The 57,671-nt window shown below is 61.2% G+C and carries 47 protein-coding genes (1 of these 47 running past the window's edge); 27 read left to right on the plus strand and 20 right to left on the minus strand.

What is annotated here, in order from left to right; genetic code table 11:
- The 3 genes from PLU72_13605 to ord form a co-directional block, all read right to left on the minus strand.
- On the minus strand, positions 1 to 638 hold a 638-nt coding region (locus PLU72_13605; GenBank protein HOT29216.1), incomplete at its 3' end, for a PLP-dependent lyase/thiolase.
- On the minus strand, positions 635 to 919 hold the full coding sequence (gene ortA, locus PLU72_13610; protein ID HOT29217.1) for a 2-amino-4-oxopentanoate thiolase subunit OrtA: 285 nt from the start codon (positions 917 to 919) through the stop codon (positions 635 to 637). The genes PLU72_13605 and ortA, both read right to left, overlap by 4 nt.
- A 36-nt stretch (positions 920 to 955) precedes the next feature.
- The gene (gene ord, locus PLU72_13615; protein ID HOT29218.1) at positions 956 to 1,996 is read right to left on the minus strand and encodes a 2,4-diaminopentanoate dehydrogenase; all 1,041 of its coding nucleotides are present in this window, start codon (positions 1,994 to 1,996) and stop codon (positions 956 to 958) included.
- A 503-nt stretch (positions 1,997 to 2,499) separates the two neighbouring features.
- Here ord and PLU72_13620 point away from each other — a divergent pair.
- A complete protein-coding gene (locus tag PLU72_13620; protein ID HOT29219.1) occupies positions 2,500 to 6,390 on the plus strand; it encodes a PD-(D/E)XK nuclease family protein in 3,891 nt (1,296 codons plus the stop codon).
- 55 nt (positions 6,391 to 6,445) lie between these two features.
- Here PLU72_13620 and PLU72_13625 read toward each other — a convergent pair whose 3' ends face one another.
- The 6 genes from PLU72_13625 to PLU72_13650 form a co-directional block, all read right to left on the minus strand.
- On the minus strand, positions 6,446 to 6,736 hold the full coding sequence (locus tag PLU72_13625; GenBank protein HOT29220.1) for a hypothetical protein: 291 nt from the start codon (positions 6,734 to 6,736) through the stop codon (positions 6,446 to 6,448).
- A 124-nt stretch (positions 6,737 to 6,860) separates the two neighbouring features.
- Positions 6,861 to 8,918 carry an alpha-amylase gene (locus PLU72_13630; protein ID HOT29221.1) on the minus strand — a complete coding sequence of 686 codons (2,058 nt, stop codon included), beginning with the start codon at positions 8,916 to 8,918 and terminating at the stop codon, positions 6,861 to 6,863.
- A gap of 157 nt (positions 8,919 to 9,075) precedes the next feature.
- The gene (locus PLU72_13635; GenBank protein HOT29222.1) at positions 9,076 to 9,825 is read right to left on the minus strand and encodes an alpha/beta hydrolase-fold protein; all 750 of its coding nucleotides are present in this window, start codon (positions 9,823 to 9,825) and stop codon (positions 9,076 to 9,078) included.
- Between the two features lie 252 nt (positions 9,826 to 10,077).
- Positions 10,078 to 11,814: an NADH-dependent [FeFe] hydrogenase, group A6 gene (locus PLU72_13640; GenBank protein ID HOT29223.1), complete on the minus strand. Its 1,737-nt coding sequence runs from the start codon at positions 11,812 to 11,814 to the stop codon at positions 10,078 to 10,080.
- Positions 11,815 to 11,838: 24 nt separating this feature from the next.
- Positions 11,839 to 13,683 carry an NADH-quinone oxidoreductase subunit NuoF gene (locus PLU72_13645; GenBank protein ID HOT29224.1) on the minus strand — a complete coding sequence of 615 codons (1,845 nt, stop codon included), beginning with the start codon at positions 13,681 to 13,683 and terminating at the stop codon, positions 11,839 to 11,841.
- 12 nt (positions 13,684 to 13,695) lie between these two features.
- Positions 13,696 to 14,214, minus strand: a complete 519-nt coding sequence (locus tag PLU72_13650) for an NAD(P)H-dependent oxidoreductase subunit E (protein HOT29225.1) — start codon at positions 14,212 to 14,214, stop codon at positions 13,696 to 13,698.
- A gap of 501 nt (positions 14,215 to 14,715) precedes the next feature.
- On the opposite strand from PLU72_13650, the gene PLU72_13655 reads away from it, so the two are divergent.
- Entirely contained in the window at positions 14,716 to 16,557 is a 1,842-nt protein-coding gene (locus tag PLU72_13655; protein HOT29226.1) for a hypothetical protein, read from the plus strand.
- Between the two features lie 48 nt (positions 16,558 to 16,605).
- Positions 16,606 to 17,562 carry an alcohol dehydrogenase catalytic domain-containing protein gene (locus PLU72_13660; protein ID HOT29227.1) on the plus strand — a complete coding sequence of 319 codons (957 nt, stop codon included), beginning with the start codon at positions 16,606 to 16,608 and terminating at the stop codon, positions 17,560 to 17,562.
- A 148-nt stretch (positions 17,563 to 17,710) separates the two neighbouring features.
- On the opposite strand, the gene PLU72_13665 is transcribed toward PLU72_13660, so the two are convergent.
- A complete protein-coding gene (locus PLU72_13665) occupies positions 17,711 to 18,154 on the minus strand; it encodes a GNAT family N-acetyltransferase (protein ID HOT29228.1) in 444 nt (147 codons plus the stop codon).
- A 405-nt stretch (positions 18,155 to 18,559) separates the two neighbouring features.
- On the opposite strand from PLU72_13665, the gene PLU72_13670 reads away from it, so the two are divergent.
- Positions 18,560 to 19,387, plus strand: coding sequence for a BtpA/SgcQ family protein (locus tag PLU72_13670; GenBank protein ID HOT29229.1), 828 nt, complete (start codon positions 18,560 to 18,562; stop codon positions 19,385 to 19,387).
- A 260-nt stretch (positions 19,388 to 19,647) separates the two neighbouring features.
- Complete coding sequence (locus PLU72_13675; protein ID HOT29230.1) at positions 19,648 to 20,415, plus strand: peroxiredoxin; 768 nt, start codon at positions 19,648 to 19,650, stop codon at positions 20,413 to 20,415.
- Between the two features lie 213 nt (positions 20,416 to 20,628).
- On the opposite strand, the gene PLU72_13680 is transcribed toward PLU72_13675, so the two are convergent.
- A complete protein-coding gene (locus tag PLU72_13680; GenBank protein HOT29231.1) occupies positions 20,629 to 21,126 on the minus strand; it encodes a hypothetical protein in 498 nt (165 codons plus the stop codon).
- Between PLU72_13680 and PLU72_13685 the strand changes: the two genes are divergently transcribed.
- The 6 genes from PLU72_13685 (at position 21,113) to PLU72_13710 (ending at position 25,086) form a co-directional block, all read left to right on the plus strand.
- The gene (locus tag PLU72_13685; protein ID HOT29232.1) at positions 21,113 to 22,129 is read left to right on the plus strand and encodes a rhodanese-like domain-containing protein; all 1,017 of its coding nucleotides are present in this window, start codon (positions 21,113 to 21,115) and stop codon (positions 22,127 to 22,129) included. The two genes, PLU72_13680 and PLU72_13685, sit on opposite strands and share 14 nt — an antisense overlap.
- A gap of 119 nt (positions 22,130 to 22,248) precedes the next feature.
- Entirely contained in the window at positions 22,249 to 23,703 is a 1,455-nt protein-coding gene (locus PLU72_13690; protein ID HOT29233.1) for a bifunctional UDP-sugar hydrolase/5'-nucleotidase, read from the plus strand.
- 158 nt (positions 23,704 to 23,861) lie between these two features.
- Positions 23,862 to 24,173: a 50S ribosomal protein L21 gene (rplU, locus tag PLU72_13695; protein HOT29234.1), complete on the plus strand. Its 312-nt coding sequence runs from the start codon at positions 23,862 to 23,864 to the stop codon at positions 24,171 to 24,173.
- Positions 24,173 to 24,484, plus strand: a complete 312-nt coding sequence (locus PLU72_13700) for a ribosomal-processing cysteine protease Prp (protein HOT29235.1) — start codon at positions 24,173 to 24,175, stop codon at positions 24,482 to 24,484. Before rplU ends, PLU72_13700 begins: the two co-directional genes overlap by 1 nt.
- A gap of 26 nt (positions 24,485 to 24,510) precedes the next feature.
- A complete protein-coding gene (rpmA, locus tag PLU72_13705; protein HOT29236.1) occupies positions 24,511 to 24,777 on the plus strand; it encodes a 50S ribosomal protein L27 in 267 nt (88 codons plus the stop codon).
- 156 nt (positions 24,778 to 24,933) lie between these two features.
- Complete coding sequence (locus tag PLU72_13710; protein HOT29237.1) at positions 24,934 to 25,086, plus strand: hypothetical protein; 153 nt, start codon at positions 24,934 to 24,936, stop codon at positions 25,084 to 25,086.
- Between the two features lie 117 nt (positions 25,087 to 25,203).
- On the opposite strand, the gene PLU72_13715 is transcribed toward PLU72_13710, so the two are convergent.
- The 4 genes from PLU72_13715 to PLU72_13730 all read right to left on the minus strand — a co-directional run bounded on the left by PLU72_13715 (position 25,204) and on the right by PLU72_13730 (position 30,923).
- Positions 25,204 to 26,394, minus strand: coding sequence for a M48 family metallopeptidase (locus tag PLU72_13715; GenBank protein HOT29238.1), 1,191 nt, complete (start codon positions 26,392 to 26,394; stop codon positions 25,204 to 25,206).
- Positions 26,395 to 26,644: 250 nt separating this feature from the next.
- Complete coding sequence (locus PLU72_13720; protein HOT29239.1) at positions 26,645 to 27,106, minus strand: GNAT family N-acetyltransferase; 462 nt, start codon at positions 27,104 to 27,106, stop codon at positions 26,645 to 26,647.
- The gene (locus PLU72_13725) at positions 27,093 to 28,583 is read right to left on the minus strand and encodes an adenylate/guanylate cyclase domain-containing protein (GenBank protein ID HOT29240.1); all 1,491 of its coding nucleotides are present in this window, start codon (positions 28,581 to 28,583) and stop codon (positions 27,093 to 27,095) included. Before PLU72_13725 ends, PLU72_13720 begins: the two co-directional genes overlap by 14 nt.
- Positions 28,584 to 28,883: 300 nt before the next feature.
- Positions 28,884 to 30,923 (minus strand): hypothetical protein, encoded by a 2,040-nt coding sequence (locus PLU72_13730; protein ID HOT29241.1) that lies wholly within the window; start codon positions 30,921 to 30,923, stop codon positions 28,884 to 28,886.
- 81 nt (positions 30,924 to 31,004) lie between these two features.
- Here PLU72_13730 and PLU72_13735 point away from each other — a divergent pair, with 81 nt between their 5' ends.
- Together PLU72_13735 and PLU72_13740 are read left to right on the plus strand one after the other, a co-directional pair.
- Complete coding sequence (locus PLU72_13735; protein ID HOT29242.1) at positions 31,005 to 33,833, plus strand: SpoIIE family protein phosphatase; 2,829 nt, start codon at positions 31,005 to 31,007, stop codon at positions 33,831 to 33,833.
- Complete coding sequence (locus PLU72_13740) at positions 33,820 to 36,681, plus strand: SpoIIE family protein phosphatase (protein ID HOT29243.1); 2,862 nt, start codon at positions 33,820 to 33,822, stop codon at positions 36,679 to 36,681. Before PLU72_13735 ends, PLU72_13740 begins: the two co-directional genes overlap by 14 nt.
- 79 nt (positions 36,682 to 36,760) lie before the next feature.
- Here PLU72_13740 and PLU72_13745 read toward each other — a convergent pair whose 3' ends face one another.
- Together PLU72_13745 and hydA are read right to left on the minus strand one after the other, a co-directional pair.
- Positions 36,761 to 37,195: a hypothetical protein gene (locus tag PLU72_13745; protein HOT29244.1), complete on the minus strand. Its 435-nt coding sequence runs from the start codon at positions 37,193 to 37,195 to the stop codon at positions 36,761 to 36,763.
- Positions 37,196 to 37,285: 90 nt separating this feature from the next.
- Positions 37,286 to 38,674: a dihydropyrimidinase gene (gene hydA / locus PLU72_13750; GenBank protein HOT29245.1), complete on the minus strand. Its 1,389-nt coding sequence runs from the start codon at positions 38,672 to 38,674 to the stop codon at positions 37,286 to 37,288.
- A 154-nt stretch (positions 38,675 to 38,828) separates the two neighbouring features.
- Between hydA and PLU72_13755 the strand changes: the two genes are divergently transcribed.
- The 11 genes from PLU72_13755 (at position 38,829) to PLU72_13805 (ending at position 51,549) form a co-directional block, all read left to right on the plus strand.
- Positions 38,829 to 39,530, plus strand: coding sequence for a Bax inhibitor-1 family protein (locus PLU72_13755; GenBank protein ID HOT29246.1), 702 nt, complete (start codon positions 38,829 to 38,831; stop codon positions 39,528 to 39,530).
- 165 nt (positions 39,531 to 39,695) lie between these two features.
- Positions 39,696 to 39,899: a hypothetical protein gene (locus PLU72_13760; protein ID HOT29247.1), complete on the plus strand. Its 204-nt coding sequence runs from the start codon at positions 39,696 to 39,698 to the stop codon at positions 39,897 to 39,899.
- A gap of 84 nt (positions 39,900 to 39,983) precedes the next feature.
- On the plus strand, positions 39,984 to 40,355 hold the full coding sequence (locus PLU72_13765; protein HOT29248.1) for a hypothetical protein: 372 nt from the start codon (positions 39,984 to 39,986) through the stop codon (positions 40,353 to 40,355).
- A 5-nt stretch (positions 40,356 to 40,360) separates the two neighbouring features.
- A complete protein-coding gene (locus tag PLU72_13770) occupies positions 40,361 to 41,758 on the plus strand; it encodes a hypothetical protein (GenBank protein ID HOT29249.1) in 1,398 nt (465 codons plus the stop codon).
- The gene (locus PLU72_13775; GenBank protein ID HOT29250.1) at positions 41,755 to 42,765 is read left to right on the plus strand and encodes a 2-hydroxyacyl-CoA dehydratase; all 1,011 of its coding nucleotides are present in this window, start codon (positions 41,755 to 41,757) and stop codon (positions 42,763 to 42,765) included. The genes PLU72_13770 and PLU72_13775 overlap by 4 nt, the downstream gene beginning before the upstream one ends.
- Complete coding sequence (locus PLU72_13780; GenBank protein HOT29251.1) at positions 42,762 to 44,141, plus strand: SpoIID/LytB domain-containing protein; 1,380 nt, start codon at positions 42,762 to 42,764, stop codon at positions 44,139 to 44,141. The genes PLU72_13775 and PLU72_13780 overlap by 4 nt, the downstream gene beginning before the upstream one ends.
- A gap of 346 nt (positions 44,142 to 44,487) precedes the next feature.
- Positions 44,488 to 44,820 carry a divalent-cation tolerance protein CutA gene (cutA, locus tag PLU72_13785; GenBank protein HOT29252.1) on the plus strand — a complete coding sequence of 111 codons (333 nt, stop codon included), beginning with the start codon at positions 44,488 to 44,490 and terminating at the stop codon, positions 44,818 to 44,820.
- A 24-nt stretch (positions 44,821 to 44,844) separates the two neighbouring features.
- The gene (locus PLU72_13790; protein HOT29253.1) at positions 44,845 to 46,839 is read left to right on the plus strand and encodes an ATP-dependent helicase; all 1,995 of its coding nucleotides are present in this window, start codon (positions 44,845 to 44,847) and stop codon (positions 46,837 to 46,839) included.
- 111 nt (positions 46,840 to 46,950) lie between these two features.
- Entirely contained in the window at positions 46,951 to 49,038 is a 2,088-nt protein-coding gene (locus tag PLU72_13795; GenBank protein HOT29254.1) for a 5'-nucleotidase C-terminal domain-containing protein, read from the plus strand.
- Entirely contained in the window at positions 49,004 to 51,094 is a 2,091-nt protein-coding gene (locus PLU72_13800) for a diguanylate cyclase (GenBank protein ID HOT29255.1), read from the plus strand. The genes PLU72_13795 and PLU72_13800 overlap by 35 nt, the downstream gene beginning before the upstream one ends.
- A 41-nt stretch (positions 51,095 to 51,135) precedes the next feature.
- Entirely contained in the window at positions 51,136 to 51,549 is a 414-nt protein-coding gene (locus PLU72_13805) for an EamA family transporter (GenBank protein ID HOT29256.1), read from the plus strand.
- 39 nt (positions 51,550 to 51,588) lie between these two features.
- Here PLU72_13805 and PLU72_13810 read toward each other — a convergent pair whose 3' ends face one another.
- Positions 51,589 to 51,942: a hypothetical protein gene (locus PLU72_13810; protein HOT29257.1), complete on the minus strand. Its 354-nt coding sequence runs from the start codon at positions 51,940 to 51,942 to the stop codon at positions 51,589 to 51,591.
- Positions 51,943 to 52,258: 316 nt separating this feature from the next.
- On the opposite strand from PLU72_13810, the gene PLU72_13815 reads away from it, so the two are divergent.
- Positions 52,259 to 53,425 (plus strand): amidohydrolase, encoded by a 1,167-nt coding sequence (locus PLU72_13815; GenBank protein ID HOT29258.1) that lies wholly within the window; start codon positions 52,259 to 52,261, stop codon positions 53,423 to 53,425.
- A 36-nt stretch (positions 53,426 to 53,461) separates the two neighbouring features.
- Entirely contained in the window at positions 53,462 to 54,607 is a 1,146-nt protein-coding gene (locus tag PLU72_13820) for an amidohydrolase family protein (GenBank protein ID HOT29259.1), read from the plus strand.
- 391 nt (positions 54,608 to 54,998) lie between these two features.
- On the opposite strand, the gene queC is transcribed toward PLU72_13820, so the two are convergent.
- Entirely contained in the window at positions 54,999 to 55,682 is a 684-nt protein-coding gene (gene queC / locus PLU72_13825; GenBank protein HOT29260.1) for a 7-cyano-7-deazaguanine synthase QueC, read from the minus strand.
- Positions 55,679 to 56,047, minus strand: a complete 369-nt coding sequence (gene queD / locus PLU72_13830) for a 6-carboxytetrahydropterin synthase QueD (GenBank protein ID HOT29261.1) — start codon at positions 56,045 to 56,047, stop codon at positions 55,679 to 55,681. The genes queC and queD overlap by 4 nt, the downstream gene beginning before the upstream one ends.
- A gap of 176 nt (positions 56,048 to 56,223) precedes the next feature.
- Here queD and PLU72_13835 point away from each other — a divergent pair, with 176 nt between their 5' ends.
- Positions 56,224 to 57,671, plus strand: partial view of a carboxypeptidase-like regulatory domain-containing protein gene (locus tag PLU72_13835; GenBank protein HOT29262.1) — the 5' portion only. Its footprint extends 1,372 nt past the window's final position; 1,448 of the gene's 2,820 nt are visible here — the first part of the coding sequence; it begins with the start codon at positions 56,224 to 56,226; its stop codon lies off the right edge, out of view.

Below are 57,671 nucleotides of genomic sequence, written 5' to 3' on the forward strand. Positions count from 1 at the left end.
GTTTCGATGCCGCGAATGGCGAACGGCGTGTACAGCGAGGCATTGAAGAAGCCAGTCTCCTCGAGCGTCGTCAGCATGACGTAGAACAGCTCGGGACCGACCGTCAGTTTGTGCACCTCGGCGCCGAACGCCTCGCATTTGCGGCCCTTCTCGACGATCTCGGGCTGGCCGACGCCACGCGAGTCGTATACTTCCTGCAATACGATGCACTTGAGCCCGCGCTGGGCCGCCTGGGAAGCGACCGCGGCGCCATAGTTGCCCGACGTGGCCGTCGCGACCCCCGCGAAGCCGCGGCGCTTCGCCTCGTAGCAGGAGATCGCGGCGCGACGTGCCTTGAAGCTGCCCGACGCGTTCGCCGCCTCGTCTTTCAGGAGGATCGTCGCGCCCTTTCCGGGAGCGCTGATCTTCCTGACCGCCTCGGTCAGGTTTCTCAGCTCGAACAACGGCGTATCGCCGACCTTCGTTTCGCGCTGGATGCGAACGAGCTCTTCCAGCGTGAAGCCGGTGTCGCGCATCATCTTCTCGTAGTCGAAGCGGACGGGCGACTGTTCGTAGGCCGAAAAATCGATGCCGAGCGAAGCCTTCATGATCTCGTTCTTGCGCGCCATCACGGCGGCGTAACTCATATCACGACTCATGCCTGGCCTCCCAGTCCGATTCTGAGAAGTTCCGGCACGGTCTCGCCGAAACTGTGGCTGTAACTCGGGTTCACGGTGCGAAGGGTTCCCGTCAGGGTGCGACCGATCAACGTCCGGATCGTAGCTTCCGCGCCGACCTCGGCCGGCGCCGCCAGGAAGCCGGAAATCCGACGCACATAGGGCGTCGCCCGCGTGTCGTCGGGAACGCTCGGCGCCCGCTGTGCAGGCGTCAGAATGACCTGTTCGATCTCGACCCAGGTCTCAGCTGGAATCTTGTTCATGGTATCGTCAGCAGGCGGCCGTGGCCACCCGTTGCCTCACAGATGACGTTCGAAAGCGCTCGGTCCCATAAGGGCCGACGGTGCGGGGAGGTCGATCATACGCTTGAGACCTGGGGAGGCGCGTTTCACGATCGGGATCATGTTGACGGCGATGCCGATCGTGCCGATGCCGCCGGGGATCTCGGGCTTGATCGCGAGATTGATGCCGGGCGTTCCGACGATCGTGATATAGTCGCCGGTATCCACATTTTCGGCCTCGGGTCGAACCTGCTGCGGGTGGATGAGCCTGACGACTTCGGTCTTGCCGCGGTAGCCGATGCCGATGTGGCGACAGCCGGCGACCATGCCGGCCTTGACCTTCACATACGGGGTTTCCCGGTCGGTTTTCGAGATGATCGGCTCGCGAATTTCCTCGAACCGGTCCACGCCGAGACCGAGCGCGTGCGAAATCAGGGAAATGCTTTCGCGGAAGCCGATGTGGCCGACGATGGTGCCCATGGCGAGCCCCTGGGCAAACTCCTCGGGCGTGGTGCCGACGCCCTGGGTCTTCATGACGGTCGGGCCGAAGCACGACAGATCGTTGATGCGACTGGCCTCGATCCGCTCGACGTTGTGGCAGACGCCGCTGAGGCTGATGACGAGGCTGTCGAGCACATAGCCGGGGTTGATGCCGGTTCCGATGACGACGACGCCGAAGCGCTTCGCGAGCATGTCGAGTTCCTTGGCGAGCTCGGGCTCCTGCGCGTATGGTTCGGCCATCTCCTCGGCGATGGTGATGCAGTGAATGCCGGCTTCGATGATCGCTTTCATCGCGTCGAAACATTTCCGTGTGAAGGAGTCGATGGCTAGCAGAACGACATCGACGCTCGCCTTTTTGAGAATGCCCTTCTCGGTCGGCGACACCTTGACTCCAAGCTGTTTTCCAAGACCGAGCACATCTCCGAGGTCCTTGCCAGCGGCACCGGGGCGTTTTTCGATCGCTCCGACCACCTGCAGGCCATCCTTCTCGAGCATCAGCTTCACCATGCCGCTGCCCATGGCCCCCAGGCCCCACTGCACCACACGAATCGGCTTCATTGCTGCTGTATATCCTTTCCGGTTTGTGTTGTTCTCCGGATGAAACACCCGGATGTCCCGTGCATTATACCACGCCCGCCCTTCTCGGCAAGAACGGGCGTTTCGTTCATATCAAGACGAGCGCACCTGTTTCACAACCGCTGAATCGCAGAGGGCACAAAGCTCACAGAGTTCCCACAGATACAAAGACCGTTTTACCGCCGAGATCCTCCGTTGAAAAAAAGAAGGATCATACGACAACATACCAGACGAAGAGGCGCTGAGGAAGAAGCGAGATGAAAAAGAAAGGCGGTGAATCCTTCGAATTTCAACATCCCAGAGAATTGAAAGAATCTCTGGGAATCCTCCGTGTTCATCGTATCCTCCGTGCTTCGCGTCTGGTCGTCCGTGGTTCGGGCAGAAACCCATCGCGAGGCTCCGTCCGAACCTCCTGCTGCTTTCGGCAAGTGAACTGGTTTATAATACGAAGGCCTAGTCACTCAAATCTCCTGGAGGGCAGCGACGTGCCAGACGACAAGAACAAGCCGAATCTCTTCGAGCGCCTCTTCCGCAAAACGAAGGAAAACCTCGAAAAGCCGAAGACGCCCGCCCGCCCCCCAGCATCTCCCGCCGCGCCGCGCCCCACCACCCCGGCGGTTGCCCGTCCCCCCGCTCCGCCGCAGGCACAGCCAGGCCAGGACAAGAAGATCAAGATTCCCCTGACGGGCGGCAAAGTGGATACCTACCGCCAGTGTCCGAAGAAATTCCAGCTCTCCTACCTGGAAAAGCGTTCCTCGGGAAAGGCGGTTTCGCCGCATCTTTCTTTCGACACCTCGCTTCACACCGCGCTGAAGGTGTTCTTCAAGAACCGCAGGAAGGGTGAGCTGCCCCGACTCGACGCTCTCATGGCGGCCCTCGACGGCTCCTGGGACAACCGCGGTTACGTCACTTCCGATGAAGAGCTGGAATGGCGCCGCAATGCGGAAGCGGCCCTGCGGCTGTTTTTTTCGAAGATCGAAGTCGCGTTTCCGAACACTCATGAGGTCGACATGTTTTTCAAGGTCGATCTGTTCGGTTCGGAATACTCGGGAAAATTCGACCGTGTCGACATTCTGCCCGACGGCACCTACGGCATCGTCGATTACAAGACCGGCAAACCACCGCTGGGCGGCCAGGCCGAGCTGGAAGCGAACGTCACCCTGAACCTGCTGTTCCACGTCGCCGACATCATCTGGCCCGGCAAGGTCCAGACCATCACCCACCATTTCCTGCGCGACGGGTCGTCCCTGACCGTCCGGCGCAGCGACGACCGCATGGCGCTCGCGAAGAAAGCCTATCTCGATGTCGGGGAAGGGATCTACCAGAGCCGCTTCGAGCCCGTCAGATCATCGGCCTGCCCGTGGTGCGAGCATCAGGAGATATGCCCCGTCGGAAGGATTCCGGCGCTGACGGCATCCAAGGTCCGCGCTTTCCTCGATTGCCCGCATAAATATGCTTCGATATATGTTACGCGCACCGCCGCGAAGGCGGACGAGGCTCCGTCAGTCGATCTCGCGTTCGATCGTTCTCTGCACGATGCGCTGACGGCGCTGCACCGCGACTATCGGCCCGGACACGAGACAGAGCCGGCCGCCTTCGCCCTGAACGCCTTCTACAAGGCGATCCCCTCCGTTTTCGCGGAAGACTCCGTGCTGTCGATGAAAGAAGCCGGCCGTGAGATGCTGATCCGCTACTGCGCCCAGGACTACGTTGCGAGCCATACCCGCATGATCAACGAGTTCCTCAGCGTCCTGACCGACCGGTACGAGTATCAGGCAACGATCGACCGTATCGACGGCGACGCGGCAGGCAACCTCGAATTGATCGATTACAAGACGGGAAAGCGCGTGCTCGACGAGTCGGACATGCGCCAGGACCCGATCATTGCCATCACCTGCGCGGCCGCCGCACGGCGATGGCCCGGCAAGGCGAAAAAATTCTCTCTGCTTTATTTAAGAACCGGCAGACGCGTCACGATCGACATCGATGAAGCAGTCGTCGCGCGGGGCAACTCCCTCATCGACGAGATCGCCGACCGCATCAGAAACCGCCAGTTCGAGGCCCTCGGCGGCCCATCCTGCGCCTCCTGCCGGGCCAGCGGAACATGCCATGGCGAGCGCATCTCCATCTCGATGGCGAAGCTCCAGACGATGCGCGAGTGCCCGAAGCGATTCAAGTTCAGATACATCGACAAAGCACCGGTTCCCGAGCGGGAGCGCCCCGCACTCACCTTCAGCCAGCTGCTGCGCGAGACTCTCCGCGAATTCTGCCTTTCCGGAAAACCCGCCGCCCTTGCCGACCTCGAGGCGATGTTCGACACCAGGCTCGCCTCGTCAGAGAACCTTTCGGCAGCGGCCCGGATCCAGCTCCGCGATCAGAGTCGAAAAGCCCTCGCCGCCTTCCATGCCTCATGCGGGGGGACGCCTCCCCGTTCCAAGCACATCGGTTTTCAGGCCCGTGCGAACATCGACGGGTTCCTTCTCACGGCCAACTTCGACCGCGTCGACGTCTTGCCGAACGGCACGTATAATATCATTATCTATAAGACCGGAAAACGCGCCCCGACCGCGCACGAGACCGCGACCGACATTTCCGGCATTCTCGCCTGGGCCGTCGCGGACGGGAACTGGCCGGGCAAGATCGCCCAGGTCACGCACCAGTATCTGATGACCGGAGACACCGTCGCGTTCACCGCTTCCGACCGGGACCTCGAGAAACTCAAGCTCGCGATCGGTGAGTTCCATGAGGCGGCTTCGTCGGAAAGCTTCGAGGGCAACCGCAATCCGCTCTGTCCCTCGTGCGACTACGTCGAGAGCTGCGAGGACGCCAAACGTCTGCTGCTGTCGCCGAGCAAGATCAACAGTTTCACCTCCTGCGGGCTGAAATATCGCATGAACTATATCGACCGCGTCCCGCGCGAGCCCCGGCCCACCCCGCACTTGTCATTCGATCGCACGGTACATTACGCGCTCCGCGAGTACCACGAGACGAGCCTCGGCGCCAAGCCATCCACCAGCCCGTTCCGCGGCCTGATCGCGAAATACTGGACCGGCGAGGGCTTCACGGACTGGGACGAGGAGCAGATGTTCCGGGCCCGGGCCGTGCTGATGCTCGACGCGTATTTCGAGGCGCTGACGGGAGCCGAGAACCCGGTGATGTTCGAGACCTCCGCCCGATGGACGCTCGACGGCATGGACCTCGTCGTCCAGATCGACCGCATCGACGAACTTCCCGACGGAAAATTCGAGATCATCGACTACAAGACCGGCAAGAAGATGCTCGACGAGCGCGTGCTGGCCGACGACATGGGGGTCATGAACCTGTTCATGGCCGCGAACCAGCGATGGCCCGGCCGCGTCGCGAAGGCCTCCTATCACTACATGGCGGTGAACAAGCGCGTCAGCATCTCGCCGACCGAAGCCGAGATCGCCGCCCACACTGCCCGCGTGCGCGCCCTAGCAGACGAGATCGGAAAGGGCGTCTTCGAGCCCAAGAAAGGCGCGCTGTGCAACTACTGCGAGTTCTACGGGCCCTGCCCCGAGTGGAAGGTGAAGCCCTACGTCGTCGCCGGCGAGACGCCGGAGGTGTTCCGCAAGCGCATCAGGCTCAGCTACTCGAAGATGGGCCTCTACGAGAACTGCCCGCGCGCCTACGGCAGGCTCTACATCCAGCGCATCCCGCCGAAGCCGCAGCCGTTCTTCAGCTTCGGCACGACGATCCACGAGACGTTCGAGAACATCTATGATCCCGCCCACCCCATCGAGAAGCCGAGCCTGGAAGAGGTTCTGCGCATTTTCGAGGAGGTGCGCATGACGCATCGCGAGGGCTATGGAACCGCCGAGGCCGAAGAGAAATACCGTCAGGACGGCATCCGTCAGCTGAAGATGTATTACGAGCGCTTTATCCGGAACTGCGAGTTCCGGCCGGCCCACTCGATCGAGGATTATTTCGAGATTCCATGCGGTAAATACGCCGTCATGACCGGCTTCATCGACCGCATCGACCGCCTGCCCGATGGCACCTACGAGATCCTCGACTACAAGACCGAGCCGACGATGCGCTCACAGGAAGAGGTCGACAAGGACAAGCAGCTCAGCATCTACTACTGGGCCTGCGAGGACACGATGAATCTCCGCATCAGCAAGCTGTCGCTGTTCATGCTCGACCACGACGCGAAAATCGAGACGACCCGCACCCGTGACAGCATCAAGAAAGTCGTCGAGCACGTCGACGAGATCGCGTGGCGCATGATCAACGAAAAAGAGTTCAAGCCGAAGAAGAACAAATACTGCAAGAGCTGCGACCACCTGCACGACTGCCCGCTCAAGGACGAGATCATGGCCGACCAGAACCTGATCTCGATGAAGAAATTCTGAGTCAGCCGACCCGCACAAGGCGGGAAGCAGGCCGTCGGCCACCGGTTGGCGCAGTTCAGACGGCCCCGTCGCGTTCCACCCAGTCGCGCCGGCGGCGTTTTCCGTAACGCCATAGGCCGACAAGGGCGACGAAGATCAGGTAGGCGGAGAGCAGGTAGATGCCGGTGAAATCCTGGTGCCGCATCAGCTCGGGAACGCTTACGTCGAGCGTGAGTATGTAGAGCGGAGCCAGCGCGAGGCAGACGCCGCCGCCGAGAATCAGGAGGCTGATCTTCAGCATGCGCGAGGGATGGCGCTCGGTGTGCATTTTCCGCGAGAGAATCGGGAAATTATCGCGGGACATCATCGATTCGACATCGCCCGGATGTATCTTCTGATGGACATTGTGCGCGGTATGCGCGCGTGATCTCGGATTTCTCATCCGCTCGGCACCTCTCTCGTAAAACATTTTTCCATATTACATGCAATATTCACCAGGCGAACAGATACGAACTGCCCGCCGGAAGTTCGCTTATTAGAACCCGCTCACGCAAGGGCAGGAAGGTCTCTGCCGCGCCGGACGGCACCAGGTTCTCGAGCCGCGGAAGATCCACCGGCAGCCATTCGGAAAGGTCAATGTTCGTCTCATGGGCCTTCTCGAGATCGCGGTTGAGGACGAACAGGACGTGCTGGCCGCCGCCGCGCCGGATGAACGCGATGATATCCTCGTGGCCAGTCCGGAGAGGGACGAATGAATTCGAGTCTGTCGAGCCGATCGCATCGTCCCATTTCGCCCGGATATCCAGGACGGTCCGGGTGAAGTCGAGCATCGCGGTCGCGCCGTCCCAGTTGAGGGCCGCCATGTCGAACAGCGGAAGCGGTTTGCCCCTGTAGAACGCGAGATCCTTGTCGGTGAAATCGAGGCCGGTGTTGACCGGCCACGTTTCACCCAGTTCGAATCCGGCATGGACGAACGGGATCGAGCGGGGCAACAGAACGTTGAGCAGGAACGCATACCGCGCATAGGCCTCCCCGCCGGGGCGGGCCGCAGCTCGCGGCGTGTTGTGGTTTTCGACGGCGGCAAACCAGGAGAGCGGCACCCCGCGCCTGCCGACGTGATCGAGCAGGCCGTAGAGCCCATCTCGTTTGTATTCCACCCACCAGGCGTATCCGACGACAGCGTTGTAGCCCGCCTTCACGCTGCTCTCCTCGATCGAGAAGTTCTCGGAAAGGAAGGCGAAATTCGGATCGATCTTCCGCGCCGTGTCGACGATTTCGCGCATGAGGCTGACTGGGACGGCATGTCCCATGTCCACCATGACGCCGTCGATGCCGAATTCTCTCTGATAATGCGGAACGAGGTCGCGGATCTTGTCCCACAGCGCCCGGTTCGCCATCTCGTCGCGAGCCAACGCCTTGTCATACATGCGAATTGTATTATATGCAATATAATTGAACCGCGGATGATGCTGATCCTCGTCGCGATACATCTTCAGGTAGGTGACGTCGCCCCACGGCGGCTGGTTGTCGTCCGGCGGCCAGTCCGCAAACGCGCCCGGGATGCGCACTTCGACGTCCTGCCCGGTCGCGGGGTCGAGACCGACGGCGCGGAACTGGCCGTGGTCGTTCAGATGCACAGTTCCCGGCTCCGGCGCGAGCTTAAAAAAGCCCCGATACGATGAGGGCGGCGGGGGAAGCTCGTGGAAGTCGTTCCGGTCGACTTTGTCCTTGATGACCGCCAGTTCCTCGGCCGAAAAGACCGGGTTGCCGTAGGTCGCCTTCGCTTTCTCGATGTCCGTCTCGCCCGGCATGCGGTCCTGCACGGTGGCGTCGATCCAGTAGAACCAGTCGGGGTGTTCGGCGATCCAGTCGCCGTCCTTGCTGGCCGTCCGAAAGACGAACTCGAAGATGACCCGCATGCCGAGCATGTGGCAGGCCTCGACGAACGCCCGGCACTGGTCGTCGACCGACATAGGGACGAGCGGGTCGGCCTGCCGCTCCTCGAGCCGGTAGGCATTCTTGATCGCGTAGGGAGAGCCGAGAACGCCCTTGTTGCCGTCATGTCCGATCGAAGTGACCGGCAGCAGATGAATGGTCGTACAGCCGAGCCTGCGGATGTGGCCCAGAAGCGCGATCGATTTCAGGAATGTTCCGGATTCGCGTATTCCGGCTGCGTTCAAGGTCGGGTCTTTCCCGTCACCGCCGAGCTTTCCATCGCGATCATGATCATACGCGGTCGCGAGCCGCACCATGAGATTGTAGATTTTCTCGCCGCAGATCCAGTTTCCACCGTCGCCGCCGGGAACTTGGCCATTGAGGGAGCGCGTCGGATCGAGACGAGCGTCCTTCGCATATTCGATCGCCCGCAGATGCTCCAGGAACCATCGGGCCTGGTTGACGCCCTTCGGCTTCGCAATCTCGGAAGCCGCGGAACCGACCGGTGTCCAGAGAGAAGGCACAAAATACGCCTCGTTTCCAGATGTCGTTGCGATGCGCTCGAGCTGGGACTTGAGTTCCGCGAAGGCCGATGGGCGTGATGACGACGTCATGTTGTGATCTCCGGCGTGGGCATGGAATGGATTTACACGAAGGCGTCATGACGGATGTCCGTCATACGCGGTGCATGGTAACACAAGGCCGGGCAAATGTACAGCGGCCGCCCGGCAAACAGGATTCTGACGCAAGTCCAGGCATGATCCGTCTGCGTCAGCCGTTCAGCAGATGCTCGAGGAAATAGGGAAGCTGCTTTTTCCACCAGGGCCAGTCGTGGTGCACGTCATGGCCCCAGAAATCGACCCAGGCCGGAATACCCTTGGCGTCGAGAGCGGCCTTCAATTCGCGGGTATCAGGCAACGCCTCGTTTTCCCAGGCACCCTGGCCGACGCAGACCATGATGCGGGTCTTCTTCAACCGTTCGAGGTGACCGTATTCATTCAGGTTCGGCAAGTAGTCGAGCGGCGAGTTGCGGTACACGACGTCGTCCATGTAGTCCCCGATCAGGTGCCGCAGGCGGTAGATGCCGCTCAACGCGATGGTGCCGCAAAAAACGTCTGGATGCCGTAGCAGAAAGTTGACCGAATGATATGCGCCCATACTGCAGCCGATGGTCGTGATGCCCGTCTTGCCGTGCATGTGGTCGTTAATGAACGGCACGATCTCTTCGACGATGTAGGCATCGTAATCTTCGTGGCGCCGGGCCCGCTTCGCGATGTCCCAGTCCTGGCTGAGCCAGGTCTGGTTGTCGAGACTGCCGACCGTGAACAGCTTGATCGCGCCGCCATCGATGTATGGCCTGAGCAGCTCCGTCATACCGAAGTCTTCGAATTCGTAAAATGTGCCCCCAGCACAAGGGAAAACCAGGATCGGCCGGCCCCAATGTCCGTAGACTTTCAGTTCCATCTCGTGGCCGATGCGGTTGCTGTACCACTTTCGATACTCGATATGCACGCGTTCCATCCTCCGCAGATTCAGTCTCGATCACTTGTATCACATCCGGGAAGGATCCCTTCCCATCTTTTTCACCCGCACGTCCCCCTTATCGGCTGCCGAACTGACTTCGCTTACGTCATCTCACGAATGCCGTGACTCTTCATCATCCCCCAGTCCAGTCCGGTACCCGAACACAGCTTGGTTCGCAATCCGTGGCAAAAAAAAATCCCGGGGAACGTCGGTCGGTTCCCCGGGATGCTCATCACATCAGATACCCGCTCATTCGCACTCGCGAGCCTGGTAGTGGGTATGCAGCAGCTTGTGGGACATTTCGCCGCAGGGCTTGCCCAGGAACTCCGCATACAGCTTCTTGATCGAGGGGTTGTCGTGCGACTTGCGGATCTTGCTGTTCTTGTCGTCGCGGTAGATGGCTTCCATGCGCTTGTCCAGGATGGAGGAGTCACCCTTGGTGAAGGGCTGGCCGCCGCCGTTCAAGCAACCGCCGGGACAGGCCATGATCTCGATGATGTGGTAGTTGGCCTGGCCTTTCCGGATCTTCTCGAGCAGTTTGCGGGCATTTCCGAGCCCCGAGGCGATGGCGGCGCGGATTTCGAGATCGCCGATCTTCACCGTGGCCTCCTTGATGCCTTCGAGGCCGCGAACGGCGGAGAAGTCGATCTGCTGCAGGTCCTGACCGGTCACCCAGTCGGCCGCCGTGCGCAGGGCCGCTTCGAGAACGCCGCCCGAAGAACCGAAGATGACGGCGGCGCCGGTCGATTCGCCCAGGGGATCGTCATACGGAGAATCTTCGAGGTGATCGAAGGCAATGCCGGCTTCCTTGATCATCGAGGCGAGTTCCCGGGTCGAGATGACGATATCGACGTCGCGAACGCCGCTTGCATGGAACTCTTCGCGCGAGGCTTCGTATTTCTTCGCCAAGCAGGGCATGACCGAGACGACGATCATGTCTTCGGGCTTCACGCCGATTTTCTTCGCGTAGTAGGTCTTCGCGATGGCGCCGAACATCTGCTGCGGAGACTTACAGGTGGACGGGATGTGCATCAGGTCCTTGAACTGGTGCTCGAAGAACTTGACCCAACCGGGGCAGCAGGAGGTGAGAATCGGGAGATTCTTGTTTTCCTTCAGGCGGGCGATGAACTCGGTGGTTTCCTCCATGATCGTGAGGTCGGCCGAGAAATCGGTGTCGAAGACCTTATGGAAGCCCATCATGCGAAGAGCGGTCACCATCTTGCCCGTGGAGATCGAGCCCGGAGGCAGTCCAAACTCCTCGCCGAGAGCGACGCGCACGGCCGGAGCGGTCTGGACGACGACGGTCTTTCCGCTGTTGATCGCATTCCAGGCCTTGTAGGTGTGATCGACTTCGGTGAGGGCGCCGGTCGGGCAGGAGGCGACGCAGCGACCGCAGTTGGTGCATTTGGTCTCTGCGAGCGGCCGCAGATCGGCCGGGCCGACGACGGCGGTGAAGCCGCGCCCGATGCCGGAGAGGATGCCGACGGTCTCGACTTCGTTACAGGCGACTTCGCAGCGACGGCACATGATGCACTTGTTCGGATCGCGAACGATCGCCTCGCTGGAGATGTCGATATCGTGCTTGGCCATCTCGCCTTCGTATTTGATGCGGTGCAGGCCCATCTGGGCGGCGAGATCCTGGAGCTGGCAGTCGCCGCTCTTCTCGCAGGTCAGACAATCCTTGGGGTGGTTCGAAAGCAGCAGATCGAGCATCGTGCGGCGGGCGTTGATGACGCGCATGCTCGAGGTGACGACCTTCATGCCTTCGGTGGCGGGGGTGCAGCAGGAGGGGGCGAGGTTCGGCCGACCGTCGATCTCGACGACGCAGACGCGGCACGAGCCGGTTTTCGACTCGACCGAGCAGGGGCCGTAGCTCTTGAAGTGACACAGCGTCGGGATGTCGATGCCAATTTTGTGAGCCGCGTCCAGAACGGTCTCGCCTTCATTCACCTGGACGGGAATTCCATTGATAGTCAGATTGATCATGATGTTCGATTCTCCTGAGTCAGCTCATTTGCGGTCAACGGCGTGGAATTTGCAGACAGAGTGGCAGACGCCGCACTTGATGCACACGTTCTGATCGATCACATGCTTCTTCTTCGGCTGGCCCGTGATGCAGCCCGCCGGGCAGTTGCGCGCGCACATGGTGCAACCGACGCAGCTGTCGTTGATTTCGTATTTCAGAAGCTTCGTGCAGACACCGGCTTCACAGCGTTTTTCGTTGATATGAGCCAGATACTCGTGCTCGAACTGGGCAATGGTCGAGAGAACGGGATTCGGCGAGGTCTGACCGAGTCCGCACAGCGCCGTATCCTTGATCGTGACGCTGAGATCCTTGAGGTCTTTCAGGGTCTGCATTGTTCCGCGGCCTTCGCAGATCTTGGTGAGCATCTCGAACAGGCGCTTGTTGCCAATGCGACAGGGCGTGCATTTTCCGCAGGATTCATCGAGGGTGAACTCGAGGAAGAACTTCGCAACGTTGACCATGCAGTCGTCTTCGTCCATGACGATCATGCCGCCGGAACCCATCATCGATCCGAGCCGCTTGAGCGACTCGTAGTCGATCTCGGTGTCGAGCTGGTCGGCTTTGATGCAGCCGCCCGACGGACCGCCGGTCTGGACCGCCTTGAACTTGCGATCGTTCATGATGCCGCCGCCGACGCCGAAGATGATGTCGCGAAGGGGGGTGCCCATCGGAACCTCGACCAGGCCGACCTTCTTGATCTTGCCGGCCAGGGCGAACACCTTGGTGCCCGGGGAACCGGCGGTGCCGATCTTCCGGAACCAGGCGGCGCCGTTTCTGATGATGGCGCAAACGTTGGCGTAGGTTTCGACGTTGTTCACGATGGTCGGCTTCTTCCAGAGGCCTTCCACGGCCGGGAACGGCGGTTTGAAGGTCGGCTCGCCGCGCTTGCCTTCGATCGAGTGGATGAGGGCCGTCTCTTCGCCGCAGACGAACGCGCCAGCGCCGTATTTGATCATGATGTCGAAGTTGAACGAGCTGCCCAGGATCTTCTTGCCGAGCAGACCGAGCTTCTTCGCCTGCTCGATCGCGATCTCGAGGCGCTTCACCGCGAGAGGATACTCGGCCCGGATGTAGATGATGCCGGTCTCAGAGCCGACCGCGAAGCCGGCGATGGCCATCGCTTCGAGAACGGAGTGCGGATCGCCCTCGAGGACGGCGCGGTCCATGAACGCACCCGGATCGCCTTCGTCGGCATTGCAGAGAATATATTTCTGGTCATTTTTCTGCGCCGCGGCGAACGCCCATTTCTTGCCGGTGGGGAAGCCGCCGCCGCCGCGTCCGCGGAGACCGGATTCGGTGACGACGTCGACGACCTGCTTGGGGGTCATCTCGTGAAGCACCTTCGCGAGCGCCTGGTAGCCCTTCACCGCAATATACTGGTTGATATCTTCAGGATTGATCTTGCCGGTGTTGCGCAGGACGATGCGGGCCTGAAGCCTGTCGGGGGTCGCCGTCTCATTTTCCTCGGGGTAGAACCAGGTTCGCTTGACGATTTCGCAGCTGGCGGCCTCGATCCCCTTGCCGGCGGTCTCGACGATCGCGGCGGCCTGGTCGATCTTCACGTGGCCATAAATGACGGACTTTCCGGTTCCGTTGAAAATCACTTCGATCGAGGGCTCGCTGTGGCAGAGGCCCATGCAGCCGACTTCGACGACGTCGATATCGGCCTTGCGGTTGGCGATCTCGGTCATGATCTGATCGGCGATCGGTCGGGTCCCGGCGGCGAGACCACAGGTGCCGAGCGAAACGAGAATCGTGGCACCGCTTTTCCTCGCCTGGGCGTGGAGTTTTTCAGCGTGGGCATTCAATGCGGCATGTGTGTCTATCATGGCTGGCTCCCCTTACTTGCACTCGTTGATGATTTCGGGAACCATCTTCGTCGTCACGTTCCCGTAAACCTTGTCGTTCAGCATCACGACCGGGGCCATCGAACAGGCGCCGACGCATCGGAGGCTGGTGAGCGAGAACTTGCCGTCGGCGCTGGTGTCGCCGAGCTTGAGGCCGAGATACCGCTGGAACTCCTCGACCAGCTTGCCGGCGCCCTTCACGAAGCAGGCGGTTCCCGTGCAGATATTGATCTTGTATTTGCCGACCGGCTCGTCCGTGAAGTAGGAGTAAAAACTGATGACCCCGTTCACTTCGGCCAGGTGAAGACCCAGCCTGTTGCCGACGTGGAGCTGGACCTCACGCGGCAGGTATGTGAAAATACCCTGGGCCTTGTGCAGGCACTGAATCAAAAAGCCGCGGTTTTTCTCGCGGTCTTCGGTGAGGCCGAGACCATCGATGTACCGGTCAAGCTCTGCAGCCTTTTCCGGATACTGCTTGATCAGATTGAACTGTGGATTCGATGAACAGGACATCTCGTTTCTCCTTCGCGCTGCCGTTGTTCTGTGTTCTGAGCGACTTGCGGCCGCTCTGACAAACCATCATTCCATGATTTCCTTGTGAATACAGATTTGTGACGCATGGAACAAACAAAAAAAGGGGTATCACAAGCCTTGTATTCAACTTCAGCTTTTTGGTATGTGAAACATTACACGAAGTGTCGGGACAAGGCAACCTATATTTTCTATTTTCTGGCCGATCCGATTCTTTTCTGGAAGCGAAAGCGCCGCAGTCTGAAGTTTCATCCGTTCACGCACCTCTTCCCCTTGTCGATTCCGGCATGACAAAAGCCGACATCGCGTTCCCGCTCGTGCCGATCCTATCGTGGAAGCGCGAGACTCCCTCCTTACGACAAGCACAGGGCGAACGGAGGGTTTTCATTCGGTTGGTTTCAACAACTCGCCCGAGAACCCGCATTTTTTCTTATGGTATATTCGAACGGGTAACACATATTTCGGTATCTTCGGGAGGGAAACATGAACGTGTCGAGGATCTTCAGACCCGCCCTCGTTGCCCTGCTTGCGCTCATGCCGTTGTCCGTCCACGCCGCCCTGGAGGAGGTCGTCAACTACGAGGCACTCGAGTATTCGCCCGCCAACGTCGAGGTGTTCATACGTCATCTCGAAGCCGAGCGGGCGAACCTGCTGAAGGAACTTCAGGCAAAATACGCGGAAAAGTCAGAGAAGATCGCCCAGAACGCCGATCTCGGGGCTTTCGACAAGATGCTCTCGGATGCCAGAGGCCTTGCAGGCTCGAAAAGTGACGTCGGAGCGGCCACCGCCTTCACCCGCCTTCAGCGCGTTCACTACAGTGTCCTCGCGAACCTCGACCTCGGCGAGGTCGAGCCCAAGCTCAAGCGCAAGATCCGTTTCACCACGAGCATGCTTGGCGGCCCTCTCATTCTGAACGTTCCGCAATGCTACGGCCCCGAAGACCGGATCGGGGAACGGAATGCGAAGGAAGAGGCTGCACACCTTTTCAAACCAGGCGGCAAGGCGCCGGTTTCCCTCGAAGAACTCGCGCGGATGACCCCGGTCGAGATCTCGCGGCTCGAGCCTGGCACCGATCATCCGGCCATCAGTCCTGTCGTGCCCGGCGATCATTACAAGGCGTTTCTCGCCGAGATGGTCGCGATGATACGGAAACAGAGCCCCAAGCTGGCCCGGTTCGATCCGTCGTATGCCCGCCGCGTGCTGTTCTTCGACGATGTCGACAAGGATGCCACCTCCCCGAAAATCGGCACTAAAGACCGGTTCGGCCTGAAGTGGAAACTCAAGTGGGGCGACGAGGTCCATACCGACGTCGCCATGACCCGTCTGTACATAGACCTTGGCGGCACGTGCAGCGATCTGAAATTTTATTCCGGTCCGGGAGAGTCGATCCTCATTCTCGATCCACCGTCGAAAGCAAGCCCTGACGCCGTTCACGCATTTCACGAACTGTCTTCGAAACTGCTCGCATCCCGATTCCAGTTCCATGCCGACCGGTATCTCCTGGCCGCGCCGGTTCTGAAAGACAAGCAGGGCCGCGTTCTCGGAACCGGCGTCGTCGACCAGGCGATGGCCGATCGCGAATCCCTCGATCCGAAATATATCGGTGCCTATTTCGTCACGTTCAAGGAATGCCAGCTGTCTCTCTACAACCCGGCGATCAGGCGGCTCGGCGGTTCGCCCCTCTCGCGGCTCGGCGCCGTCGAGGACCGTGTCGCGCGCGGCTCGCTGATTTTCAACTGCTGGATCAAGCACAAGGACATGAAGGACGACAACTCCCGCGTCGCCTACCTGTTCAATCCCAGCACCGGCGAGTTCGACAGGCACGTCGAGTATCAGAGCGACCTCGGAAACGTCCTAGGCAGCTGGAAATCGGCGGGGGAACTCAACTCGTTCCAGACCTCCTTCGTCACCTGGCAGGCCACGACGATCAACTTCGAAATGCACCCGCTCTACATTCCCCGCTCCTGGACCGCCTGCACCTGGGCCGATGCGCGCTGGATGGCCCTCCGGATCGCCCGGCTCTCCCGTGCCGATTATGAGCGCATCTTCGCCGAGTGCGGCTGGCCGGTCTTCTGCCAGAAAGCCGCCATCGAGCGTCTCATCGCGCGACGCAACGAGCTGATTCACCCCTTCCGCCTCGATCTCGACGGGATCGAACCGCTTCCGTGCGATCCGTCGTTCGATTTCGAAGCGACCACGAAGAGCGGGAAGGATTTCCCGGTGAAAAGCGGAAAAATCAGGAAGGATTCGGCCCTCGTCAGAGAACTCGAGGCCACCGTCCACCCCGAAGGCCTCGCCGACGTTCTTTCCAGAAAGAACGACTGACGCCGGCAACTTATATCATATACTATTATATCTCACCCGGAGGCTCAGATGAGAGCTTTGCTGATAGACAAAGACCGAATACACCTCGTCGGCGACCGGCAGGAACCACAACGTCCCGAGGGCTGGGCGCTGATCAAGCCTCGCCTTGTCGGCATCTGCGGCACCGATCTCGAGTTGCTCCGCGGATACAGGCAGTTTTCGGGAGTCCCCGGCCACGAGTTCGTCGGGGAAGTCGTCGAGGCTGATTCCCCGCTGCTGCTAGGCAAGCGGGTCGTCGGCGAGATCAACATCGGCTGCACGACCTGCCAGCGCTGCCGGTCGGGAATGACGAAGCATTGCGGCAGGCGCCGGGTGCTCGGTATCGACGGCATCGACGGGTGTTTCGCCGACCGGTTCGTCCTGCCCGTGGAGAACCTTCACACCATCCCCGACTCGGTGACCGACGAACAGGCAGTGTTCACCGAGCCACTCGCCGCGGCCTTCGAGATCGCGGAGCAGGTCCATATCCTGTCGGGCATGCGCATCGTCGTTCTGGGTGCGGGGAAAATGGGCACCCTGTGTGCCTGGGTCCTCGCCAAGACCGCCGGGTTGGCCGCTCTCGTCGGGCATCACCCCGAAGTGTTCCAGAAAATCCGGTATCCGGGGGTGGAAACCGCCGTTCCCGAAAGCGACCTCGCCGATGCCGACCTCGTCGTCGAGGCGACAGGCTCGGCCACGGGGCTGGAAGCGGCCCTCCGCCTCGTGCGACCGCGCGGGACGATCGTGATGAAATCGACGATCGCCGGCCGGCACGAAATCAGCCTGACGCCGCTGGTCACCAAGGAGATCACCGTCGTCGGTTCGCGGTGCGGCCCGTTCCGGCGGGCTCTCAACGCCCTCGCCACGGGCACGTATCCCGTCGAGAACCTCATCGAGGGCCGGTATCCGATCGAACGCGCGGAAGAGGCCTTCAAGCACGCAGCAACGCGCGGGGTGATGAAGGTTCTCCTCACTTTTCCGGAATAAGCCAGCCATTATATTTTGAATTATTTATAATGGAAGCGTCCAGTTCCATCGAGGTTTGTCGAAGCCTGTCTTGAGTTTGCCGAAAGGCGCGGAAGCCTCTCGCACATCGACAGGCCCGGCACGAACGGAAACGCGAAACCGGCTTTCGTTATACAGGGCTCAATAACATGCGGTAATGCGGCCCCACGGTGGGAATCTCAAACCTGTCGGATACTTTTTTCCACCCCAGCTTCTCGTAGAAGCCGGCGGCCCCCTCGCGTGCGTTGCACCACCAGGGCCGCCGGGGACCAACGGCATCGAGGATCCGCTTTCCCTCTTCGAGGAGGATTCTGCCGATCCCTCCTCCCTGGTATGACGCATCGACGGCCATGCCGCGCAACTGCCATGCGGGTGAGCCTTCATACGTCGAGTCGAGGAAGGTCACGCAACCGACGATTGCGCCGTCGATCAGCGCCCCGAGGTGTACCGTCGTCGGGTTCTCGTCGCCGTCGAATCGCGCCGAAAGGCCGGGCATGCCTGCCCGGAGGATTTTCTGTCGAAGCGGCAGAATTCTTTCGACCGGCACTCTGATGACGTCAGGCTTTGGTTGCATGTCACGATTCTATCATGTCCTGCAAAACCGTCAGGAGGAGAAGCGTTCTTCCGAGCCTGCGATTTTGTCATACATGGTGGGAGCTACCCTTTTCTCCTTCTTTCCCAGGGGCGAGAGGAAGAACTAACCGGTCACAAGGGGCAACACGAGATCGCCGATCGCCGATTCCAACCTGCTGCCGTCACGCCCGATGTCGCCCCTTACCGGCAGACCGAGGTATCCGCTCATCTTCAGACGCGTGGGAATGCGCCATGAGACATGAAATCCTTCGATGTTCCTTGATCCAGCGGCAGTGAATACCCTTGGATTCGTCCTGTCGCCCGATGACGGTGCGAGAGATTTTGTGGTAGTCTTCGCGCGAGTCGTTTCCAGAGGATCGGCATATCTGCGGCAACGGAGGATGTGATGAACGAGTCACGTTTCGGCTTTCCCTGTGCGGCCCCGGCGCCGCTCCTTCTCGGCATGGTCCATGTTCATGCCCTTCCAGGCACTCCGTTCAGCCGCTATGGTCTGAAGGAAATCGCCGACATCGCCGTTGCCGAAGCCCTGGCCTACCAGAAAGCGGGATTCGGCGGCATCATGCTCGAGAACATGCACGACAGGCCATATCTGAAAGGGCATGTCGGGCCCGAGATCACTGCGGCGATGACCGCCGTCGCGCTCCGCGTGCGCGACGCGGTCGGCCCCGCGTATCCCGTCGGGATCCAGATCCTGGCGGGGGCAAACATGGAAGCGCTTTCCGTCGCGCTGGCGGCCGATCTCCAGTTCATCCGGGCCGAAGGCTTCGTTTTCGCCCACGTCGCGGACGAAGGCTGGATCGAGGCCTGCGCCGCCGAACTCCTGCGCGAGCGCAAGCGGCTCGGCGCGACGCACATCAAAATATGGACCGATATTCAGAAGAAACATTCGGCGCACGCCGTCACGGCCGATCTGAATCTCACGGAATGGGCGCACGGCGCAGAGTTTTTCGGCGTCGACGGCGTGATCGTGACCGGCCTCAGCACCGGTCATGCCGCCGTGCCGGCGCATCTCGCCGAGGTGAAGAAAGCCACGAAACTCCCGGTTGCGATCGGCTCGGGCATCACCCCCGAAAACGCCGCCGCGTATGCCGAGGCCGACGCCTGGATCATCGGCTCGAGCACGAAGCAGGGCGGCTACTGGGAGAACCCGCTCGACGAGTCGGCGCTCGCACGCCTCGCCGAGGCGCATCGGAAGGTTTCCCGAGTCGCCTGAACTCGCATGTGAGGCGGGATACCAAAAGCCGATTTCGAGTTTCCGTTCGTGCCGAGTCCGTCGAGTATCGAGGACTCCCCCCTTCGACAAGCGCAAGGTGAACGGGCGCTTCACGCTGCAGATTTCAATATTACCACATATATAATAATACTATACCGAACAACATATTGATTTGACACCACACGCACCATTCTCGTATCCTGATCGCTATGACGCGAAAGCTGCAAAAGCTTCGTGAAAATATCGAGGAGGATATTCCGATGAGAAAACTGCTGTCCGTATTTGTTCTCGTTGTTCTGTCGTTTCACGCCGCGTTTCCCGCCCTTGCTCAAGAGACGACCCTGCCGCTGATCAACGATCCCGCGCCCGAGTTCACGGCGGAGACGACGCAGGGAACGATCCACTTCCCGCAGGATTACAAGGGCAAATGGGTCATCCTTTTCAGCCACCCGGCCGACTTCACGCCTGTCTGCACTACCGAGTTCATGACCTTCGCCCGCATGCAGAGCCAGTTCAAAGCCCTCAACTGCGAGCTGATCGGCCTTTCGATCGACAGCCTTTACAGCCATATCGCCTGGCTGCGGACGATCAAGGAGAAAATCCAGTACCGCAACATGCGGAACATGGAGGTCACGTTCCCCCTCATTGCCGACATCAAGATGAATATCGCGAAGAAATACGGCATGCTCCACCCCAACGCAGCCGACACGAAGGCCGTCCGGGCCGTCTTCTTCGTCGATCCGAACGGAAAGATCCGTGCAATGATATACTATCCGCTCTCGAACGGCCGCAATTTTCAGGAGCTCAAGCGGCTTCTGATCGCCATGCAGACGTCCGACACCCACAACGTCGCCACTCCCGCCGACTGGCAACCCGGCGATGACGTGATCGTGCCGCCCCCCGGATCGTGCGGTTCCGCCAAGGAGCGCGTCAGCAACGCCGGTGACGGGTATCACTGCTACGACTGGTTCTTCTGCACCAAGCGGCTACCCAAGAGCCAGCTCAAACTGAACAAATCGGAAGAATAATCTCCGGTTTAGACCACTGACACACGCGTTTTCCGGTCGGGCGAAGGCCCGGCCGGAAAAACTCGCGTTCGCTCAGCCTTTTTTTGAGTCCGCCGCTCTTTCGCATGCCCGGGAGTTTTGTATATGAATCATTCCATATTCACGGAGGTCGAGATGCACGCCCGGAAATCACGTTCCCTGTTTCGCGTTGCCGTCCTGACATGGCTGCTCGCGTCAGGTTTCACCCTGCCGCTGTAAGCCGCCGGCGCCATCAAGGACGGCGAGTCGGCAAGTCATGGTGACGATGCCGCCACGCATGTTCCGATCGAGATCTACGAAGGCCCGGGCTTCAAGATAATCCAGTTCAACCTGGCGGTTCTCTCGCACTTTTCGCATCTGCTCGTCAGCGGGAACGAAGCACTTCTCGTCGATCCGGGCCGCGACATCGCGGCATACGAAAAAGCCGTTTCCAATGCCGGCGGCGCGGTAAAGGGCGTCTTTCTGACGCATTCGCACGCGGATTTCGTTGCCAGCCACATGGAGGAGCCGAAAGCGTTCAACTGCCCCCTCTACGCGAGCCGGAAAGGCGGAGCGGCGTATCCGCACGAACCGCTGGACGACGCGTCGGCCCTGACCGTCGGCACGGCGAAGCTCCGGTTTCTCGAGACGCCGGGCCACACCCTCGACGGGATCTTCGGCGTCGGGGCGGCTCGGCGCCTTGCTTTTTCTCATCGGCTCCATTCTCGGAAGCATCCTGTTCAACGAGCTGTTCGAGCACGTCAGGCCCTTATACACCCTTGGCCTGAGCGGCACCGTGCATATCTTCGACACGCTCGGCATCACGAAGGGGGCGTTCGCCCTGCTGTTCACCGCAACCGGCGTCGCCGCCTTCTGGCTCTCGGAGTTGATCGAAGCCCGCATCGCTGCGAAGCGAGCCCGTTTCCGAGGCCGATCGTCTGCGCATCCTGGCATGGCGCCGCCATTTCCTCGGGAAGCCGTCTGCACCTTCTTCCGCCGCCGTCTCCCAACCGGATTCCACCGCGGAAACGAAGCCGGGGCTGATCTCGACGGAACAGCTCGCCCAGCGTTTTTCCGCAGGCGATCTTTGGGTCATCGACACGCGGCCCCAGCCGGAATACAACACGTCGCATATTCCGGGCTCGGTATCGCTCAACCCGGAAAGCCTCCGCGGCGTCAGGGGCGGCGTTCCGTCAATTCTGCTTCCGGCCGACCTGTGGCGCGCCAGTTCGGCGCGATGGGCATCGTTCCAGAAACGCATGTCGTCATCGTTCACGGAGACAAACTCCACGATGAGACTCTCGTGGCGATCGCCCTCGAGCGGCTTGGCCACACGCGATACTCGATCCTGGACGGGGGTTGGGCACGTTGGAAAGCGGAAAACCGTCCAGCCGACTTCTACACGAGAGCCAGGTCGGACGAAGCCCGTGCCGGCCACATTCCCGGCGCACGCAACAGGCCGTTCTCCTCAGATCTCGCCTCCGGAACGGTCGGAGTGAGCCTCAAACCACTGACCGATCTCGCGGAAGCGTATGAAAAGCTTGTCGGCGACAGGCACGCCCGCCTCATCGTTCATTGCCGAACGGGCCACCAGGCAAGTCAGACCTGGTTCGTCCTTCGCCGGCTGCTCGGTTACGAGAATGTCGCCTGGTATGACGGCGGCTGGACCGAATGGGCCGCCAGAACCGAGTTTCCCATCGAAACGGGCGTGAAATAACCTCGAGTCGTTTTGCAAGGCGGCCAGTCGAAAGATTTGGCCGCCGTCTTGTCTTCGGCCTGCATGAATCGCTATCATGTCGGCATCTGTTCAGACCATTTTCCGAAGGATTCCCCAACATGATTCGATCTCTGAAACGATTGGCTGCACTTTTTCTCCTCTCCTTTTCGACCCAAGCGGTCGGCGCCGAGCAGCTGCTGCTTCTGCACACGAACGACTGGCACGGCTCGATACGGCCGACATCGGCCCTCTGGATGACAAAGGAGAATCCCCCGATGCTTGGCGGGCCCCAGGCACTTGTCGGCGCTTTTCAGCAGTACAAGCTCAGGGCGGTCAGGCAGGGAATCCGCTGGCTCCAGCTCGACTCCGGCGACCGATTCCAGGGAACGATGGAGGCAAACTTTTCGCGCGGCCAGGCCATGACGGATCTATTCAACGCGCTCTCCTATACCGCGGCCACGATCGGCAACCACGATTTAGATTACGGGCGGGAAGCGCTGAACGAGTCGGTACGGTCATCCCGCTTTCCGATCGTCTGCGCGAATCTGACCGGGCCTGGCGTTCCCTGGCGACGATCTCTCGTAACTCGCATCGGCTCGCTGACGATCGGAATCACCGGCGTCATGACGTCCGAACTGCCGACGCTGACGTATCCCGAACACATCGCCGACCTCGTTCTCGAGCCCCCGGCCTCGGCCGCACGCCGTGTCGCGGCCGAGCTTCGCGAGCGCGGCTGCGACCTCGTGATTCTTCTCAGTCACTGCGGCCACGACACCGATCTCGAGATCGCTCGAGCGGTTCCCGACCTCGATGTGATCATCGGCGGGCATACCGATCACCAGCTTACCCAGCCCGTTCGCTCCGGCAAAACATTCATCATGCAGACCCGGGGCTACGGTTCTCACATGGGTGCCCTGACCCTGGCTTTCGATCCGGCAACCCGCACGATCGCCTCCTTCAGCTACGATTCGGTCCTCCTCGATCCGGCCTCGTGGCCGTCCGCCCCGGACATCGACTCCGTCGTCGCCTCCTGGAGCCGCATGGTGGAAGAGATCGCGGCTCGGCCGGTCGGCGTCAGCCCCCGCGAGTTTCTCCGAAAACGAGGCCCGGACGGGCTATACCACCTCGGAGAGCAGCTCTGCAAAGCCGTATCCGATGTTTCTGGCTGCCCGATCGTCGTTTTCCAGGCCGGGGGTCTGAGGGCCGATCTTCCAGCTGGAAATATTGTATTTAAAGATATATATCAGGTTCTTCCATTCAATCACCAGATTCTAATCGGGCGCATTTCCGGCAAAGACCTGCTCTCTCTCATCGCGAAGGGCACCGATCACAGGGATGCGGAACTCTGCATCCACGGGTTGCATATCGACCGGGTTGCCGGCAATCTCTCCGCGGTGTTCGAAGGAAAGTCCGTCGTTCCCGATGCCGAGTATCCGATCGCCCTCAACGATTTCCTCGCCAAGGGGGGCGACGGATTCGACGAGTTCACCCGCGTCCGCGGCCTCCATCCTCGAGGTGGCATCATCCGCGATGCTCTTCTCGAGCGGATTCGCCAGGGCAACCTCGGGAAGTGAGGCCCCGACACGAGATGCGCGAGCGACGGTTTTGTGATATTCTTTCTCGACGGATCCGCAATAATATTTGCGTTTCCGGCGGTGCTCGTGTTGACACAGCGCTTGATCTATGCTAGGTTTATGGTCTCTCGGTTCATATTTCTAGGGGGTACAAACTCATGTTTGCCGTCATTGAACTTGGTGGAAAGCAATTTTCCGTGGAGAAGGGCTCGCGTGTCCGCTGCGAGAAACTCGAGCAGCAGCCCAATGCCACGTTCGCCGTTGATCGCGTTCTCATGATCAAGAACGGCGAGAAGGTGCAGGTCGGTCAGCCCTATCTGAAGGGCGTGAACGTGAAGGCCAAGGTCGTGTGCCATGGCCGCGGTCAGAAGATCATCGGCCTGAAATACAAGAACAAGACGAATTATCGTCGTCACTACGGTCATCGCCAGGATTTCACCTCGATCGTGATCGAGGACATCACGGCCTGATGGTCGTTGTCGAGTTCCCTCCCGCCGAAGGGAACCGGCAGCGGATCCGCGTCAGCGGTCATGCCGGCCAGGGAGGCAGAGGGAACGACCCGGTGTGCGGTGCCGTATCCGCGTTGTTGCTGACCTATTTGGGCGGCATGGAGAGCGCGGTCGGAGCCGAAATCACCGGGAACACCGGCGATGGCTTCTGTGATGTGTCGCTGGGCGTTCCCGTCGGGAGGCGCGAAATCGCGTCGGTGGTATCGCAGGTTTTTCGATATGGGTTCAGAAGACTTGCGGAAGCACATCCCGAAACGGTAGTCATGAAATAACGGAATTTCCGAAAGGGGCTGAAATTATGGCACACAAAAAAGGTGCAGGTTCATCGACCAACGGCCGAGACAGCAATCCGCAAAGACTCGGCACCAAGAAATTCGACGGCGAGCTCGTCAAGGCCGGCAACGTCATCGTTCGCCAGCGCGGCACGCCGATCAACCCGGGCAAGAACGTCGGCATCGGCAAGGACGACACGCTGTTCGCCCTCGCGGAAGGCAAGGTGAAGTTCGCTCACCGCCTGAACCGCCACTGGGTCGACATCATCCCGGTCTCCACCGACCAGCACTGAGCTGATCCCGGGCGCGAAATGCGCCGATCCAGCCCTTCGACAGGGCCGGATCGGCGCATTTTGTCTTCCGCGTATTCCGAGCGGCTAAGGAATTCATCGCTGCACGCCGATATATTGAGTGAGGAGTAAAATTCGGACGAACCGGAGGTGGAAGCGATGTCTCTCCAGGAACTGCTTGCCCTTTACCGGCATGTTTCGACGGACTGCGGCAGCTGCCGTCGAATCGTTTCTCGCTACGAGCGAACGCTCACCCTCACGGACGCCGACCGCCGGCATCTCGAACACTGCATTATGCGCGCTGATGTCTGACAGGATGGTTCCGGCCCATAGGTGAGCCCCCGCAGGTCGGGGGCTTTTTCATTGCGGAAGAAACGAAACGGGCGATCCGGTTTTTCTCCGGATCGCCCAAGTTTCTGCCGCAGGGAATCAACGGCTCGTGGCAACGCCGTTTCGAAGCTTCAGATACTCGACCTTGGCGGCCTGGTATTCGTTGAAGGCTTTCATGATCTCGTCGGTGGATGCCTGCTGGGCCACCTTGAATTCGTAATTCTGCTTGGCGAAGAGATACCGTTCGTAAGCTTCCTGGAGGGTCATCGATCGTGTTGTGGTGGTGGTCGAGGTGGTTTTGGTTGAAGTCGTGGTAGTTTTCGTCGTGTTCCCCGATGGGAGATCGCCTATGCCGGGAACGTTGGCGGAAGTCGTGCCCGATGACGCGCCCGAGCCGCTCGACGTCGTCTTGGTCGTCGCCTGCGCGGTGACCTTGCCGCCGATCTTCTTGATTTCTTCCTGGGCGGCCTTGATGCGATCTGTGGTCGGGGGGTGAGTCGAAAAATACTTGGTCACCTTTGTCAGGGCATTGTCGCTGTTGATGCGGTTGAAGAAGGTGATCAGGCCGTTCGGATCGAACCCGGCCTTGCTGGAGTAATCGACGGCGCACCGGTCGGCCTCGTATTCGTCGACGCGGGAGAATTTCAGGTTGGCGAAATACGCGGCGATGGCCGCAGCTTTCTGGTATTTCTTCGCTTCATCGTTGACGGTCATCAGAGCGACGACCGCAGTCATGATCCCGGCCTTTTCCGCCTGACGGATACTGTGCTTCTTGTTCACATGGCCAAGCTCGTGAGCCACGACCGCCGCAAGTTCGTCATTCGTCGCGGCCGCTTTCATCAGGCCCTTCGTGACGTAGACATACCCGCCGGGAAGCGCGAACGCATTCAGCTCGTCGCTGTCGAGAACGGCGAAATGGTAGGTGAGTTCCTTCCGCTCACAGACCGGAACCAGTTTTTTCGCAACCGCTCCGAGCCGGTTGAGCATCGCGGCATCCTTGACGAAGCCGGGATCTTTCTTGAGGGCCTCGTGTCCTTCGGCGCCCGCCTTGTTCTCCCAGCTGTTTTCGAGTCCGCCGAAGACTTTGTCCCAGACGGAGGATTTGGCGGCTGCGAGAGCATCAGGTGACGAACCACCGAATGTCTGTTGAATCGCCGCATCGGCACGGTCGAGCGTGCCTGACACCTCACCCAGCAGGTCGCCGATGTTGAACGCGAAAGCAGGCACGGAGAGGCACACGAACAGACAGGCCAGCAAAGCATTGAGAGCAAAACTGGATTGGCGCCTCATCAAAATTCTCCTTCACTACAGCGAAATCTTCAGTATGTTCAAAATTTTAATGATAAACACGGAAAGCGTCAAATGTTCCAGGGCAAGCGCATGAGTTTCTTCGCACCGTGACGATTTCCCGTTCGCGCCGCGAGCATGTCGAGCGCGCATGCGAGATGGGAAAAACAAACTTGTTTCCACGGAGCTCCAGCGTCACATCGACTCAGCGGTTGTGAACAGATTCGCTTGCCTTGTGGTTGCGCCAGGGATATCAGGAGAGACGGAGAATCATCTCGACATGCGGAATGTTTTCTTCCAGGAACATGCCACCGCACTCCTCGAAACCAAGCTTCCGATACAGTCCCCGCACATATTCCTGCGCGTGAAGCCGTATCCGATGCATCTGGTGTCGGCAGCTCCAGTCGATGAAATACCTGATGATCGTGGTCGCCACGCCGGTTCGCCTGCTTTCGGGCAGGACGGCCAGCCGGCCGATCCAGGCGGTTCGTGCATCCATGGCATCGACAAAAAGCCTGGCGGCGGCAACCGGCACCCCGTCGAGGACGGCCAGGAGATGGACGGAACGATCGTCGGTCGCGTCCCTCTCGTGTTCTTCCGGGACCTTCTGCTCGTCGACGAACACCCGCCGGCGAATTTCGAAGACGGTCTCGAGATCTTTCGGGGAAACGGCTTCGCGGAGATCGATCCGTGAACGGAGCTTATCTACGGGCATTCTTTTCCGGTTTTTCAGGCTTCCTGCGGATGGCCACCAGGCGATAGACATCGAGAGGCTCCTTGCCCTTGACCTGCACGTTCTTCTCGACCTTGTATTCAAAGCGGTCCTGGAGCATGCCAAACGTCGTCGTATCGGTCACGATCTCGCCGTTCGCGGCGAGTTTCTCGAACCGGGCGGCGAGGTTGACCGCGTCCCCGATCGCCGTGTATTCCATGCGGCGCGCGGACCCGAAGTTGCCCGCGACCACGTCGCCGGTCGTGATCGAAATGCCGAGGCCGAGCGACCGCCCCTGAAGCAGGGGGGCATATTCCTGCAGGAACTCGAGGAAGATCTCCTGGAGACGGAATGCCGTGAAGGCCGCACGCAGACAGTCATCCGGTTTGGTGATGGGAGCGCCGAACAGCACCATCACGCCGTCGCCCATGAATTTGTCGATCGTCCCGTGGTTCCGCAGGATGACCTGAGAAGCGCGCTCGAACCAGCCGTTCAGGATCTGAACCAGCCCTTCGAGCGGAAGGACCGTCGTCATCGCCGTGAAGCCGCGCAGATCGGCAACCATGATCGTCACGCGCTGTCGCCTTCCGCCGACAGCCGCCCCAGTCGGGTCCTGTTCGAGTTCGGCGACGACCTCTGGAGCGACGTACCGGCCGAACACTTCCTTCAGGTCCTGCTGGCGCTTCTGGATCTCCGCCGTGGTCCTGATGGCCTGGTCACGCTCGGAAATGGCGACCTCGTGGCTCTGACAATTGTTGAGCGCCGACGCGAGCACGTAGCCGAACGTTCCGAGAAGCGAGCGGTTTTCGGTCCGCACCTCGTCGGCATCCTGGCGAACGACGTTCATGAGGCCGACAATCCGCCCCTTCACGGTCAGGGGCATCGCCATGAGCGATTCATGAGAACATGACGGAAGAATCGCCCGGATCGAGGGAAGCTGGCCCCGGCCATAGATGATGTTCGTGAGCCCCTTCTCGGGATCGTATTCGGTGATTCCCCAGAAGCTGGGCGGCACCTTGATCACGAGCCCGTCGAGCCGGTTCGAGGCGAACCCGACGGCCCGGGCGGGCCGCAATTCGTTCGTTGTATAGTCTGCAAGATAGATGACGGCCTGCTGCACCCGGAAATACTTCTGAAGAATCTGGAACGCCTGGTCGAACACCCGCTCCATGTTCGTCAGACACCCGAGCAGACTGAACTGGAGAAGCAGCTGGAAACGGTCTTCCCGTTCGTCGCGCTGCTGCTTTTCGAGCTTCTGATACCGAGCCAGTGGGACCGCGCCCGACGCGTTGAGGCTGTTGATGGCCGAGATCGCGCCGGCCAGAACCGACATCATGAACATCTCGAGCAGGAACTCCGCGGCGAGCCCCTTCCAGAGGCACAACCCGCCAAGGAAGAGGGTGCCCGGCACCAGGAGAATGGCCGCCACCGGGAGGAAGATATCGCCGCAGGCGGTCAGGACCCACGTCAGGATCAGCACATTACACAGACTCCGGGGGATATGCCAGACCGTTCCCCAGACAAGGACCGACGCAAGATCGATTAGCAGAGAGGCTCCGATACAAATCACCGGAATTCTGACGGTCGAATTGTCCCTGATGTTGGCGAAAAAACCTCGCAAGCCTGCAGGTTCAGGCGCCCCGGCAGGATTTTTTTTCTGTGGGGTTCCGGTTGGCGAGGCTGTTGGAAGCGTCGGGCTCGACACGGTTTTCTCTTCTCGAACGCAGAGTGCTTGGGCTTTCCAGCCCGAATTCACTTTATCCCAACACCCGGGGGCCTGTCAAAATCCATCCACGCCGGCCCCGGCGAGGAGGGCCCGCAACTCCAGCGCCCGGCTGAACGACGGATCGCAGGCAAGGCATCGTTTCAGCGCCTCCGCGGCTTCAGTCAGATGTTCGCACCGCGCGGCCGCAACGGCGAGGTTGTAGAACAGAACGGCCGAGGATGCCGGCTCCCGGGCGGCGACGGCAAGATGGTCGTATGCCTCCGGCCATCGCGACAGGCGGGCATACGCTTCGCCGAGATGCGCTTTCAGCATGCGTTCCTGGGAACCGGTCTTGGTCCGAACGGCTTCGAGCAGACGTATCGTGGCCGTTGCATCGCCATCCTGCATCATCAGGCTGGCCATCCAGTGCAGGGACCTGATAACACGCCCGCCCTCCGGTGTCTCCCGCGCTCTTCTCATCTCGGCGAGAGCCGCTGCGCGATCCGCCGGAGATGCCGGAAAAACGTCCGTGACGATCCATCGATCGGGCCTCGCCGCGGAGAAGGTCCGGCCTTCCCGTTCCAGCCATGGGCTTGTCGAGGCAAGGTAGACGAGAGCCGTGTCATCCCACCAGACTAGCTTCCAGTCAGAGCTGAAGGCGATCCGCCGCAGGAACTCACGCCAGGGATCCGAGGCATTTTCGGGATACGGCAGAATGATGGTGTCGATCTTCGCGTCGGCACTCAAACGGCGCCATGCGCCGTCGTCGACGACCGCCTTGAGATACCTCTCGACTCTCTGCCACGGCATCGTCTGGAACATCGCGCTCATATAGGGCATCCTGCGGGGGGCGGATGCGGAATGAACGCAGGGATTGTCGTAGAACGCGATGAAGTTGCCCCACATATCGTGCGAGAACAGGCGTCGGCCGAGGCCGTTACGTGTCAGGAACCGGAGTGCCGCATCGGGAAACTCGCCGGCGGAGTCGTAGGCGTCGGCCGGCGCCGCACAGCCTGCCGGATGCGGACGGGAACAATGTCCCGGCAGGAACACCGACGGCGCGAACAGCAGCACGGCAGCGATTCCGAGAATCCCCGCGACCGCGTGCTTCGGCGATGCTTCTCCCTCCGCTTCGTTCGGGGATATCTCGCCCGGTATTCCCGCAAGAAACGGAACGAGGACGACGGCGGAGGTTATGATATATCTTACGCTTATAAAAGGCAATATTATAAAGGCCGCGGCGGAAAGCGTCTCGGGATCGATGAAATTCCGTTTCCTGAACACCCGCATGAGAATGGCTGCCCACGCCAGGAGGATGAGCAGATTCCTGGAGCTTCCGTACGGTTCGAACGTCATCGGCACCAGTTCGACGTTCCAGAACCCCAAGTTCCTGATCATCCGTTCGCCTTCGTAGTAGGAACCAGCCTGGCCGACCAGGTGCGATCCGGCCGGGGACAGCGCGGCGGCCGTCACGAGAACAATCACATATAGCGCATGATATTTCCAGTCATCCGTCTTCAGTTTCGTTCCAGAGCGGTCCGGAACGAGCCAGATCAACGCATACACGATGCCGAAGAGAATCTCGATGTGGCAATTCGCCCAGAGCAGGGCGGCCGGAACGAGGCAGACCGCCCCACGGAGTCCCGGCATGCGCACGAGCAGGGTCATCAGGGCGAGCCCGGCAACGGATACGAGGTGCGGACGAGGCTCGAAGCGTGTCGATGCGGCGGCGAACCCGAGAAGAAGAAGGGCCGGCGCAAGATGCCGCGCGAGAGGAGACGTTCCCGCCCGACGCCACGAAGCGACGCCCACGAACAGGAACGCCGCGAGAATCAGCACTCCTCGCAGGAGATCGATGCCTGCGTAGCCGCCCCAGCGCCAGACGGTCTGAACCACCACCCCGAACAGCCACTCGTAATTCGGAAAAAACCTGGGCGCGACGTCGGGCAGAGGGATCAGCCACCGGTCGGCATGAGGAACCCCCCCTTCAGCCAGGATCGCCCCGCCGTTCATCAGGTGGAACCATACGTCGCACCCCATGGTCAGGCCGATACAGCCGAGGGCCATCGCGACCGCCGCGATAAGCCAGAGCATCGTCGGAACGAGCCTTGTCATTCGATTCATCGCCGTTCAGAGTAGCCTATGCCGGAGGATTTTGCACTCGTCATTTCTCCGGGCAAGAGGTATCATGAGGCAATGAGCGCCGAGCACGGCACCAGCCGCCACGAGAGGACGAGTCTGGCGATCCAGGCCGTGATTCTAATCCTTTCAGCCTGGATCGGCCTCGAAGCCTGGATCGATCATCGCGAGCACCAGGCCCGGCAGGCTTTTGCCGCCCGGGCTTCCGACCGGGTGACGGAGCTTGCGGCAAGCTCGAATCCCGATCTGTATGCCAGGGCGACCCTGCTTCCCCTTCTGAGGCTCGCCGACGCGACGGCCGACAGACTCAGGCAGATGGCCGGCCGACGCGGAATCACGACGGCATTCTACCGGTACGACGCCGACGGCCGTCGCATCGATATCTCTCCCGCGAACGCAACGAACCTGTGGCTGATGGACCGGCTCGCACGCGCCCTGACGACCGGAGACGAGCGACTCGTAGCGGAGTATGGAAAGCAGATCGACCGCAAACTACCCTTTCTGATCGGCGAGGGGCGCGACCTGGTCTGGCTGAGGAACGAGCGTGGCCGGCTCATCGAGGTGTTCAGCGACAAAGGGAAGGGCTACGTCGCCTGGAACGCCGATGCGAAAGGCGTCAGAATCCTTCACTGTCTCACGACTCCGACGGAAGCCGAATTTTTCAACCTGCTCCTTCCGCCCGGCGGCAAACGCGACATCCTGATCGCGGGCTTCGGCCGCACCGGCGAGGACATCGTGCTGCAACGCGGCAGGCTGATCGATCCGCTGGCCACGCGGGCTTACAAAACGATTTCCGCCGAAGGACACTCCATGAGCGGCATGCATGGCGGCTTCCACTGGGAATTTCTCGAAACATCGGACGGGCGCATCGTTTACGGTGCGTTCGAACCGCCCGCCTCCCGGGAAGAATTCGTCCGGCTCGCGGTGAGATCCCTGGCCGTCGCGCTCCTGATCATCTCTCTCCTCGTCCTGACCGGTTCGAACCGAACGACGCGCCTGCGACTCCGCTTTCTCCTGGTGATGCTGTTTCTCGCATCGACTTCGATTCCGCTGTTCAGCATCATGGTCGGCTCAATCGACGTGGTGGACATGTATCAGGACGTTCTCGGCACGCGGGTCAAAGCCGCGCAGGACGAAGCGATCCGGAATCTCTCACAGGGATTCAACGGACATCTGGCGTCAGCCACCACGGCGATGAGGCCGTATATCCAGCGGGCAGCCGACGCGAGCGGAACCGCCGACGGAGCCGCCATTCTCCGTTCTCTCCGGCGCGCGAAGCTCGCAGACTGGCTGCAGCTCCGCGATGCAGCCGGACAGCTGGTGTATTCCTCGACGCCCACCGGACCGACCGACCGTGAGACCCTGCTGATGAGCATGGCCCGCAGGGCTATCGAGCGGTATGAGCCGGCACGGCTCTCCGAAAAGCCATACAAGGGAAACTCCCTCACCGACCAGATGGTACGGCGCGACGACATGGGTTTCTCGACGCTGATCAGCCAGAACAAGCGGGTCCAGCTGGTCCAGTCAGGCTCGAACAAGATTCTGTATTATCTCGCCGCGCTCCCGCGCGGCAAAGGCGAAGTGGCATACATGGAGACGCGCCTTCCCCTCGCCACGGCGGTCAAGACCTATCTCCGACGGAAAGCCCTTCAGCGACAGGAGTTCGACGGGGGCTGGATCCGGTTCTTCGCCCTCGACATGCAGAAGAACACCTGGCCGCTTCCACCGCCCCGCTCCCTCGCTCGCGGCCTTTCGAAACTTGCCATGGCAAGCTGGATCACCGACCGCCCCCAGACATCGCGTCTGTCGATCGGTGGGAAGGGCGGATTCGCCGTCTGCATCGCCAGTCCGAACCTCGCGGACCATTGCCTCATCGCCTACTACGCGGACGACCGGTACGTCGACCGCATTCGCCGCCTCTGGCGCGATATCGTCGCGACCGAGGCTGCGTTCCTCGTCATGCTCGCCATTCTCGCCTTCGGCATCGCAAAACAGCTTCTGAAACCGCTCCAGGAGATCGAAGGCGCCGTCCAGGCACTGTCGGCACGCAATTTCGACAAGCGCCTCGAAGTCGTCGGAAACGACGAGATGGCCCGCCTGTTCCAGACATTCAACGAGATGATGGCCGAGAGCCGCGAACTCCAGGTCGCCCGCAACGTCCAGGAAGGGCTCGTTCCGACGAAGTTTCCGGACATGCCGGGCTATTCAATAGCAGGAAAAATTTTTACAGCTTCAGATCTGAGCGGAGACTGTCTCGACGGCTTCCGCCTGCCGGACGGCCGGTTCGCGTTTCTCGTCGGCGACATCACCGGCCACGGGGTCGCGGCGGCGCTGTTGATGGCTTTTTCCCGCGCGGCGACATTCCACTGGAGCCAGTCGGAAAAGCTGACATCGAGCGATTTCGCCGACACCCTCGACACGCTTCTCAAGCGCCAGCGTGACGCGCGACGCTTCATGTCGGCCATCTGCGGCATTCTCGACCCGGTCAGCCACGAGATCGAGTTCATCACCTGCGGCCATCCCTATCCCGTCTTCATCGATGCCTCAGGAAAGCCCCGTCTCGTCGGTTCCCCGATGCTTCCGCTCGGTCGCGGGAAGAAACCGGCCGTCAGGACACTCGAAAAGGTTGTGATGAGCCCGGGCACGCGCATGCTGATCGCGACGGACGGCTTCATAGAAGCGCTCGACGCGGGGCAACACCCCATCGGCTTCGAACGTCTGCAAGAGTGGGCCGCCGAGCTGTCCACGGACCGCGCGGAGGAGTGGATCGCACGCATGATGCACCGGGTCGACGAGGTCAGCCCACCGCCGCGGCTCGACGACACGACCATCTTTGCAATCGTCAGGCAGCCGGGAATGAAGGAGGATCGGCATGAAAACGGCTGAATCCGGCTTCGGACGGCTCGCCCTGCTCGCGTTCGGTATTCCCCTCCTGATCCTCGCCGTCATCGGCAACCACACCCTGGGCCGTTTCGAGGACAGCGCGGACCGGCTGCGTCTCGAAACCCAGGAACGGAGCCTGGACAGCATCGTGGCGGCGACGGCCGAAAACGAGTATATCCTCGCCTGCCTCAGAGAACGGGCCCGCCTCATCCGGCAGTCGGGTCTCGAAAACGCCGACCTCAGGAACGCTTTGCAAGCCGCTTCTCGCAGAGACGGTCTCGGCGTCAGTCTGTTCCTGTACGACAGCAACCGGCTGGTGTTTTCGGCGGGCTCCCTCCAGGCCGGCTCGCTGTTCGAGCGGCTGATGGAGCTCCTTCACAGGGATGGCGAAGCGTTTCTGGCCGGTCAGCGCGCCGTGAAGGACGATCTGATGGCGATGTTCGGGCCGGGCAACCGTCTCGAGCTGATCAAACGGTCGCGCGGCCTTCTCAGCCGTTTTGGCCGGCCAGGCAAGAGCCGTGGAGCCTATTTCTGGAACGAGTATCCCGATGGAACGTCTCTGTTCGCACTCGTCCATCGGGTTCCCGAGGCCGCCGACCGCTTCAGACGCGTCAGACAGCGAGCCGGCATGACCTGGTCCGGCTTCGCCCTGCCCGGGAACGACCGATGGCTCCCACCCCCGAACACCCCGGATCAGGACATGAAGATCGCCTGGGAAAAATGCCGCTCGACCGGCCGTCTCCAGGTCAGGCACGCTGACCTCGAATGGGTGTTCTGTCAGAGCCAGCAGGAGCTGGTCTGGTGCGTCGCCTCCCCCGTTCCCGCCGGGTCCTCGGCACCCGCGATCAGGAATCTCGTCATCACGGCATCGGCGGTGTCGGCCCTGCTTCTGCTGACGTGGTTGTTCGCCAGCGCGGGCATCCGGCCAGGGCCGGACATCATCCGCCTGATCGAGGCTCTTCCACTTCGGCTCAGGCTCACCCTTCTGTTCGTGATGGCGACGGTCCTTCCGCTCGGCCTCGCCTCGATCATCGGCGGCATCGGCGTCATGGATCGCATCGAGGTTCTCACCGTCGAATCCGACCGACAGGCTCTCGGACGTCTCCATCGCTACGAGCACGGGGTTTCCTCCTACCTCGAGAAGTTCCGCGTCATCGCCGAGCGGCTTCGCGATCATCCCGCCATTCGTGAAGGCCGCATCGAATCCCTCGGTCCGATGCTGTCGAAGCTCCAGGAACAAGACGCGTTCCAGGACCTCGAAGTCCGCGACCACCAGGCCAGGCCCCTCTTCTCGACGATCGATGCCCAGGTCAAGGGAAGCAACCAGGCGATCGAGATGTTCAGCCGCACCGCGGTCCGCCGGTATGCTCCCGCCCGCGGTCTCCAAGCGGACAAGGTTACAGCCTCGGAACTCATCGGCGAAGCCATTCTCTCGTCGGACGACGTGGGTCTCGCCTCGATGCTGCGCTCGCGCGGCAAGGTCTGGACGTTCAGAATGGGGACGAACCCCACCCTCTGGTTCTGGGACGTCTACCCCGACCAGGCAACAGGGCCGGCCTTCATCTGCCTGACGCACCAGCTCGAATGGATCTACGGCCGGTATATCAACGCCCTCGTCGCGAAACGGGTTTCGGAATCGGCACCCAGGCCGGTCATCATGCGCTACGGCAGCAGCATCGCGAACGATCGCCCGCGGCCGGCGATTTCCGGCGCCGACCGTCTGGCCCTGCGGAACGCTGCCATCCGCAGCCAGGAGTCCGGTCGCGTGTTGTCCCGGACGATCCGACTGGCAGACGGCATCTACCGCGCGGTGATCAAGCCCGAAACCGCCCTGGGAAGCTACATCCTGGCGGACCTCATGCCGATCGAGGAGCAGCTCCGCGCGCTCGCCCCCATCCGTAACCGACTGAAGCTCACTGCAGCCATGGCCCTCGTGCTGTCTCTTCTCGCGGCGTCGCTGATCGCGTCGCTGTTCATCGTTCCGATAACCGACCTGGGCGAGGGCATCAGCGCCATCCGCCGCAGAGACTCGGCGTTTCGCATCCCTCTCCGCCGCCCGGACGAGTTCGGAGCCGTCGCATCGGCCTTCAATCGCCTTCTGAGCGAGTTCAAGGAACTCGAATACGGCCGTATCGTCCAGGAAAGTCTTCTTCCCGCCGTCACGGATGCGCCGGAAGGGTATGAGATCAGCGTCATGCGGCGTTCAGCGACCGATCTCGCCGGCGATTATTACGATGTCGTCCGTCTGTATGACGGAAAATTCGCGATCGTGCTCGGGGACGTGACCGGTCACGGCATCGCGGCGGCCCTTCCCATGGCCATGGCAAAGGCGACCGTCGAATATGAGACCATCTCGCGCTGGGGGTATCCGGGCCCGCTGTTGGCGCGTCTCAACGCCCTCTTCAACCGGGAGCTCAAGCCGCGTCAGAAGTTCATGACGATGGGGTGCATCCTCCTCGATCCCGTCACCCACACCATCACGTTCGACAACTCGGGTCATCCATATCCTATGATATATAGTCATTCAGACAAGCGTTGTTCCGAGATGGTCCTTCCTTCTCCACCCCTCGGAATACGGGCATCGCGCACCAGCAAGCCCGTCTCGCGCGTCATACAAGCCGGTGACGTCGTCCTCCTGTACACCGACGGAATCATTGAATGCACGGGACGCTCGACCGGCGAAATGTTCGGCTACCCCGCGCTCATGAAGCTGCTCGAAACGTGCGCCGAGACTCCCGGGCTTTCGTCCGGCCAGATCCTCGAACGCATTTTCGCGACACTCGACGAGTGGCGTGTGGACGGCCCGCTCGCGGACGACATCACCCTGCTCCTTCTGCGGCGAAACGCCTGAGAAAAGGCGCGGATTCAACAGATCCCGACATGCAAACAGGGCGCCCATTCGGGCGCCCTGTGCGTGAGGACGAATGTGCTCAGTTGCCGGCGGCAGGGGCGGGTGCCGGAGCATCGGCGGCCGGAGCGTCGGCCGGGGCCGCTGCGGGAGCGGGAGCGGCAGCGGTCTTTTCGGTGAAGGATTCGACCTTGATGGCGGCCATGGGATGCTTCTCGTTGGCGGGAAGCAGTTCGCCCTTCACGGTGACTTCCTTGCCGGCCAGCTTTTCGAGGTCGCCCATGATCGTCTTGTTGCCCTTCACGGGAAGGAGTTTGAACACGTCGTTTCCTGCCTTGAGGGTGACGGTGTTGTATTTTTCGTTCTTCTCGGCCTGCTTCACTTCGATCGTTCCGGTCTTTTCGACGATTTCGCCTTTGACCTTGGTCTCGACGGCCGGCTTGGCAGCCATCGCCGAGAACGGAACGCCGCCGATGAGCGCCGCAACGAGACCCGTGACAAGAACCAGCTTCTTCATATGAACATCTCCTGTTTTCATCAAACCAAAAGTATCGCCCCTTACTCGGAGCGTGCCGGGTACATACGCCCGAAAAGCCGTACAGTCAAGTCAATCGACCGGAAGGGCGCAGGAATGGTCGAACCGCTTCCGCCCGATGAACCGACCGCGGCCTGGCGTTCCTTTCCAGATGCCGTTTTCCACGATGATCTCGCCCCGGGAAATTGTCATGACCGGCTTTCCGAGAACCGGCCGGCCCTCGTAGATCGAGTAATCCGTCGCCATGTGCAGGCCGGTGGCCGCCACCGTCCATTCCGCCGCGGGATCATACAGCATCAGGTCGGCGTCACTTCCGGGGAGCAGGCTGCCCTTTGTCCCATGAAGCCCGAAGATGCGCGCCGGAAGCGCGGATATCGCCCGCACGAGAAGTCGGGTCGGAACACCCCGTTTTCTCCCCTCGGAAAGGAACAGCGCAGGCATGGTCTCGACGCCGGGAAGCCCCATCGGGAGAGTGCCGATCGAGCCGCCCCAGGTGTTTTTTGCCGCCCTGGTGAACGGGCAGTGATCGGTCGCAACCACTTGTATATCTCCTGATTTTATATATTTCCATATTTCTTCGGGCTGGCCGACAGGCCGTATCGGCGGGCAGCAGGAGTAAAAATGCCCGTCTGTTCCTTTCAGCAGCGAATCGTCAAGTGTCAGATACTGGGGGCAGGTCTCGCCGTACAGCTTCACGCCCGACCGTCGCGCCCGGGCGATCTCTGCCGCCCCGTCACCCGACGAGGTATGGACAATATATGCGGCGGCGTCGGCGGCCCGTGCGAGATCGGCGATCCGCCGGACCGCCTCGGTTTCCGTGAAGACCGGCCTCGTCAGCGGCAGGGTCTGGATTCCCGTCATGCCCTTCGCCTGGAACTCGTCACACAGCCTGTCGATGACGGCCCCGTTTTCGGCATGGAAGGTCGGGAGAATTCCCAGACTCCTGCACCGGCGCATCGCCTCGAAGACAGCGCCATCGTCGAGCATCAGGCCGGATTTCGCGTAGGCGGTGAACATCTTCAGGCTCGTCAGACCGAACCTGGCAGCCCATTCGAGGTCATCGATCACCTGCGCCGTGAGACGGCCGATACAGGCATGAAGGCTCCAGTCGATGACCGACTTCCCGTCGGCTGCCCGGAACCGGCGCTCGAAGCTGGCCCTGAGCCCTTCGTCGCCCTGCTGGGCCGTGAAATCGATCATCGTCGTCACGCCCCCGAACGCCGCCGCGCGGCTTCCGCTCTCGAAATCATCGGCCGACACCGAGCCGGCGAACGGAAGCGACATGTGCACGTGCGCGTCGATCGCACCCGGCATCAGCCACTTCCCCGACGCGTTGATTTCTCTTCGACCGGGCAAACCAGTTCCGACCGCCTCGATTTTTTCGCCGTTCACCGCGAGGTCGGCGTGCCATTCTTCATAGCCGTTCATGAGAAGAGCGTTTTTGATGACCAGATCGTACATACTGCCTCCTGATTGGGTCGGAATTGTCCGCCACCACCCTACCCGCCCGCCCGCCGTCTGGCAAGCGGTTGCGATCGTCGTCTCCGAATGTGATACAATATCCTCGGAATACCGGCGGAACGCTCCGCAGATCATATCTCACCGGAGGAACGAAATGGAATTTCATGACCGCGTAGGCGCGCAGGAAGCCTCCTGGCCTGAACAGCAGCAGCGAAAGGCGATGTGGACGGGAATGTCCCAGTCGACCTTCATGTCCCGCGTTCTTCCCTATTTCGGCGGCGGTCTCATTCTCACCGCCCTCGGCACGGCCTTCGGCAAATCGATGGGAACGGGCTTTCTGCTGTTCGCCATCCTCGCCAACTTCGGTCTGTATTTCGCCCTGCTCTGGAACCGCCACACGCCAGGCCTGAACGTCGCCCTGTTCTACGGATACACGTTCATGAACGGCATGCTGCTCGGTCCTCTCGTCGCACTGGCAAACGCCATCAACCCGTGGCTCGTCGTGCAGGCGCTCGGCCTCACGGCGGTCGGTTTCTTCGCGATTGCCGCGTACGTCATGTCGACAGGCAAGGATTTTTCCGGTCTCGGGCCGTTCCTGATCTCGGGCCTGATCGTCGTCATCGTCGCCGGCATCATGAACATCTTCATCGGCGGCTCAGGACTCGGGCTCGGCATCTCGATCCTCAGCGCGGTGCTCTTCATGGGCTTCACGGCCTACGACATGAGCAACATCATGCTCAAGTTCCGCGACGAGGAGTACATCCTCGCGACGGTCGAGCTGTATCTCGACTTCGTCAACCTGTTCGTCGCCCTTCTGCGGATCCTCATCCACATCGCCGCATCAAACCGCGACTGACGACCATTCGCAATTCTCTCGGGGGGCGGGTTTGAAACCCGCCCCTCCGCTTTTTTCGGGAAAATTATTCTGTACACCTCGCGATGGAATTCCGGTGTTAAGAGAACCCGCATTCCTGCCGACAGTACCGACGGCACGATGATGTGAAAGGGAGGAATGCGACCCATGCACGCTGATACATTGTTCATCGGGTTCATTTCGGGGTTGGTCTCCGGTTTCATCCTTCTGCTGGGAGCGTGGGTGTTTCTCCTGCCGCGCGTCCCAGCCCTGCTGCGACGCGAAGCGCTGCGCGACCTGACACATTACGGTCGCGATGCGGGAAGGCATGGCCTTGGGATGATCCTGTCGTGGCTGCGGCCCGGTAAGTAGGGCCGAGCGCAACGCGTCACCCCGGGGTCGTCGGATCCCGGGGTGACGTTGCATTCTCCGGGGGTTTGGAGTACAGTTTCTCGCATGCCGGAACAGCCAGCCCCCTCGTATCTCGAATCGTTCATCTTTTGCGGCCTCTGTTTCACTCCGATGAAGCGCGAGGGCGACTCGTTCGCCTGCGCCGCGGGCTGCCCGACCGCCGTTCCGGTTTCATCCATGGAAGAACTCGTCTGGAAGGAAATCGGCGCTTTTCTCTCCGTTCCCGAAGGAAGGAAAGCGGCGGCGGCGCATCTTGGCCAGAAGCTGGCCGCGTCCGATGTCAGGCGCATTTTCCACGATATGAACACCTTCGCCGAGTTTTTCCCGCTCGAGGAAAAGCGCCGGTTTGCCGAAGCCCTGCTCGAAAAGGTCGACGTCATGTCACCCAAGTCCGTGCATATTCACTTCCGGCTCTGATCCGCATGGCAGCGCCTCCCTCAAAATCCCTTCTTCGCGAAATCGTCGGACGGCTTCGCAATCGCAATTTCCGCTCCGGCCTCGAAATGTTCAAGACGCTCTTCGGCCCCGATCGTCCCCCAACGGGTGATTCCCTCGGCCAGATTCTCGACGAGCTCAATCCCCAGGAATTCCCCGAGCAGGCCTTCGAGGTCATGTCGCTCGCCTGCTCCTGGGTCCCGGATGACAAGGATTTCACGACGGTCTTCGAGAATATCCGGAAGACCTACTACGACAAGCTCGTCACCAAAGCCAGCCTCGCCTTCCAGAACGCGAAACAGAAGGCGAAGAGTTTTGCCGAGCGCAGTCAGGCCGTCGACTCGATCGCCCGCATCAGACTCGAAGAAGAAAACAAGCGCACCATCGAAGAGATGCTGGAAGCGTGCCGCATGGATTTCGAAAAGGCCGTCAGCCTGCTGCCCGATTCCATCGCGGCGTATTACGGCCTTTTGCGGTTCTACAAACAGATGGAGAACGAGGAAAAAACGGCCGAGCTCCGGCAGATCGTCCGAAAGATCGAGACGACAGGCCGGCTTCACGACATCGTCGAGAAGGAAACGTTCTCCCTTCCGCCCATGGAACCGATCGAGATGCCGTCGACGCCGCAGCTCAGTCCCGAACAGGAACTTCAGCACATCGAAGCCATCTATAACGACCGAGACTTCGATTCCGCGCTGACGGCCGTCGAGCGGCTTCTCATCCAGGAGCCCTCCCTGCTGCCGGCCCTCCAGTTGAAAATCCGCATCTTGGTCGCCAAACGGCAGTTTCACCCGGCGAAAGCCACGCTGAAGCACGCGTTCGAGGTCGACCCCGTGAACGAGACGACCCGGAAAATCCAGGTCGATTTTCTCGAGACCAAGCTCAAGACGCTCTCACGCATCGCCGACGTGTTCATCACCAAAGCCCTCAGGCTCGGCCCATCGCTCGGCCGCGAGTATTTCCGGAAAGCGTGCAAACTGCTCGAACAGGCGGTTGTGATCGCCCCCGACGAGCTGTCGCTCCTCGATCAGCTGTATACCTGTTACATGTATCTCGAAGACGAGCAGCGGGCCGCGATCGTCAGACGCGACATCGCCCTGATCAACCCCAACTACGTCACGACGATCGCCCGGCTCAGAAAATCCTCGCTCTGTTTCCTGGCCGGGTATGCCTACGACGAAGCCCCCGAATCTCTCGAACCGTTCAGGCGCGTCCGCAGGAACCTCCTCCGGACACTGGCCGGCCGCCTTCTCGTCACCTGGTACATCCGGCTCTCCCCGGTTCTCGTCGACACCGCGCGCCGCTTTCACATTCCGAAGGCGCTGTTCCGAGTGCTTCTGTTTCCCCTTCTGGAAACGGCCCGCAGGCTTGCCCGGACGCCATGACCGGCATCCTCCCGTTCCCGTCCGACGCCTACGGCATCACCTCGTCGATACCGATCGAGGTGCCGCTCGCCGCGGGCCGCCGTGTGCTCGACCTGAACAATCGGTTCGTGCTAGCGGCGGGGGCCCTCGAGTATGTCCGCAAGGCCGAAACCGCCGGCTATCCCAGGACCTGCTGCGCCTGGATTCGCGGTTTGTATGGGTTCATCAGAACGGCCGGCGTCAGGCGCGTCATCTTCGTCACGGGCGGCGACTGTTCCAACACGCACGCAATGATGGAAACGCTCGGCGAGGAGCTCGACGAGCTGCAGACGTTCGCCTACCCGCCCGCCCGCGACCGGACCGGGCTGTCGAACGAAATCGACAGGTTCTGCGGAGCATTCGGCGTTTCCCGTGGGGCGGCCGAGGAGGTGGGGATGCGCCTGGCCCCGATCAGGGCATCTCTCGCTGAACTGGACCGCATGACGTGGGAGGACGGCCTCGTGACAGGGGAGGAAAACTTCCAGTGGCTGGTTTCCTCGTCGGATTTCGATGGAGACCCGGCACTCTTCGCGATGCGACTCGAAACGTTTCTGAACCAGGCTAAGCGCCGCTCTCCGCTTCCCGCCGGACCTCGGCTCGGCGTGCTCGGCGTGCCGCCCATCCAATCCGACCTGCTCGCTTTCGCCGAGAAGCTCGGCGCGAGAATCGTCTTCAACGAAATTCCCCGCCAGTTCGCCCTGATGGGCCCGGCAACCGATCTCGCCACGCGGTATCTCGAATTCACCTATCCGTACGGCGCCCAGCCGCGGATGGAGGATATCGCCGCCGAAACGGCACGCAGGCGGATCGACGGGTTGATTCATTACACGCAGGCTTTCTGCCACAGGCAGATCCATGATATCCTGCTGCGACGGAAGCTCGGCATCCCGATTCTCACGATCGAAGGCGATGCCCCGGGCCCCTGCGATGCCCGAACCCGTCTGCGCGTCGAGAGCTTCATAGAAATCCTTCAGGAACGGCGTTCATGATCAGAGCGTTATATAATCATAGATATACCATTATCGGTCTTTCGATTCTGGCGAGTTTCGCCGGAGGAGCCGCGTTCACCGGGTTCGCACAGACGTCGAACGCAAGCGCACCGAAAGCCGTCTTCTCCGCGGACAATCCCCCCACCGACGATACGTATCTGAGCATAGGGCTCTTCGAGCGGCGTGATATGACCACCCTCCGCATCCAGGCGATGCTGGGCGACTGGAAGATGCGGCTTCTTCCGCGCCCCGTCGCGAGCGGCTCCGAACCGATTTTGTCCGAAGAGGTAGTCGAGCCGATTCCCGAGGGTGAGGACATCACCATTCTTCTGACGGGCAAGGGAATCACGGTCAATACATCATCCGGCAAGGAGCTGGCCGAAGGCTACACGCGATGCGATCTCGATGGAGGCGCCACCCTGCTCGTGGAAACGTCGAACCGTCCGCCGATCATCCTCGCCGGACCGATCGGCATCACCTGCCACGAAAAAACGCTTTCCTTCATTCACCGCGTTTCCCTCGGAAGATACCTGACATCGATCGTATCAGACCTCACGCCGTCTTCCGAACCCGAGGCGATCAAGGCGGCGGTCATCGCGGCCCGTTCCCAGGTCGTCCGCAAGCTCCTGGAAAACCGGCACGCGACTGATTCGTTCGACCTGTGCGACGCCTCCCACTGCGCGCCGTTCACAGGTGAAGCCCATGCCCGGGAGCTGGTTGCGCTCGCCACGAAGCTGACGGCCAACGAACTCATGGTCCACGCGGGAAAGCCGATCAACGCCAGGATGCAGCACACCTGCGGTGGCAAAGTGTCGAGTATGAAGGATGTATTCGGCATCGACGACCCCAACCACGTGGCGCTCGACGACAAGCTCGATCCCAAGGGCTCGGAAAACTGCTTCCACAGCCCGGCCTTCAACTGGATCAGGGATTTCACCCTGGGAGAAATTGCCGACTTTCTCTCGATGACCTATTCAGCGGGGACCGAGCGTATCTTTCTCCGGTGGGAGCCCGCGAAAGTCGACGCCGCCGGCCGCATCACAGAAATTCTTCTTCAGGGGAGTCGCACGAAGAAACTCCGGGGAACTGTCTTTCTGAACGATGTGTACGATTACCTGGGCCCGAACTCGATCCGGAGCATGAAATTCACGGCCGAGCCGATGCGTCGGGCGATCGTCTATCGCGGCCAGGGAAGCGGCGACGGCGTCGGCATGTGCCTGTACGGCGCCGACGGGCTCGCGCGCAAGGGATACGACGCATACCGCATCCTGCAGTTCTATTACCGCAACGTCGAGTTCAGAAAGAACGGCGTGTTGATCGAGGTTCCGCCGCCCATCTCCTCCGGAACGCCCCGCCAGACAGGACGGCAACCCTGATCAAACGGGCCTGCGATCACAGGTCGACGGTAATTTCGTAACTCAGGATCATCGTCAGCACCGTGGCGAGCATCAGCGGCATGCCGGTCATGAGAAACCTCCACGTCTTTTTTCCAGATATCGGCATATCCGGGAAATCCGCGAGTGATTTCCGCTCGATACGGCCAATGTCGCATTCCCGTTCGTGGTGAGCCTGCCGAAGGACGAGAGGTTTTCACCCCTTTCGGCAAGCTCGGGCCAGACATCGACAAAACGGTTGGTTGTCGTTCTGCAGTGGGCAATGATAAACGGGCGCCGTTGACACGCCGATTCCCCGCCGCTAGAATGGCACAAAAAGGTGGGCAACATGGACAAGAGACTGATTCTGGTTACCGTTCCGAACCGCGACGTCGCCGAACGCATCACGAGCGCCCTGCTTTCCGAGCGGCTCGTGGCCTGCGTCAGCATCGTTCCCGGCATCGAGTCGCACTACATCTGGGAAGGCCGCACCGAGACGAGCACCGAGCTGCTGCTGATGATGAAGACCCGCATCGACCTGTTCGACGCTGTCCGCGACAGGGTCGTTTCCCTGCACCCCTACCAGGTGCCCGAGATCGTCGCCCTTCCGATCGACCGCGGCTCGCTCCCGTATCTCCAGTGGATCGACGACGTCGTCGGTCCGCCGCGGGGCGATCGCTGATCTGAACTCTGAAAAGGCAGGCTGATGGCCCGGGAATACATCCTCAGGAACACGCCGGGCGAGCCCCAGCCCGGACCCGCTCGTGCGTCGGGTATCGACTATGCCTCTGAACTGAACCCGGCCCAGCTCGAAGCGGTGATGACCCTGAACGGGCCCATCCTCTGCATCGCCGGGGCCGGCTCGGGAAAGACCCGCACGCTTGTCTACCGCGTCGCGCGGCTTGTCGAGACCGGCGTTCCTCCCGAATCGATCCTGCTTCTCACCTTTACGCGCAAGGCCGCGACCTCCATGCTCGACCGTGCCGCCGCGCTGGTCGGAAGCGGCACGCGCAGGATCGCGGGCGGCACCTACCACGCGTTCGCAAGCCAGGTGCTCCGGCGCCACGGGGCGGTTCTGGGCCTCACGCCGTCGTTCACCATCCTCGACGAAGGCGACGCCGCGGACATCATCAACCTCATGCGCGCCGAGCTTGGGGTGAACACCCGCGAAACGCGGTTCCCTCTCAAAGGCACCCTTCAGGACATGCGCTCGGCGGCGGTCAACCACGGAGTTAGTATAGCTGATGCTATAAAATCGAGATATCCTCAATTCGTCGAGCATACGGCGGAGATCGAACGGATTCTCGCAGACTACGATGCCTACAAACTCCGGCACCAGATGCTCGATTACGACGATCTCCTGATCTTCCTGCTCAGGCTGCTCGAGGAGCAGCCGGCCGCGCGCGACGCGCTCCGGGCAAGATACCGCCACATCATGGCCGACGAATACCAGGACACGAACAAGCTTCAGGCGAACATCACCGTGCTGCTCGGCGGCGGCTCGCGCAACGTCATGGTCGTTGGGGACGACGCGCAGAGCATCTACTCGTTTCGCGGCGCCGATGTCGGCAACATCCGGACGTTCCCGGAGCGGTTCCCGGACTGCCGCTTGATCCGCCTCGAGCGGAACTACCGCAGCACCGCCCCCCTGCTCGCCTCGACGAACCGTCTGATGGAACATGCGAAGGAAGGGTTTGCCAAGCGTCTCTACACCGAACGTACGGGCGGCTTACAGCCCGTTCTCGCCGTCAGCTCCGACGAGGCCGAGCAGTCAGCGTTCGTTGCCCAGCGAATCCTGGAACTGCGCGAGGAGGGAATCCCGCTCGACCGCATCGCGGTGCTGTTCCGCTCGTCGTATCACGCGTTCCAGCTCGAGCTCGAGCTTCGGCGCAGGAACATCCCCTACGTCAAATGGGGCGGCTTCAAGTTTCTCGAAGCCGCCCACATCAAGGACCTTCTGTCGCACCTGCGAGTTCTGCAGAATCCCAATGACCGCGTCGCCTGGCTTCGCGTGCTCCAGCTGATCGAGGGCGTGGGCACGAAAACCGCCGGTGCGCTGTTCGAGCGGCTCAGCACGGCGTCCGATCCGCTCGACCTCGAATCGCTCACAGCCCCGTCGAAGGCACGCGAAGGCCTCGCCGCGGCAGCCCAAGCCCTTCGGCGCGCGCGAAAACTGGCTGATGGACCGCCGGTGCCGGTGGTCGAGGCAATCGCCGATTACTACGGCCCGATTCTCAAACGCCGGTTCGATGATTTCCCGAAGCGCCTCCGCGACCTCGATCAGCTCACGGTTCTGGCGGGAAAATACGCCGGCATCGGCGAGATGCTCTCGGAGATGGCGCTCGAACCGCCGAAGAACAGCATCGACGAGATTCTGGCCTCCGATGATGACGACGAGGAACGCCTGATCCTCTCCACGATCCATTCCGCGAAAGGGCTCGAATGGCACACCGTGTTCGTCATCTGGGCGATGGAGGGCCGCTTCCCCTCGTTCGGCGCTCTCAGAAACCCCTCTGATCTCGAAGAAGAGCGACGGCTGATGTACGTCGCCATGACCCGGGCGCAGGAACAGCTGTATCTTACCCACCCCGCCCTCGCCTGGGACCCCGCATCCGGCACCACCCTCTCCCAGCCGTCCCGCTTCCTCGCCGAGATCGGCCCCGACCTCCTCGACCGCTGGGAACTCCGATCGGCTCCTTGACACTCTCCACCCGGTTCTGATACTCTCGCTCCCGATATTCTGCCGGGGGAGAGCCGCCCAAACATCCGCTCGAGAGTTCAGCGGAACGCCACCCGGGAAAAGAGCGAGCGTTTGATCCGTAATCTGACCATCCTGACCCTCGTTCTGAGCGCCATTCTCGGTGGTCTTCTGCTGAAAGACCACATGAGCATCCCGTCCCGCCATCTCGTCATTTTCTACACCTCGAACCTGCGCGGGCAGATCAACCCCTTCCAGGGCGAAGTATCGGATCGGGTCTACGAAAAAGCCGGCGGTCTCGCGTTTCTCCGGGCCCTGATCGACGATACGATGAAGACGTATCGCCTCGACCCGAAGAAAGCGCTTCTGCTCGACACCGGCGACAGCCTGTTCGGCTCGCCCGAAGCATCGCTGACGATGGGCGAAGTGCCGTTTGAAATGCTTCAGAAAGTCGGCTACGACGCCATCGCCGTCGGCAACCTCGAGTTCGAGTTCGGTCTCGACACCCTCCGACGCTTCATCAGCACGAACAAGCTCCCGATGCTCGCCTGCAACTATCGAGATCTCGCCTCCCCGCTCGGCAACACGTTCTCCGGCGGCATACTCCTGGACAAAGACGGAACCCGCGTCGGCGTCATAGGTCTCGGCATGGTCGACCTCGCCCGGAACACACGCCAGGAAAACATCATGCAGATCGAGATCAGCGACATGCACGCGGCCGTCCAGAAGACCGCGGCATCGCTCAGGGCCCGGGGAGCAGAGCTGATCGTCCTCCTGTCGCACCAGCCAGGTCTAGACACCCGCCCCGACCTCGCCGAACTGTTTCCTGACGTCGACATCATCATCGGCGACCTGATCAGCGGCCAGATGACGGACCCGGGCCGGCGGCCCCTCGTCCTGCCCACCCCGCCGGCGCGCGGGGCAGGCGTCGGCATGGTGCGCATTCCGTATATCGGCTCGCAATGGAACCTCGAGAAAGCCGTCCAGACGATTCTTCCCGTCGATGCGGCTCATATCTCCCCGAGCGCTGCGCTCGTCACGGAGATCGCCCGGGTCGAGGCGAAGGTCGACAGCCTGCTCGAGCAGGTCGTCGCGACGTCGGAAGGCAACTTCAAGCGCAACTTCAACGAAGAGTCCAGCATGGGCAATCTCATCACCGACTCGATGCGCGCCGTCGCGAAAACCGATGTCGCGTTTCTCAACTCCGGCGCGATCAAGGCAGTGATTTCGTCCGGGTCGATCTCTCTTCGAGATCTCTATGACGCCCTGCCTTTCGAGAACACGATCGTGCGCACCGAACTCGCCGGCTGGCAGATCGAGAATCTCGTCGAGGAGGGGCTGAGCGGCCGCGGAAGCTTCGTCCAGACATCCGGTCTCACCTGCACCTGTTCGATGATGAACCCACCCGGATTCCGACTCGTACAGATCGCCGTCGGGGAGGAACCGCTCGACTCGGCACGCATGTACAGCGTCGCCGTCACCGATTTCATGCTCAACACCCCGCAGAACTGGCCCGAACTCCGCACCGGGAAAAACGTTCGGGCGTTCGGCCTGCTGCGTGAAAACCTCAAACAGTATCTCGCTTCGATGTCCGTCATCGCCCCCTGCGTCGACCGGCGGTATATCGACGTCCCGGAAGGCGACGAAACCCTCCGGGTCCAGTCCCTCTCCATCGAGCTTGCGAATCTTTCCACCCCCGTGTCGAACGATGGAACGTATGACTCGCCGTATGGCCGCCTCGTTGCCGACGTCCTGCGCGTCGAGACCGACTCGGACTTCGCCCTTATGCCCGTCACGGACATCCACAGCATGAACGACCCGCTCTCGGTGTTCACGCCCGCCCGTCTCACGGCGGACATGCCCCGCATCTGCGGCGTCAGCACGGTGAACATTCCCGGAACGACGCTCAGGCGCCTCATCGAACGGATGCTCGCGACCGGCGGCGTTCCTCTCTGTTTCGCCGGCTTTTCCATCGAGCTCAAAGATAATAAATTGTCGAAAATATTTCCCTGGCAGGGCGATTTCGACCCCCAGCGGAGCTACAAGGTGGCACTGCCGGCCGATCTCCCCGAAAAACTCGGCGCCGTCGGCGGACTCGCGAGTCTGACGGCCTCGCCATTCAGCACCGATCTGCGCCGCACCTTCATGAACGGTGTCAGGAGGGTCGGTGGAAACATCGAACTTCGCCGTGCCGTTTTCTGACCGCTTCGCTCCCACCAGCCTGCGGGCCAAGATCCTGCTGGTGTTCGTTCTCGTCCTCGTCACGCCGCTCTCGTTGCTGATGCTCCTGTCTCTTCAGCGAACCGACGAGGCTGCGCGCCAGGATTTCAACAAGCGGCTCGGCTCGGCGGCGACCCTGTTCCGGGACAGCCTCGAGGATCAGCTCGACTCCTTGCGCGTCCGGGCGAAAACCGTCGCCGACTTCGACTTGTACAATGTCGCCCACACCGGGTTCGCGGCCTCGGCGACGACGCCGGTCCTGCAGTATGAGCTGATCCGTTCCGGCCTCGACTACATCGCGATGGTCAGAAACCGTGGAACACCGTTCATCGAGGAGGGCGTCCCCCCCTCGGAATCCCTGGAAAAGATCATTCCGGCTCTCTGCCACGTTCCACTGAGCTACAACCTCTACATTCTCGGTCGCGAGCCGTGGATTTTCGCGGCTGCCGAGATCACGAAACTCCGTCAGAGCGAGCCCGTTCACGTCGTCTTCGCCTACAGGCTCGCCCGCGACTTCGGCGACCGTCTCAAACGGCTGACGGGAGCAGAATTCAGCCTGCTGTATGACAACCGCAGAGTCCTCACCACTCTTATGGATATCTACGGCAAGCGCATGACGAACACCGCTCCGGAGCTCATCGACCGGCGCACCGGCGTGATGGACGTGATGGGCGCGCAGCATACCTTCGTGCGCGAAGTCGCCCTCCGAAGCAAGATTTCCGAAGCCATCCTCCTCGAAATCTCGCTGCCGGCGTCCGAGTTCGCCCAGCTCGGCTCCCGCATGCGGCGCGACTTCGGTATTTTCGGTCTGCTCGGTCTGCTGGCGGCGTTCATCACCGGCACCTACCTCGCACTTCACATGGCCGGCCCCATCAATCAGCTCGCAGAATCCACGACGAAAGTCGCCGCCGGCGATCTGTATATCAAGGTCAGCTCGGGCCGCAACGACGAGATCGGCCTCCTGCACCGGAATTTCCAGGCGATGATCGACGCGATTCGCGAAGAGCGTGATCAACGGCTAAGTCGCATGCGCGAACTGAATACGCTGTTCGAGATCAGCAACGCGGTCAACTTCATCACCGACTCGGAAGAGCTGCTCAAATTCGTGCTGACACACGCGATCGAGGTGCTGGAAGCTGAGCGCGGCTCGATCATGCTGCTCGACGATACAACCGACGAGCTTGTCGTGAAAGTCGCGTCGGGCGGCCGATTCCGCATCGTCAGCGGCACGCCGGTGAAGCTCGGCCACGGCATCTGCGGCATCGTCGCGAAGGACGGCAAAGGCCGCATCTCGAACGACGGCTTCCGCGATCCGGAATTCCGCAACTTCGGAAGCCTGCTTCCCGTCGAGGACATCCGGTCGCTGCTCTGCTCGCCGCTCAAGTTCAAGGATGGCACGATCGGCGTCATCAATATCGTCAACAAGCGCAGCGGCCATCCGTTCGAGTCGAACGACCTGAACCTGCTGAACCTGATCGCTTCCCAGGCCGCGGTGACGATCGAAAACAATAAATTGTATGAACTATCGATCACCGACGGGCTGACGCGGCTGTTCGTGTTTCGCTACTTCTCGGCACGCCTCTCGGAGGAAGTCCTCCGCGCGCGCCGCTACGGGCTGAAGCTGTCGCTGATCATGATCGATATCGACAATTTCAAACGGTTCAACGACGTGTACGGCCACCAGGTCGGCGATCAGGTCCTCCAGCGCGTCGCCCTAGCGATCCGCGAGACGATCCGCACCGGCATCGACATCCCGTGCCGCTACGGCGGCGAGGAGATGGCGATCATCCTTCCCGAAACCCGTACAGACGAGGCGCATCGCACGGCTGAGCGTCTGCGCGAATCGATCGCGGCGCTCACGATCAGCAATCCCCTCGGCGAACTGCGCATCACCTGCAGCCTCGGCGTGGCGGCCTACCCCGGCGACGCGCATGACAAGGACTCCCTCGTCGAAGCCGCCGACAAGGCGATGTATTACAGCAAACGTAACGGCAAGAATCGCACCACCCAGGCATCCGTCATGGCCGAAGAGGCCTGACGGAACCTGTATTCACAACGAACGAGGAGAAGCCCCGTCCGATGAAATACGTATTGTTCACGATCCTCTGCTTTGGCGTCACCCCCGTGCTCGACAAATGGTCCGCCGTCCAGTCTGACCCGGCCGTCGGCGTCTTCATCAGAACCCTCTGCATCGCGGTGGTGTCCGTCCTGATCCTTACGGTTACAGGCAAATGGGGGCTCGTGACCCAGGTTGCGCCGAAAACGATCCTGTTTCTCGGCACGTCGGGCATTCTCGCGGGATGCCTGGGAGTCCTCGCCATGCTGAAAGCGTTCCGGGAAGTTCCAGATGCGGGAAAAGTGGCGGTGATGATCGCGACGTATCCGGTCGTTTCTCTCTTCTTCACAGCCTTGTTGCTGCATGAGAAACTCACGGTGGCGAAAATAGCCGGAACCGTTCTCATCACGGCGGGAGCGATTCTGCTGAACCTGTAACGCCGTGAGGCCGGGCTATGCAAGCCCAGCCCGGGTCGTTCAGCGCGATGATTTCGAACTGCCGAGCATCAGCTGGTATGTCTGGTATTTCCGCTGGTATTCGGCTAGCGCGCCAAGCGTCTCCATCGTCTGGGGGCCGCTTTCCCTGAGCATCTTCACATACCGGTCGTAGGCCGCGAGGTATTCCCTGTGGGCATCCTCGAGCGTCCGTTCAACGGCTGACGACGCATTTGCTGTCTGCCCGATCGGAGACGATGCAGGCGTCACGACCATTGCCGCGGAAGGCGATGGCGTGGCCGTCGCCGCAGGGACAGGGGTGGCCGATTCCCGGCACCCGGTGCAGGTGAACGTGATGCCGGCGATCAGCAACCCTCGTAGAAGACAGCGGAGCATAGCCGCCCCTTTCCGCAGACTTTCCCCCATTATAGGAACCGTTTTCCGAAGGTGTCAAGGCTTGCGGTACGGCATCGGGAGGCGACATTTCGTTCAGTGCCCCGCCAAACGGGCATGGAAAGCGGCAGGAAAAAGAGGTTGAATTTCCGGTGTTTAGAATGTAAAATATCGCCTCGATAAAGCCCTGCAAGGGTCGCGGCGCATGCACGGAGCAGTAATGCCCGGAAGGCGCTGTTCCCCGATGTGGGGGTGCTTACCCGGGGACGTACACATCCGACATTCCCCGGCATCAGTGGAAGGAAAGGGGAAACTTGCAATGCGCGTCATCCTTGAAAAAGGCACCATTTTTTATCAGGGCAAGTTCCAGCAGCTCGGCCGTCTCGTGCTCGACCACGGCAAGATCACCGAAGTCACGCTGGCCAGCGTGAAGGCGAAGAAGCCGAAGGTCGGCGGCAAGGAAAAGGATTCCGACAAGCCGATCAACTGCGACGGCAAGTTCATCATGCCCGGCTTTATCGACGCCCACACCCACATCACCCTCGAAGAAGAGGGCATCGGCTGGGTCGACGCCGACCTGAACGAGTCGTTCGGCCTCGTCACCCCGCAGGTGCGCGCGTTCGATGCGCTCAAGATGCGCGACCAGGCCCTCTCCGACGCCCGCTCCGGCGGCGTCACCACGATGCTCGTCACTCCCGGCTCGGCCAACCCGATCGGCGGCCAGGCCTGCATCATCAAGGCCCGCGGCAAGATCGCCGAGGAAGCGGCCATCCGCGAGAGCTGCGGCATGAAGCTGGCCTTCGGCGAGAACCCGAAGCGCACCTACGCCGAGCAGAAGCAGTTCCCGTGCACCCGCATGGGCACCGCCGCCGTCATCCGCGAGTGGCTGATGAAGGCCCAGGACTACTCGAAGAAGAAGAAGTCGAAAGACTTCAAGGACCGCGACATCAAGCTCGAGGCCCTGATGCCCCTGCTCGAAGGCAAGATCCAGGCCCGCGCCCACGCGCACACCGCCGACGACATCATCACGGCGTATCGCATCGCCCAGGAGTTCAACCTCGACCTCGTCATCGACCACTGCACCGAAGGCCATCTCATCGCCAAGGAACTCGGCCGCTGGAAGGCCAAGGCCGTCGTCGGCCCGACCTTCTCCTGCCGCGTGAAGCCTGAACTGCGGCATCGCACGTTCGACACGGTGCGCGTGCTGCTCGACGAGGGCTGCATGGTCGCCATCACGACCGACCACCCGGTCATTCCGATCGAGGGCCTCAGCCTCGCCGCGGCGCTGTGCGTGCGCCACGGTCTCGAGGAAGAGCGCGCGATCAAGGCGATCACCGAGTATCCGGCGGCCATCCTCGGACTCGACAAGCGCCTCGGCAAGATCGAAACCGGTTTTGACGGCGATGTCGTCGTCTGGAGCGGACACCCTCTCGACTCCCGGTCCAAGGCGGAGTCGGTGTTCATCGACGGCGCTCGGGTGCTCTGAGCCCTTCGGACCGCGTCACGCGGGAAGGGAGAGGTCATGTCGTCCATCCTATTCGATAATGTTCGGGTCTACCTCAGCGGTGCATTTTTTCCCGCTCAGAAAGTTCTGATCGAGAAAGGCAAGATCGCTGCGGTCGGCTCGAAGGTTCTGAAAAACGTCGAGACGGTCATCGACGGTCAGGGAAAATACCTGATCCCGGGCCTGATCGACGCGCACACGCACCTGGGTCTCACCGATCACGGCTACGGCCTTTCGGGCTCCGATCTCAGCGAGGCGGCCGATCCGATCACCCCGCATCTGCGGCCCCTCGACGCGATCAAGATGCGCTCGGATTCCCTGTGCGATGCGAGGCGGTCCGGCATCTCCGTGTGTCTTGTCTGCCCCGGCCACACGAACCTGATCGCAGGTCAGTGCTCGATTCTGAAGACCTACGGGAATTCGGCCGACGTCGGGCTCATCGTCGAGCAGGCCGGCATCAAGGTCTGCTTCGGGGAAGAGCCCAAGCAGACCCTGCTCGGCCGCAAGGCGTTTCCCAGCACCCGGATGGGCATCGCCGCGTTGCTCCGTGAAACGTTCATGAAGGCACAGGATTACCACGACCTGAAGCAGTCGAAGAAAGGCCTGCGCGACCGCATCATCCAGATGGAAGCGCTCGGCCCCGTTCTCGACGGCGCGGTGCCCCTGCGTGCTCATGCCCAGCGGCTCGAGGACATCATGGCGGCGGTCCGGCTCGCCGACGAGTTCAAACTCAAACTTGTCATCGAGCACGGGATCGAGGCCTACAAGGTCGCCGACATTCTTGCCGAGAAGAAAATCCCCGTCGTGCTGGGGCCGCTTCTGGTCGCCGAGCGTTCGACCGAACTGCGTGACCGCATCTTCTCGAGCGTCGTCCAGCTTCTCGATGCCGGCGTCGAAGTCGCCCTCACCTGCGACTACCCGGGCCTGCCGGTCGAAACGCTCCGCATCGCCGCCGCCATGGCGGTTCAGTTCGGCCTCGACGAGAAGCGCGCCCTGCAATGCATCACCGAGACGCCGGCCAAGATGCTCGGCATCGCCAACCGCGTCGGTCACATCCGCAAGGGCTACGACGCCGACGTCGGTCTGTTCAGCGGCCATCCGCTCGACATCCGCTCGAAGCTTGAGGTTCTGGTCATCGACGGAGAAATCTTCAGGTTCAATTGAGCCGCTTGTATTGCAAGAGATATACAGCCCCCGGAATCATTCCGGGGGCTGTATATTTTTAAGAATTTCTCTGCGACGAGTTCCTGGAAGGACGGTCGTCAACGTGCGAGCGCCTGCAGGGCCAAACCGGCCGCGCCACCGTTGACGATCCACATGACAATGAGCGTCAGGACCATGGCCGCTCGCAGAATCGGTGTCACATCAGGTTCGCTGCCGACTCTCTCGTATATCACCCGCATACTCGATACCGTTCGTGCTGAGTTTGTCGAAGCACGAATGCACTCGCCCTTCGACAAGCTCAGGGCGAACGGCTGTGCCTTGTCGGTCTGGAGGAATTATATTTTTCTCGTGATAGCTATTGCCTAACATACGAGACGAGTAGCAACAGAACTCAGGAGGTTCGTTTCACATATCGTATCGGGTCGGTCGCGCCGGCGGAGGAGAAGCCGCGGAGGCGGAGAACGCAGGACTCGCAGGTGCCGCAGGCGGCGTCTTCGCTCTGGTAGCAGCTCCAGGAGAGGTGCAGGGGGGCGCCCAGGTCGAGGCCGCGCCTGACGATCTGGCCCTTGTTCAGGTGCAAGAGGGGCGCTTCGATGCTGATGCCCGACCCCGGCCGGGTTCCTTCGCGAATGGCGGCGTTGAAGGCATCGATGAAGCTCTCGCGGCAGTCGGGGTAGCCCGACGAGTCCTCCTCGACGGCGCCGATGAACACCCGCACGGCGCCGATGACCTCGGCCCAGGAAATGGCCATCGCGAGGATGTTGGCATTCCGGAACGGGACGTAGGTGACCGGCACCCCCTTGCCGAGATTTTTCGCGTCGGGAACGGCGAGCGTTCTGTCGGTGAGGGCGCTGCCGCCGATCTGGCGGAAATGGCCGGCGTCGACCTCCAATATATGTTTTGCTTTATAGAATGCAGCCTGGTCGCGGAACGCACGGAGCTCGCGGGCTTCGGTGAGCTGGCCGTAGTTCAGGTGGAACATGGCCAGATCGTAGCTCTGCAGGGCGACGGCGGCAGCGACGCACGAGTCCATTCCGCCCGAGGCGACGACGACGGCAAGCTGCTTCCCCGTCATATCGAATACTCCGCGACGTTGCGGTCGGTTTCCCAGAGGCGCACGGCCAGCACCTGGACACGGTTGGTGCCGACGACGCGAACGAGCTCGTCGAAGAAGAGTTTCGCGAAGTTTTCGGCCGTCGGGGGAATACGGTCGAACGGCGCGATTTCGTTGACCATCCGGTGATCGAACCGGTCACACAGCTCGCCGAGCGCTTGCTTCAGCACGGCGAAATCGACGACCATTCCCTGGTCGTCGAGCGTTTCGGCTCCGACAACGGCCTGCACGAGCCAGTTGTGACCGTGCAGGTTCCGGCATTTTCCCTGGTGATCGGGCAGGCGATGTGCCGCCGAAAACGACGATTCGGCCGTTATTTTATACATATCGATATACTCACTTTCCGAATTCCGGTTGAAATCCCCGACAGCATATCCATCCAGCCCCTTTCCGTCAACCGGCAGGCTCGTTCGAAATTCCGTTCTCCTGTTCAACGGGAGCCAGATGGGATACAATTCGTATGGTTGTTTGGCTCAGGATTTTTTTTCGGAGGGTTGTTCATATGAACCGGCAGACTCGTCTTTTCACGCTCCTCGGCATCATCGGTCTGTGTGCGTTGTTGATCGGATGCGGAGGCGGTGGAGGCGGCGGGGTGAACCCGGCCGGAACCGGTTCCAGCCAGCATGTATCCGGGCTTTCCGGGGTCATCTCCTTCGACGGCAAGCCCTCCGCGAACACGGGGGTCTACCTCGTCCGCCAGGAGACGGCGCTGGCCGAGGGCATCGCCCGCCTCGGATCGCTCCGGGCGTCGGTGCGGGCTGACGCGGCTCTCGACCCCGATGTCGGGGATTTCCGCACCCTGACCGATGTCGATGGCCGGTTTGCCTTTTCCCAGGTGCCGGTCGGGGCCTACAATCTCGTCGCCGTCAAGGATGCGACGCATCAGAGCATCAAGTCGGTCGTCGTGGGCGAGATGCAGACCGTAAACGTCGAGCTGACCCCCACGGGCAACCTTTCCGGGGTGGTGAACATGCCGGGCGTCGTCGATCTCTCCACCATCCTGGTCTATCTCGAGGGCACGAGTTACGTCGGAGTGACCGATTCCGCGGGCTCATACATCATGACGAATCTCCCGGCAGGCTCGTACACCATCATCGCCGCGCGGGGCAACGCCATTTCCGCGAAGGTTCCGGTGACCGTTTCCCCCGCCGCCACCACTCCAGTCCAAACGCTCGAACTGGTTCCCCAGGCCATCACCGCGTCGGGAACGATCCAGGGAACGGTCTCGCGACAGGTCCCCACGCCGGGCACCTACCCGACGGTTTACCAGGCGTACTCGCCGGCCGGCACCATCGCCCATCTCGCCGGCACGCCGCACGTGGCCGTGGCGGACGCGGCGGGAAAATACCTGTTCGCAGGCGTTCCCCAGGGCAACTACACGGTCGTTTTCCCAAGCGACGTGTTCACGGCCAACACGGTTCCGACCGTCACGGTTTCTCCGGGAATGACCTCCACGGTTCCGCTCGTCACCCTGACCCTCTCGAGTTCCTTCGCCCCCGGCCAGGGAACTGCCGCGGTCGGCTCGATCGTCGGAACCGTGCGGAAGTCCTCCTTCATTACGCCTGCAGAGACGCATGCGGTCGGTGTCCAGCTGACCGGCGCGAATTTCCGGAACTTCATCTACTCCGACCCCGCGGGCGGGTTCGTCTTCCACCAGGTCCCTCTCGGAGCGACGTATAACCTGCAGTTCATCGCCGGGAACTACACGACGGCCTCGGCCACCCCGATCTCCGTCGCTCCGGCGAGCCCCTCGGCGAACGCCGGCACGTTCCGGCTCGATCCGGTGGCGATTGCCCCCGGCCCGGTGCCCGCCATCTCCACCTGCACGGTGTTCATGTCGAGCATGACGATCACCGGCACGAACCTGGCCTCGGTGACGACCGTCCTTGCCAACGGGCGACCGCTCCAGATCAGCGCAACCTCGCCGACAGATATCTCTGTCTATACAAA

Source organism: Candidatus Ozemobacteraceae bacterium (assembly GCA_035373905.1).
In the GTDB taxonomy this organism is placed as follows: Bacteria; Muiribacteriota; Ozemobacteria; order Ozemobacterales; family Ozemobacteraceae; genus MWAR01.

What these genes read in the sequence shown, in the direction of transcription:
- ortA (HOT29217.1), bottom strand. Translation starts at nt 919, where the DNA reads ATGAACAAGATTCCAGCTGAGACCTGGGTCGAGATCGAACAGGTCATT.
- ord (HOT29218.1), bottom strand. Translation starts at nt 1,996, where the DNA reads ATGAAGCCGATTCGTGTGGTGCAGTGGGGCCTGGGGGCCATGGGCAGC.
- PLU72_13625 (HOT29220.1), bottom strand. Translation starts at nt 6,736, where the DNA reads ATGATGTCCCGCGATAATTTCCCGATTCTCTCGCGGAAAATGCACACC.
- PLU72_13630 (HOT29221.1), bottom strand. Translation starts at nt 8,918, where the DNA reads ATGACGTCGTCATCACGCCCATCGGCCTTCGCGGAACTCAAGTCCCAG.
- PLU72_13635 (HOT29222.1), bottom strand. Translation starts at nt 9,825, where the DNA reads ATGGAACGCGTGCATATCGAGTATCGAAAGTGGTACAGCAACCGCATC.
- PLU72_13640 (HOT29223.1), bottom strand. Translation starts at nt 11,814, where the DNA reads ATGATCAATCTGACTATCAATGGAATTCCCGTCCAGGTGAATGAAGGC.
- PLU72_13645 (HOT29224.1), bottom strand. Translation starts at nt 13,683, where the DNA reads ATGATAGACACACATGCCGCATTGAATGCCCACGCTGAAAAACTCCAC.
- PLU72_13650 (HOT29225.1), bottom strand. Translation starts at nt 14,214, where the DNA reads ATGTCCTGTTCATCGAATCCACAGTTCAATCTGATCAAGCAGTATCCG.
- PLU72_13655 (HOT29226.1), top strand. Translation starts at nt 14,716, where the DNA reads ATGAACGTGTCGAGGATCTTCAGACCCGCCCTCGTTGCCCTGCTTGCG.
- PLU72_13660 (HOT29227.1), top strand. Translation starts at nt 16,606, where the DNA reads ATGAGAGCTTTGCTGATAGACAAAGACCGAATACACCTCGTCGGCGAC.
- PLU72_13665 (HOT29228.1), bottom strand. Translation starts at nt 18,154, where the DNA reads ATGCAACCAAAGCCTGACGTCATCAGAGTGCCGGTCGAAAGAATTCTG.
- PLU72_13670 (HOT29229.1), top strand. Translation starts at nt 18,560, where the DNA reads ATGAACGAGTCACGTTTCGGCTTTCCCTGTGCGGCCCCGGCGCCGCTC.
- PLU72_13675 (HOT29230.1), top strand. Translation starts at nt 19,648, where the DNA reads ATGAGAAAACTGCTGTCCGTATTTGTTCTCGTTGTTCTGTCGTTTCAC.
- PLU72_13680 (HOT29231.1), bottom strand. Translation starts at nt 21,126, where the DNA reads ATGAGAAAAAGCAAGGCGCCGAGCCGCCCCGACGCCGAAGATCCCGTC.
- PLU72_13690 (HOT29233.1), top strand. Translation starts at nt 22,249, where the DNA reads ATGATTCGATCTCTGAAACGATTGGCTGCACTTTTTCTCCTCTCCTTT.
- rplU (HOT29234.1), top strand. Translation starts at nt 23,862, where the DNA reads ATGTTTGCCGTCATTGAACTTGGTGGAAAGCAATTTTCCGTGGAGAAG.
- PLU72_13700 (HOT29235.1), top strand. Translation starts at nt 24,173, where the DNA reads ATGGTCGTTGTCGAGTTCCCTCCCGCCGAAGGGAACCGGCAGCGGATC.
- rpmA (HOT29236.1), top strand. Translation starts at nt 24,511, where the DNA reads ATGGCACACAAAAAAGGTGCAGGTTCATCGACCAACGGCCGAGACAGC.
- PLU72_13710 (HOT29237.1), top strand. Translation starts at nt 24,934, where the DNA reads ATGTCTCTCCAGGAACTGCTTGCCCTTTACCGGCATGTTTCGACGGAC.
- PLU72_13715 (HOT29238.1), bottom strand. Translation starts at nt 26,394, where the DNA reads ATGAGGCGCCAATCCAGTTTTGCTCTCAATGCTTTGCTGGCCTGTCTG.
- PLU72_13720 (HOT29239.1), bottom strand. Translation starts at nt 27,106, where the DNA reads ATGCCCGTAGATAAGCTCCGTTCACGGATCGATCTCCGCGAAGCCGTT.
- PLU72_13730 (HOT29241.1), bottom strand. Translation starts at nt 30,923, where the DNA reads ATGACAAGGCTCGTTCCGACGATGCTCTGGCTTATCGCGGCGGTCGCG.
- PLU72_13735 (HOT29242.1), top strand. Translation starts at nt 31,005, where the DNA reads ATGAGCGCCGAGCACGGCACCAGCCGCCACGAGAGGACGAGTCTGGCG.
- PLU72_13740 (HOT29243.1), top strand. Translation starts at nt 33,820, where the DNA reads ATGAAAACGGCTGAATCCGGCTTCGGACGGCTCGCCCTGCTCGCGTTC.
- PLU72_13745 (HOT29244.1), bottom strand. Translation starts at nt 37,195, where the DNA reads ATGAAGAAGCTGGTTCTTGTCACGGGTCTCGTTGCGGCGCTCATCGGC.
- hydA (HOT29245.1), bottom strand. Translation starts at nt 38,674, where the DNA reads ATGTACGATCTGGTCATCAAAAACGCTCTTCTCATGAACGGCTATGAA.
- PLU72_13755 (HOT29246.1), top strand. Translation starts at nt 38,829, where the DNA reads ATGGAATTTCATGACCGCGTAGGCGCGCAGGAAGCCTCCTGGCCTGAA.
- PLU72_13760 (HOT29247.1), top strand. Translation starts at nt 39,696, where the DNA reads ATGCACGCTGATACATTGTTCATCGGGTTCATTTCGGGGTTGGTCTCC.
- PLU72_13765 (HOT29248.1), top strand. Translation starts at nt 39,984, where the DNA reads ATGCCGGAACAGCCAGCCCCCTCGTATCTCGAATCGTTCATCTTTTGC.
- PLU72_13770 (HOT29249.1), top strand. Translation starts at nt 40,361, where the DNA reads ATGGCAGCGCCTCCCTCAAAATCCCTTCTTCGCGAAATCGTCGGACGG.
- PLU72_13775 (HOT29250.1), top strand. Translation starts at nt 41,755, where the DNA reads ATGACCGGCATCCTCCCGTTCCCGTCCGACGCCTACGGCATCACCTCG.
- PLU72_13780 (HOT29251.1), top strand. Translation starts at nt 42,762, where the DNA reads ATGATCAGAGCGTTATATAATCATAGATATACCATTATCGGTCTTTCG.
- cutA (HOT29252.1), top strand. Translation starts at nt 44,488, where the DNA reads ATGGACAAGAGACTGATTCTGGTTACCGTTCCGAACCGCGACGTCGCC.
- PLU72_13790 (HOT29253.1), top strand. Translation starts at nt 44,845, where the DNA reads ATGGCCCGGGAATACATCCTCAGGAACACGCCGGGCGAGCCCCAGCCC.
- PLU72_13805 (HOT29256.1), top strand. Translation starts at nt 51,136, where the DNA reads ATGAAATACGTATTGTTCACGATCCTCTGCTTTGGCGTCACCCCCGTG.
- PLU72_13810 (HOT29257.1), bottom strand. Translation starts at nt 51,942, where the DNA reads ATGCTCCGCTGTCTTCTACGAGGGTTGCTGATCGCCGGCATCACGTTC.
- PLU72_13815 (HOT29258.1), top strand. Translation starts at nt 52,259, where the DNA reads ATGCGCGTCATCCTTGAAAAAGGCACCATTTTTTATCAGGGCAAGTTC.
- PLU72_13820 (HOT29259.1), top strand. Translation starts at nt 53,462, where the DNA reads ATGTCGTCCATCCTATTCGATAATGTTCGGGTCTACCTCAGCGGTGCA.
- queC (HOT29260.1), bottom strand. Translation starts at nt 55,682, where the DNA reads ATGACGGGGAAGCAGCTTGCCGTCGTCGTCGCCTCGGGCGGAATGGAC.
- queD (HOT29261.1), bottom strand. Translation starts at nt 56,047, where the DNA reads ATGTATAAAATAACGGCCGAATCGTCGTTTTCGGCGGCACATCGCCTG.